This is a genomic window from Maribacter luteocoastalis, assembly GCF_048890225.1.
Taxonomy (GTDB): Bacteria; Bacteroidota; Bacteroidia; order Flavobacteriales; family Flavobacteriaceae; genus Maribacter; species Maribacter luteocoastalis.
The window spans coordinates 634,387-692,057 of sequence record NZ_JBMFZG010000003.1 but is presented as its reverse complement, the minus strand read 5'-3'; the positions used below and the strand labels follow the sequence as shown (position 1 = coordinate 692,057).

Annotated in this window: 56 protein-coding genes, 1 tRNA gene and 1 pseudogene (1 of these 58 running past the window's edge); 26 read left to right on the top strand and 32 right to left on the bottom strand. The window is 35.8% G+C overall.

Going from position 1 to position 57,671, the window contains the following annotated elements:
- Positions 1 to 528 precede the first annotated feature (528 nt).
- Positions 529 to 1,002 (top strand): hypothetical protein, encoded by a 474-nt coding sequence (locus tag ACOCEA_RS10395; RefSeq protein WP_420756167.1) that lies wholly within the window; start codon positions 529 to 531, stop codon positions 1,000 to 1,002.
- 1 nt (position 1,003) lies between these two features.
- Here ACOCEA_RS10395 and ACOCEA_RS10390 read toward each other — a convergent pair whose 3' ends face one another.
- From ACOCEA_RS10390 to ACOCEA_RS10305, 18 genes are all read right to left on the bottom strand, one after another.
- Complete coding sequence (locus ACOCEA_RS10390) at positions 1,004 to 3,685, bottom strand: TraQ conjugal transfer family protein (protein ID WP_420756166.1); 2,682 nt, start codon at positions 3,683 to 3,685, stop codon at positions 1,004 to 1,006.
- A 27-nt stretch (positions 3,686 to 3,712) separates the two neighbouring features.
- Complete coding sequence (locus tag ACOCEA_RS10385) at positions 3,713 to 4,270, bottom strand: conjugal transfer protein TraO (protein WP_420756165.1); 558 nt, start codon at positions 4,268 to 4,270, stop codon at positions 3,713 to 3,715.
- Positions 4,267 to 5,223: a DUF4138 domain-containing protein gene (locus tag ACOCEA_RS10380; protein ID WP_420756164.1), complete on the bottom strand. Its 957-nt coding sequence runs from the start codon at positions 5,221 to 5,223 to the stop codon at positions 4,267 to 4,269. Before ACOCEA_RS10380 ends, ACOCEA_RS10385 begins: the two co-directional genes overlap by 4 nt.
- Entirely contained in the window at positions 5,220 to 6,233 is a 1,014-nt protein-coding gene (traM, locus tag ACOCEA_RS10375; protein ID WP_420756163.1) for a conjugative transposon protein TraM, read from the bottom strand. Before traM ends, ACOCEA_RS10380 begins: the two co-directional genes overlap by 4 nt.
- A gap of 3 nt (positions 6,234 to 6,236) precedes the next feature.
- Positions 6,237 to 6,860 (bottom strand): hypothetical protein, encoded by a 624-nt coding sequence (locus ACOCEA_RS10370; protein ID WP_420756162.1) that lies wholly within the window; start codon positions 6,858 to 6,860, stop codon positions 6,237 to 6,239.
- 4 nt (positions 6,861 to 6,864) lie between these two features.
- Positions 6,865 to 7,770, bottom strand: a complete 906-nt coding sequence (locus ACOCEA_RS10365; protein ID WP_420756161.1) for a type IV secretion system protein — start codon at positions 7,768 to 7,770, stop codon at positions 6,865 to 6,867.
- Positions 7,771 to 7,777: 7 nt separating this feature from the next.
- Positions 7,778 to 8,386, bottom strand: a complete 609-nt coding sequence (locus ACOCEA_RS10360; protein WP_420756160.1) for a hypothetical protein — start codon at positions 8,384 to 8,386, stop codon at positions 7,778 to 7,780.
- Positions 8,383 to 10,935 (bottom strand): TraG family conjugative transposon ATPase, encoded by a 2,553-nt coding sequence (locus ACOCEA_RS10355; protein WP_420756159.1) that lies wholly within the window; start codon positions 10,933 to 10,935, stop codon positions 8,383 to 8,385. Before ACOCEA_RS10355 ends, ACOCEA_RS10360 begins: the two co-directional genes overlap by 4 nt.
- Positions 10,923 to 11,243, bottom strand: coding sequence for a DUF4133 domain-containing protein (locus ACOCEA_RS10350; RefSeq protein ID WP_420756158.1), 321 nt, complete (start codon positions 11,241 to 11,243; stop codon positions 10,923 to 10,925). The genes ACOCEA_RS10355 and ACOCEA_RS10350 overlap by 13 nt, the downstream gene beginning before the upstream one ends.
- Positions 11,244 to 11,245: 2 nt before the next feature.
- The gene (locus ACOCEA_RS10345; RefSeq protein ID WP_420756157.1) at positions 11,246 to 11,554 is read right to left on the bottom strand and encodes a hypothetical protein; all 309 of its coding nucleotides are present in this window, start codon (positions 11,552 to 11,554) and stop codon (positions 11,246 to 11,248) included.
- Positions 11,535 to 11,711, bottom strand: a complete 177-nt coding sequence (locus ACOCEA_RS10340) for a hypothetical protein (protein ID WP_420756156.1) — start codon at positions 11,709 to 11,711, stop codon at positions 11,535 to 11,537. The genes ACOCEA_RS10345 and ACOCEA_RS10340 overlap by 20 nt, the downstream gene beginning before the upstream one ends.
- A 173-nt stretch (positions 11,712 to 11,884) precedes the next feature.
- Positions 11,885 to 12,331, bottom strand: a complete 447-nt coding sequence (locus ACOCEA_RS10335; RefSeq protein WP_420756155.1) for a hypothetical protein — start codon at positions 12,329 to 12,331, stop codon at positions 11,885 to 11,887.
- Between the two features lie 2 nt (positions 12,332 to 12,333).
- On the bottom strand, positions 12,334 to 13,017 hold the full coding sequence (locus tag ACOCEA_RS10330; protein ID WP_420756154.1) for a ParA family protein: 684 nt from the start codon (positions 13,015 to 13,017) through the stop codon (positions 12,334 to 12,336).
- Positions 13,018 to 13,314: 297 nt separating this feature from the next.
- A complete protein-coding gene (locus ACOCEA_RS10325; RefSeq protein ID WP_420756153.1) occupies positions 13,315 to 13,716 on the bottom strand; it encodes a hypothetical protein in 402 nt (133 codons plus the stop codon).
- Complete coding sequence (locus tag ACOCEA_RS10320) at positions 13,713 to 16,175, bottom strand: type IV secretory system conjugative DNA transfer family protein (RefSeq protein ID WP_420756152.1); 2,463 nt, start codon at positions 16,173 to 16,175, stop codon at positions 13,713 to 13,715. Before ACOCEA_RS10320 ends, ACOCEA_RS10325 begins: the two co-directional genes overlap by 4 nt.
- The gene (locus ACOCEA_RS10315) at positions 16,159 to 17,676 is read right to left on the bottom strand and encodes a hypothetical protein (RefSeq protein WP_420756151.1); all 1,518 of its coding nucleotides are present in this window, start codon (positions 17,674 to 17,676) and stop codon (positions 16,159 to 16,161) included. Before ACOCEA_RS10315 ends, ACOCEA_RS10320 begins: the two co-directional genes overlap by 17 nt.
- A gap of 104 nt (positions 17,677 to 17,780) precedes the next feature.
- Entirely contained in the window at positions 17,781 to 18,593 is an 813-nt protein-coding gene (locus ACOCEA_RS10310) for a hypothetical protein (RefSeq protein ID WP_420756150.1), read from the bottom strand.
- Between the two features lie 115 nt (positions 18,594 to 18,708).
- Positions 18,709 to 19,917: a hypothetical protein gene (locus ACOCEA_RS10305; RefSeq protein ID WP_420756149.1), complete on the bottom strand. Its 1,209-nt coding sequence runs from the start codon at positions 19,915 to 19,917 to the stop codon at positions 18,709 to 18,711.
- Between the two features lie 89 nt (positions 19,918 to 20,006).
- Here ACOCEA_RS10305 and ACOCEA_RS10300 point away from each other — a divergent pair, with 89 nt between their 5' ends.
- From ACOCEA_RS10300 to ACOCEA_RS10215, 17 genes and pseudogenes are all read left to right on the top strand, one after another.
- A complete protein-coding gene (locus tag ACOCEA_RS10300; protein WP_420756148.1) occupies positions 20,007 to 20,810 on the top strand; it encodes a M23 family metallopeptidase in 804 nt (267 codons plus the stop codon).
- Positions 20,811 to 20,821: 11 nt separating this feature from the next.
- Positions 20,822 to 21,205, top strand: a complete 384-nt coding sequence (locus tag ACOCEA_RS10295; protein ID WP_420756147.1) for a hypothetical protein — start codon at positions 20,822 to 20,824, stop codon at positions 21,203 to 21,205.
- A gap of 3 nt (positions 21,206 to 21,208) precedes the next feature.
- Complete coding sequence (locus tag ACOCEA_RS10290) at positions 21,209 to 26,230, top strand: helicase-related protein (RefSeq protein ID WP_420756146.1); 5,022 nt, start codon at positions 21,209 to 21,211, stop codon at positions 26,228 to 26,230.
- Positions 26,231 to 26,479: 249 nt separating this feature from the next.
- Positions 26,480 to 26,707: a hypothetical protein gene (locus ACOCEA_RS10285; RefSeq protein ID WP_420756145.1), complete on the top strand. Its 228-nt coding sequence runs from the start codon at positions 26,480 to 26,482 to the stop codon at positions 26,705 to 26,707.
- A gap of 174 nt (positions 26,708 to 26,881) precedes the next feature.
- Positions 26,882 to 27,532: a transcriptional repressor LexA gene (lexA, locus tag ACOCEA_RS10280; protein WP_420756144.1), complete on the top strand. Its 651-nt coding sequence runs from the start codon at positions 26,882 to 26,884 to the stop codon at positions 27,530 to 27,532.
- A gap of 7 nt (positions 27,533 to 27,539) precedes the next feature.
- Complete coding sequence (locus tag ACOCEA_RS10275) at positions 27,540 to 28,169, top strand: Cap15 family cyclic dinucleotide receptor domain-containing protein (protein ID WP_420756143.1); 630 nt, start codon at positions 27,540 to 27,542, stop codon at positions 28,167 to 28,169.
- A gap of 9 nt (positions 28,170 to 28,178) precedes the next feature.
- Positions 28,179 to 29,258, top strand: coding sequence for a cyclic GMP-AMP synthase DncV-like nucleotidyltransferase (locus tag ACOCEA_RS10270; protein WP_420756142.1), 1,080 nt, complete (start codon positions 28,179 to 28,181; stop codon positions 29,256 to 29,258).
- Complete coding sequence (locus tag ACOCEA_RS10265) at positions 29,255 to 30,997, top strand: E2/UBC family protein (RefSeq protein ID WP_420756141.1); 1,743 nt, start codon at positions 29,255 to 29,257, stop codon at positions 30,995 to 30,997. Before ACOCEA_RS10270 ends, ACOCEA_RS10265 begins: the two co-directional genes overlap by 4 nt.
- Entirely contained in the window at positions 30,994 to 31,458 is a 465-nt protein-coding gene (locus ACOCEA_RS10260) for a Mov34/MPN/PAD-1 family protein (RefSeq protein ID WP_420756140.1), read from the top strand. The genes ACOCEA_RS10265 and ACOCEA_RS10260 overlap by 4 nt, the downstream gene beginning before the upstream one ends.
- 434 nt (positions 31,459 to 31,892) lie before the next feature.
- A pseudogene (locus ACOCEA_RS17995) lies at positions 31,893 to 32,437 on the top strand (plasmid pRiA4b ORF-3 family protein).
- A 113-nt stretch (positions 32,438 to 32,550) separates the two neighbouring features.
- Positions 32,551 to 33,096, top strand: a complete 546-nt coding sequence (locus tag ACOCEA_RS10245) for a hypothetical protein (RefSeq protein ID WP_420756137.1) — start codon at positions 32,551 to 32,553, stop codon at positions 33,094 to 33,096.
- Between the two features lie 323 nt (positions 33,097 to 33,419).
- The gene (locus tag ACOCEA_RS10240; RefSeq protein ID WP_420756136.1) at positions 33,420 to 35,168 is read left to right on the top strand and encodes a tetratricopeptide repeat protein; all 1,749 of its coding nucleotides are present in this window, start codon (positions 33,420 to 33,422) and stop codon (positions 35,166 to 35,168) included.
- A gap of 116 nt (positions 35,169 to 35,284) precedes the next feature.
- Positions 35,285 to 35,995 (top strand): hypothetical protein, encoded by a 711-nt coding sequence (locus ACOCEA_RS10235; RefSeq protein ID WP_420756135.1) that lies wholly within the window; start codon positions 35,285 to 35,287, stop codon positions 35,993 to 35,995.
- 26 nt (positions 35,996 to 36,021) lie between these two features.
- Positions 36,022 to 36,480: a hypothetical protein gene (locus tag ACOCEA_RS10230; protein WP_420756134.1), complete on the top strand. Its 459-nt coding sequence runs from the start codon at positions 36,022 to 36,024 to the stop codon at positions 36,478 to 36,480.
- 168 nt (positions 36,481 to 36,648) lie between these two features.
- Positions 36,649 to 36,996, top strand: coding sequence for a plasmid mobilization protein (locus ACOCEA_RS10225; protein ID WP_420756133.1), 348 nt, complete (start codon positions 36,649 to 36,651; stop codon positions 36,994 to 36,996).
- Positions 36,986 to 38,008, top strand: a complete 1,023-nt coding sequence (locus ACOCEA_RS10220) for a relaxase/mobilization nuclease domain-containing protein (RefSeq protein ID WP_420756132.1) — start codon at positions 36,986 to 36,988, stop codon at positions 38,006 to 38,008. The genes ACOCEA_RS10225 and ACOCEA_RS10220 overlap by 11 nt, the downstream gene beginning before the upstream one ends.
- A gap of 8 nt (positions 38,009 to 38,016) precedes the next feature.
- Entirely contained in the window at positions 38,017 to 38,214 is a 198-nt protein-coding gene (locus tag ACOCEA_RS10215; RefSeq protein WP_420756131.1) for a hypothetical protein, read from the top strand.
- 7 nt (positions 38,215 to 38,221) lie between these two features.
- Here ACOCEA_RS10215 and ACOCEA_RS10210 read toward each other — a convergent pair whose 3' ends face one another.
- Positions 38,222 to 39,487: a tyrosine-type recombinase/integrase gene (locus ACOCEA_RS10210; RefSeq protein ID WP_420756130.1), complete on the bottom strand. Its 1,266-nt coding sequence runs from the start codon at positions 39,485 to 39,487 to the stop codon at positions 38,222 to 38,224.
- 43 nt (positions 39,488 to 39,530) lie between these two features.
- Positions 39,531 to 39,604 (bottom strand) — tRNA-Met (locus ACOCEA_RS10205).
- A gap of 191 nt (positions 39,605 to 39,795) precedes the next feature.
- Here ACOCEA_RS10205 and ACOCEA_RS10200 point away from each other — a divergent pair.
- Entirely contained in the window at positions 39,796 to 40,179 is a 384-nt protein-coding gene (locus tag ACOCEA_RS10200; RefSeq protein ID WP_420756129.1) for an START-like domain-containing protein, read from the top strand.
- A 51-nt stretch (positions 40,180 to 40,230) separates the two neighbouring features.
- Positions 40,231 to 41,076 (top strand): aminotransferase class IV, encoded by an 846-nt coding sequence (locus tag ACOCEA_RS10195; RefSeq protein ID WP_420756128.1) that lies wholly within the window; start codon positions 40,231 to 40,233, stop codon positions 41,074 to 41,076.
- A 6-nt stretch (positions 41,077 to 41,082) separates the two neighbouring features.
- On the opposite strand, the gene ACOCEA_RS10190 is transcribed toward ACOCEA_RS10195, so the two are convergent.
- The 5 genes from ACOCEA_RS10190 to ACOCEA_RS10170 form a co-directional block, all read right to left on the bottom strand.
- Positions 41,083 to 41,643 (bottom strand): YqgE/AlgH family protein, encoded by a 561-nt coding sequence (locus ACOCEA_RS10190; protein WP_420756127.1) that lies wholly within the window; start codon positions 41,641 to 41,643, stop codon positions 41,083 to 41,085.
- A gap of 111 nt (positions 41,644 to 41,754) precedes the next feature.
- Entirely contained in the window at positions 41,755 to 42,027 is a 273-nt protein-coding gene (locus ACOCEA_RS10185) for an HU family DNA-binding protein (protein WP_420756126.1), read from the bottom strand.
- A 176-nt stretch (positions 42,028 to 42,203) separates the two neighbouring features.
- Positions 42,204 to 43,151, bottom strand: coding sequence for a methionyl-tRNA formyltransferase (gene fmt / locus ACOCEA_RS10180; RefSeq protein WP_420756125.1), 948 nt, complete (start codon positions 43,149 to 43,151; stop codon positions 42,204 to 42,206).
- Between the two features lie 3 nt (positions 43,152 to 43,154).
- Complete coding sequence (locus ACOCEA_RS10175) at positions 43,155 to 45,050, bottom strand: RecQ family ATP-dependent DNA helicase (RefSeq protein ID WP_420756124.1); 1,896 nt, start codon at positions 45,048 to 45,050, stop codon at positions 43,155 to 43,157.
- Positions 45,040 to 45,633: an AAA family ATPase gene (locus tag ACOCEA_RS10170; RefSeq protein WP_420756123.1), complete on the bottom strand. Its 594-nt coding sequence runs from the start codon at positions 45,631 to 45,633 to the stop codon at positions 45,040 to 45,042. Before ACOCEA_RS10170 ends, ACOCEA_RS10175 begins: the two co-directional genes overlap by 11 nt.
- A 66-nt stretch (positions 45,634 to 45,699) precedes the next feature.
- Between ACOCEA_RS10170 and ACOCEA_RS10165 the strand changes: the two genes are divergently transcribed.
- The 3 genes from ACOCEA_RS10165 to murA all read left to right on the top strand — a co-directional run bounded on the left by ACOCEA_RS10165 (position 45,700) and on the right by murA (position 48,044).
- The gene (locus ACOCEA_RS10165; protein WP_420756228.1) at positions 45,700 to 45,987 is read left to right on the top strand and encodes a DUF493 family protein; all 288 of its coding nucleotides are present in this window, start codon (positions 45,700 to 45,702) and stop codon (positions 45,985 to 45,987) included.
- Between the two features lie 83 nt (positions 45,988 to 46,070).
- Entirely contained in the window at positions 46,071 to 46,721 is a 651-nt protein-coding gene (locus tag ACOCEA_RS10160; protein WP_420756122.1) for a DUF4290 domain-containing protein, read from the top strand.
- A 15-nt stretch (positions 46,722 to 46,736) separates the two neighbouring features.
- Positions 46,737 to 48,044, top strand: coding sequence for a UDP-N-acetylglucosamine 1-carboxyvinyltransferase (gene murA, locus ACOCEA_RS10155; RefSeq protein ID WP_420756121.1), 1,308 nt, complete (start codon positions 46,737 to 46,739; stop codon positions 48,042 to 48,044).
- A gap of 6 nt (positions 48,045 to 48,050) precedes the next feature.
- On the opposite strand, the gene ACOCEA_RS10150 is transcribed toward murA, so the two are convergent.
- The 3 genes from ACOCEA_RS10150 to ACOCEA_RS10140 are packed head-to-tail and all read right to left on the bottom strand — an operon-like array spanning position 48,051 to position 50,982.
- A complete protein-coding gene (locus ACOCEA_RS10150) occupies positions 48,051 to 49,040 on the bottom strand; it encodes a pirin family protein (RefSeq protein WP_420756120.1) in 990 nt (329 codons plus the stop codon).
- Positions 49,041 to 49,067: 27 nt separating this feature from the next.
- A complete protein-coding gene (locus tag ACOCEA_RS10145) occupies positions 49,068 to 49,511 on the bottom strand; it encodes a VOC family protein (RefSeq protein WP_420756119.1) in 444 nt (147 codons plus the stop codon).
- Between the two features lie 37 nt (positions 49,512 to 49,548).
- A complete protein-coding gene (locus ACOCEA_RS10140; RefSeq protein ID WP_420756118.1) occupies positions 49,549 to 50,982 on the bottom strand; it encodes an amidohydrolase in 1,434 nt (477 codons plus the stop codon).
- A 254-nt stretch (positions 50,983 to 51,236) separates the two neighbouring features.
- On the opposite strand from ACOCEA_RS10140, the gene ACOCEA_RS10135 reads away from it, so the two are divergent.
- A complete protein-coding gene (locus tag ACOCEA_RS10135; protein WP_420756117.1) occupies positions 51,237 to 52,292 on the top strand; it encodes a DUF6340 family protein in 1,056 nt (351 codons plus the stop codon).
- Here the strand turns inward: ACOCEA_RS10135 and ACOCEA_RS10130 are convergent, their stop codons facing one another.
- The 3 genes from ACOCEA_RS10130 to ACOCEA_RS10120 are packed head-to-tail and all read right to left on the bottom strand — an operon-like array spanning position 52,293 to position 54,797.
- On the bottom strand, positions 52,293 to 53,609 hold the full coding sequence (locus ACOCEA_RS10130; RefSeq protein WP_420756116.1) for a cryptochrome/photolyase family protein: 1,317 nt from the start codon (positions 53,607 to 53,609) through the stop codon (positions 52,293 to 52,295).
- Positions 53,610 to 54,299, bottom strand: coding sequence for an SDR family NAD(P)-dependent oxidoreductase (locus ACOCEA_RS10125; protein ID WP_420756115.1), 690 nt, complete (start codon positions 54,297 to 54,299; stop codon positions 53,610 to 53,612).
- Positions 54,300 to 54,797 carry an SRPBCC family protein gene (locus ACOCEA_RS10120; RefSeq protein WP_420756114.1) on the bottom strand — a complete coding sequence of 166 codons (498 nt, stop codon included), beginning with the start codon at positions 54,795 to 54,797 and terminating at the stop codon, positions 54,300 to 54,302. It lies immediately after the preceding gene.
- A gap of 177 nt (positions 54,798 to 54,974) precedes the next feature.
- On the opposite strand from ACOCEA_RS10120, the gene ACOCEA_RS10115 reads away from it, so the two are divergent.
- The gene (locus ACOCEA_RS10115; protein WP_420756113.1) at positions 54,975 to 56,144 is read left to right on the top strand and encodes a hypothetical protein; all 1,170 of its coding nucleotides are present in this window, start codon (positions 54,975 to 54,977) and stop codon (positions 56,142 to 56,144) included.
- Positions 56,145 to 56,235: 91 nt separating this feature from the next.
- The gene (locus ACOCEA_RS10110; protein ID WP_420756112.1) at positions 56,236 to 57,081 is read left to right on the top strand and encodes a DUF2911 domain-containing protein; all 846 of its coding nucleotides are present in this window, start codon (positions 56,236 to 56,238) and stop codon (positions 57,079 to 57,081) included.
- A gap of 73 nt (positions 57,082 to 57,154) precedes the next feature.
- Here the strand turns inward: ACOCEA_RS10110 and galK are convergent, their stop codons facing one another.
- Positions 57,155 to 57,671, bottom strand: the end of a protein-coding gene (gene galK / locus ACOCEA_RS10105) for a galactokinase (RefSeq protein WP_420756111.1). The gene runs 641 nt beyond the window's last position; 517 of the gene's 1,158 nt are visible here — the last part of the coding sequence; its start codon lies off the right edge, out of view — the gene reads right to left on this strand; its stop codon occupies positions 57,155 to 57,157.

Here is a 57,671-nt window from a genome sequence, read left to right as displayed (position 1 = left end):
TGCGCGACAAGAGCTTTCCATGGCAAGCACTTGCCTTTGGCCATTCTGAATTATATCAAATGATAAAATTAGACTACTGTAAAAATTAATAAATCATTATCTTAAGAGTCTGGATTACTTTAAATGGCAAAATTACAATATCCAAGATGGTTCAGAATTTTAAAATACAATATGAATTGTATGTGGTATCATGTTTTGTTTCCACTTGGTCAAGAAGAGGACAGCCTTATTACAGATTTGAAAAAGATGACAAAAAACCATAAGTCAAAATATAAGGAATAATCCCCCTGCGGAAGTTGGCCAGTTGCATCCTCCTAAAGTCGGTTGCAATGACCAACCTCCTCGGGTGCGTGACAAGAGCTTTCCATTGGCATCACTCTAATCTTGCATTTTAAAGCCCCTTGCAACATCCAGACATGCTTTAAAATCACAAGTTTCGCTTGCCATGGAAAGCACTTGCCTTCGGCCATTCCAACCATCGTTAAAGGCCATAATTTTATTATCTTTAAAGTAATAATTGAATAGGTAATGAAAAATATTATTCTTTTGATTTTCTCTTTTTTTCTTCTGGCATCTTGTCAAGATGATGATTTCTCATTAGAGAATAGGGAAGAAACAATAAAAGGGCAATGGAGTTTTAGGGTAATTACCTTGACTCCGGCAATTGACCTTAATAATGACGGTATTCCAAATACCAATGGATTTGAAGAAGTTGAAACCTGTGTATTGGACGACTTATTCTTTTTTGGCGATACTGGTGGAGAATCCAATGTATTTAGAATTGATGAAAACGCCAGTCGATGTAATGACACCCCACAGGGAAGTACCACCAAGTTTCGTGACAATTATATGTTCAACGACGATAAAACGATTTTAAACTTTGTCGAAAGTGACATCACATATTTTATTCAAGAAATATCCGAAACCACCTTGGAAATAGAATTTGATGAAGTGATTGAAGGGCAGACCATTCGTGTGAACTACATTTTTTCACGGGATTAGTTTATACTTTAATAACAGCGCCAGAACTCTTGTCTGACCAAATTCCATCACTATCCTGAACTTCGATTTCAAAATCTTGGTCTAAATAACGTAGGCGGCTTTCCCTAGCTTCTTCCTCTAAGCGCCAGTAAATGTCCCCTTGGGTATTGGTTTCCATTTCATTAAAATTCCTGATAATTGTTACCCACCGATTGTCCTGACGATTATATATCCGGAGTCTGATCGTAGTTATGGTTGCACCATCAAAGGCTTGAGACTCGCCAAAACCAGCCCTTTTGATATACATTCTCACACGGTAATCGCAGCCATTTAAGCCACCACAATTGACATTCTCTTTTTCTGCTCTACCAAATGCCAAAGGTTTCCTATTCACATTCACCACGATGTTCTCGACGTTTGTGTTACCTAGATTGTCCCGTACCGAAACCGTAATGATATGGGTGCCATTGGCATAATCCGTAGGGGTGTAATTGAAGGTATTATTGCCTGTGGAAGCAGGAAGGTAAATACCAGGACTAATTACACCGAAATTGAATGTGCCGTTCTGATCGGTGACCAGTTGAATCTCATAATTCACATTCAAATTGGCCCTATCAGGATTAATGACCACATTAAAACTTTCGGTCAATGTTTCTTTAATTGAGAGGTTGGCCGGTACACTAATTTGAAATCCAATAGTGTTAAAATTAATATTTATGGTTTTATCTTCAGTTATATTGTTTGATGATACTACTCTAAATGTCACTTGATGATTCCCTACGGAATTACCAGTATAAGAACCATTAAATGTTCCTGGTATATTTGTCAAAGCAATATTTTCACCGGGGTTGTAATCTAATCCACCAATAGTCAACACTCCATCGCCGTTGCTGGAATAGGTCATATTGTAGGTCAACGCTTCTACACCTTGTTGATTTAAAGTAAAGCTTAATGGTATGGTTTGAAATACAAAATCATTGGTATTGGCCGCAACTATATCCAAATTGAAATCAGTCGCTTCTACCTCAATGAATAACCGTATTTCCTCTTCTTGACCCGTAATGTTTTTAGTAAAGAAAGTCATATCGACCCTGCCAGCCTTTGTGGCTACAAAACTCCAAGTGTAATTGCCAGGACCTTCTGATGTTTCATAGTAAGTATTCGGCGCCAACTGGGTACCATTTGAACCACGAATTAAACCTTCCCCTTGGTTTATGATATAGCGGGATTCATAGGTTGTAGCACCTATACCAGTTTGGTTTATTATGAAATTTAGATTTGTAGTTTCTGTTATGAACAATTCATTGTTCGAAGCACTACCTGAAAAATTAAAGTCGATACTAACAAAATCAATTTCAGTACTGATTTCTTTTTCTATGTTAGAGCTCGATTTTACTTTGAAGTTCAATGTATGCCTTCCCTCGCTTATACCGGTATAGGTAAGTGCATTGGATTCTTCTGTAAGTGTGAACTGTTGACCAGCTGTGTAATCCTGCCCAGTTATTCTCATGGAGCCTGTGCCTGTAGAGGAATAGAAACCTGAGTAGGTGTCTCCTGTAGCTCCTAATTCGTTAATTAAAAGAGTAATATTTATTGAACTGCCCACGAAAGCTTCAATAGTGGCTGGTGTGACTGTCAGGTCATAATCTCGTGCGGACACTGCAATAGTGAGTTCACGTTGTCTTTCAACACCTGTTTCATTTCTGACGAAGAATATCAATTCTATAGTACCTGATGTACTGGATTCAAAATCCCATGAAAAATTACCAGTAGGTACTGGGGTAAATGTATTTGGAGCGACTGTTTCACCTCCTGAAGAAATCGTGCCACTACCTGATACGATTTCATATCTCATTTGATAGGAAGTTCCCGAAGGATTGGATTCTGTGATGTTGAAATTTAAATTTGTGTTTTCGTTTATGTCAATTTCATTTTTTTGTGGAGAAGCAGTGAAGGAAAACTCAATTTCTTCCACAATAATGCTTAAGGTGTCTTTCTGTGTTTGACCGTTTTGGTCCCTAGCTTCAAAAATCAATTTGTTGATACCAGTTTCTTTGAATTCCCCCTTTAAATTAAAAGAACCGGGTAGCATTTCTACAAATTTCCCAGTTTCAATTGGGATTTCTGATTCTTCTTCCTCATTGACCAAATTTAAATTTCCAGACCCTTGGATAAAATATATGTTTCGCTCATACGAGGCTTTTTCATCAAATCCAGTATTGGTTAGAAGCAATGAAATAGGTACTTCTTCATTAATGTTGATGGTGTTGGTAGTAGTAGAAGCCTTCCAGATGAAAGGATTATGCTCTACCAAATAATTTAAGGTTACCGTTTTCTCCAATCCATCGCCATCGGAAAACGTTACCTCGACTTCCTTTGAACCAATTGTAGTTGCCATGAAGTCAAGTGAAAATGTCAATTCGTTTAGGGGTATCCACTCCCTTTGTGCAAGGATTGATCGATCCATTACAAAGTTTCCTGAACCATCTTTCGACTCATACTTAAATTGATACGATTGCGTATGTACCAAACGTTCTGGAACCAGAGAAAATGAAGTGTTCTCGGGAAGGTTAATTGTCGCTTTATCCCTATAATTCATTGAAATAATATAGTCGAAGCTGCTAATAATCTCAACATCTTTGTCACAAGTAGTGAAAATGAATAGACATAAAAGACCAATTAGTGGGGTAATTTGTTTTTTCATATGTTCTCAATTTTTGAAGGACTAGCCCTAAAACAATATATATCGTATACCAACCCCGCCGAAAAAGGCAAATTGACCTAAATCGCTTGAAGGATGGTAGTATTGATTAACTTTTCCAATTATTGAAAATGACTCTGTAAAATAAAAATCCAATTCAGCACCAACAAAACCGCCATAAATGAACTCAGAACTGTTGCTCACCAAGGCTCCCGTAGCAAGTTCCTGTTGCCCATTATTCACGATTTCATATCCGACTACTGGTCCAGCTCCCAAGGAAGTAGTAAACTTTCTATTGAGCGCTTCAATGATATTATTGAAATAGCCAATATTTAAGGTGAAATTGTTGTAGGGAACAGTGTATCCCTGTTGATTATCCTCCGCAAAGGATAGGAAGACGGCTCCCTGAATGTATTTGAACCTATTTAAATAGTAGTTATATCCTGCATTTATACCATAACCATCTTCAACTATCCCACCGGTCAATTCCAAGCTACTGGCGTAATTTTGTGCTTTTAATTGCTGCCCTCCAAGAAAAAAGGAAAGTATACCAATTAATAGGTAAGTATGTCTTTTGATTATCCTCATTTTCCAAATTTTTTAGGGCGATTTATCAATCCGTGTTCAATGTCAAGACTAATATTTCTATTTCCATTTAACTCATCCAATTCCAATACGAGGTGCTTGTTCCTATCCAAGGTGAACTTTTCAAAAATTAAGACAAAGGAGGCCGAGGTATTGCCCTTGACCCTTGTGGGCTGTCCATACCTATATAAAGGCTGAAATTCGCTTTTTTGGTTACTATTACTTTGTTTGTAATTGGTGCCAATAAAGGATTTGAGGAAATTGATATCCAAATCTATAGGCTCTTTGTTCTCTAGGGTAAATAGAAAATAAAGCTCCTCACGATCATAATAAACTCCTTTTAACCAAATAAAAACATCCCCGACTTTTGAAAAATATCGTGCTATATTACCCTTATCTGAAATGTGATTCTCACATTTTTGTTCTAAATAGGCGATTCTGTCTTCATCATATAAGGAAGTTGATAGTGGGGTAATTTTAAAATTTTCTCCTCCGTCATTAGCCAATGTTTCAATATCGTTTGGTAGTGCGATTTCCTCTATTTTGATGATTTCTGCATCAGTCCCATCTGAATGATTTATCGGCAAATGGCTTTCGGAGAAATTGTCGGCCATATTCTTACTGATTTTCCATCTTTTAGTTTCAGGAATAGCTACCAGATCTAAAATAAAATCGTAAGCCATTCCGTCTTTTGTATATAATGTATAATTGGTATAGTCCTGTTTGACTGGTGCAACATCGTTATAGGCAAGCATTACGATATGGGCGGCCTTTTCGGAAGTACTCTTCGGGAAAGATTCAATAAAGTTCAAATCCTTGCCATTAATGGAAAAGGAAAAGGGTTCCGGTAAAACCAAAATGGTTTTATAATCCTTTGAAACCTGTATGGTATCGGTTTGTCCGAACATAACATCGAAAAAACCGATGATAAAAAATATAAGGTAAATATGCCTCATTCGATTGTCATTAAAAGTTCATGATCGTTGATCAATAGAATTTTATCTCTTTCCCTTAGTTTTTTCCTTTTTAAAAAAGAGCCTAGGCCTGTCACCAGACTGCTTACATTCCCACCCAATTCAGTGGTTAATTCGGTCACCGCCCTATTTTGGGATTCAGCCATGTACTCCCCCCAAAGGCCTCCAGCTCTTTCACTATAAATACCTTCCATGCCATCCCTAAAATCTTTTAATGTTGCCTTTATTGGTATATGGTTTATGTTGTCCGTATCCAATAGCACACGATTTCCCTGTACAGATGCGAGTGCATAAAAAAATGTATTCTTTGGAATAATTTTGCCATCATACTTAAAATCTTCCGATACAATAAGTTGAACCCTATCATCGGGCAAAACAAATTGATCTCGGTATACTTTTACCTTGGCTTGAACTAAATTTGATTTTGGAGTACTCTTTTCAGATAATAGTGAAGGTGGATTAGGATTATTGGTTTCGAGCATTTTTTCCTTACCCTCACGCAGTAATTCCCTGTAATTAATGCGAGCTTCCAAAGTTTCATTCATTTTACCACCTTGTCCTTTGTTGCTCTCCATACCCTTTTTTTCTTGAGTTGGGCTTGTTTCAGATATAACAGTTTGATTTTGTTCTAAGTCAAAAGAAATATCTTCCAATTCCTTTAAAACTTTTTTTAATGAATCCTCTTTTTGGGCTTTTTCAAGCAATTCAGGAGAGCTTTCAGGAATAGAATGTTGGTTACCTTCTTCCGTAGAGGATTGTTTCCATAGTGCCTCGTCTTCCAACTGGGTTGATTTTTTTGTATTTGGTGAAGGAAGGGTAGAATTAAATCCTTTTGATTCTTTTGAGTCCAAGGACATGGATTTATAATCCTTTATATTTTCAATAACAAAGAAACTGCTGAGTACTAAAACTATAGGCAATGCAATGGACAGGGTTTTATGTTTAACCACCCAATCCTTAAAATCATCTATTTTAGATTTCACGTCTCTCATTACTTACTTTGTTACATCTGAATTATCGATTACCTCAAAGTCCATAATTTTCATTCCGTTTAAATTATTAGCCGTTATCCCTGTTTCTTTTACAAATCCCCTAGAAAACAAATTTCTATAGGTAGTATTTTTTCCTTTCTCTATTGACTGTTTCCCATAGTAGGTAAAGGGAAATGGATACTTTGAGTAATCTACTACAACTGAATCAAGTTCAATAAGATAGCGATAGTCATTCATAACAACATCGTGGAAATATTTTTTTTCGACCAATCGAACATATAACCGTTTACCGGAGTTGTCGATCATATAAAGTGCCCTTTTTTCTATGTTATTTCTAATATGATTTAAGTCTGGCTCAAGGGAGAAAAAAAGCTCGTGAAACTGGCGAATATGTCCTTCGGTAAGCAACCGAAGCTGCTCTCGGGAGTCTGTGATAGGTTCAATGGGTGTCCGTAGGCCTCCTTGGATGACATAGGCATTAAAGCGAGCCTGTTTATGTGCATTATGTATTAGAACCATTGAAACGATTGCCGTTATCAGTACCACTCCTAAGGCTAAATAAACCAAACTTCGATTTCTCTTTTGATTCCGTTCGATATCATTAAAAATGTAATACTCATGTTTCATATTCTTATTGTGTTAAGGTTCGTATGCCCTTTGATGCACCTCCAGTTTTGGCATCGATTACAGTATTAATTGCCTTTTTTCCATAGTGTTTAGGTTTCGAGACCATATTGCCGCCAGAAATATTCAACCCTTGAACGACAAAATTGGCTAGGGTAGGGGCTTTGATATAAAAAAACGAGGTCATTAATATTAAAAGGGAAGCGGTTAGGACTATACCAATATCTTTAGCATTGTTTTGAAGCAAATGGGTGGTCAATAAATCGACTAATTCCACCATAAATGCGTCTACAACGTATAACATTGGAACCCATAGACAAACACTCATAAATTTTTGGAGCCATGCTTTAAAAAGTCCAGAAAGGGCCGGGATAAAGGAAAGGCCAATATTTATAGGTCCAAAAATGATCAGAATGAACAAATAAATAATAGAGAGTGACTTGATACCCACAAAAATTATAGACGACACCACATGGGCAATTGAAGTTATACCGCCCGAAAGTCCCGCCATTGCAAGAGATTGTAGGGCATTTAAATCAATACTCAATAAATTCCATTCCGCTGTGGATTGTGCAAAGGACTCTATTTGAGCTTTTGCCACCTTCATATTAATAGTGTCCCAATTTTTTTCAGTGCCAATAAAGGATTTTCCCAAGTTGTCATAAAACTCGAAAATGGCAAAAGCAAACACTTCGTAATTGAATAGTATAAACAGCAAGGGAAACCATTTTAGGGCTTTCCAAACATCACCCCTGTCTTGACTTGCAAAATGCTGTATTGCAAATATGCCAAGACCTATTTTTGCAAAATGGAAACCAACCGATAAGGTCGGGCCCAATGAATCAAAAGCCTCCTGAAGGTATTCATCAAAAAGTGTATTGACCAAGAAACGGAAACCGGAACTTTCTTGCATGATGGAATTAATTTACAGTAATTACCGTTTGAACGGCCTTACGATGTTCGTTTCTTTGTGCTAATTTCTTGTTGAGTTCGATTACACCGTTCAGAACACCTTCCATTTTTTGTACAATAGTTTGAAGTTGGGTCAGGCGTGCTGAAGGATCTATCAATTCAGGTGTTGAAGCCATAGTTTTTGCATGCACGAGCAGGGTTGATAAGCTTTCAATCATTTCACCTAAATAGTTCTGAGCTTCTTTATGCTCTTTTTCGGTTAAAAAACTATAGTCGTCCAAGTTTTTTTTCGCCCCACGATATGCTTCTAGAATTTTTTCTTTAATATTTATAAGTTGTGACATTTCAGGAGCACCCAGTACGAAACTTGCCGCTGTTCGTTTTGCAGCAATTTCTTGGGATATGTCTTTGGATGTACTAGTAGTTGCTGTCACGTTTTTTTGCATCAATTGGATTAAGGTTGCTATATTTCCATTTAATGAAGTTATCTGCCCTTGTAAGGCAAGAATGTTGGTGTTTAGAAGTGCAAGCTGACCATTTGCTGCAACATCGGTAACAGGGATTTGAGCAAAGTTTAATAATGGACTGAGAATGAGTATTATCACGATTTTTTTCATAAGGATTGGTTTTTGTTAGTTAGTTCTTTATAGTGAAGTGCTGTTTTTTTCCAATCGTTCTTATTTTTTTCCAATAGGGAATTGATAAGGGCTTTTTCATTGGGATTAGTTTCAAAGAGACATTTGGTAGAAATTGAGGTTTCTAGGCCATATACCCCTACCTTCTCTTTCCAGCAAATAGCAATTTCCCGATATTTTCTTTTTTCAGATATGTCTTTGTTTAAAGACAATACCATTTGTTTTTGCTTAGCGGTCAAGCCTAGAATTTCCTGAATGTCATCAAAGTCGTTGGAATACTCGGCCATGTCAAGCAACACCTTAATATGACTGTTTACTACAAGGGTTTTTCCTATATGTTTTGAAGTGATAAAATCGTCCACTTTTTGGGAAATAAAGATGGGTTGTCCCCCGTATTTCCTAGCCATTCGAGACTGCGCATTTAAGTATTGCGCCATGATTTCATTATCAAAAAGATTCCAAGCTTCGTCAACATTCAATATTTTGTTGATGCTTAATTTTTTGGGATCTTTAAGTTTTTTATTAAAGACATCCATCAACAAAAAGGAGATAATGGGAAATAATTGTTGATTTTCTATTAGGTTACCTAGTTTGAAGTAAATCCAACGTTCTTCGGTCAGCTTTGATATTCTTTCATCTTTGCTGTTTAAAAGATATTCACGGGGTCCTCCTTCAGCATAGTTCCCTAAAATCATTAAAGCCGTATTGGAATCAAAAGTTTGGGGGTTAATCTTATGCTTCCTCAGTAATACAGGTAGCGCTTCTACACAATAGCTATAAAAACTATTGAATCCATAATCTGATTGATTTTTATCTTTAGACTCTTGGTAATACCCACTGATTAAACGCTCAAAAATAGTTTGTTGGATAATGCTGTTTGAGGTAGTGTTCTTATCGCTGTTTTGATGACCCAAAATAAGCTTGAGCAACACAATCAATTGGGTCAATTTATGCTCTCCCAGTTGTAGGTTGTTTTGATTCATATGATAGTCCTGTTCGTCCAGGACAAAGGGATTGAACGAAAAAGGCCTATCGTCATCATGTTCTATGGTAACCCCGTCCAAATAGCCTGTTAGTTTATCATAGGAATTACCATTTTCCAATATGATAACTTCCGCACCTTCACGATACTCTGCATATAAGTAGGCATTCGCAAAATAGGTTTTGCCACCACCGGAGCCAGAAGCTATTAACATACCCCGATTAAAAATCCAATGATTTTTTTCTGGTTCCCTATATAGGCTTACCAACAAGGGTTTATGTGTGGCGCGGTCAATCATTCGAAGTCCATGCAAACCATGGACTGGATTTTTATATCCTCCTTCTGAGTAAAGTAGGGAAGCGGCCATTTTGGAAGACATTGGGCTATATAATTCTGAACTTATCCCGATAGCATTACCCAAAATTCCTGCAAAGAATAAGTTTTTTCTGTCCACAGAATTGGTTTTGACATGAACCCCTATTTTTTTGAAAGCTGATTTGATGGTATTGCACATCATTCCAAAGTCATCATGGTGCTCAGCATACCCCAAAACATTTAAATGGTAATAGACCAATTCTTGATGTTCTTCAATCAAATTTTGCTCAAATTGCTGTATTTGGTTTCTGTAGATACTGTTCTTGTCCCCTTTACGATTGTTTGCGTATTTGTTTAATCTTTTTGTTCGTTTCTTAAGATTGTTGATGCCGGCTTCTTTTGGAGGCAGGTATATATATTGGTTAATAATGTGTTCGTAAGGTATTTTGAACCCTAAAGAAAAAAGATTGCCAATAGGAAAGGGATGCTCATCAGAATGATACTTACCATAATAACTATGGTCAAAAATTGCCTCAGTTTCAAATTGGTCTAGATTTTCCAAAGTAAAAAACTGACCTTGTTTTTTTCCATTAAATAAGGTTGCATTTTCAAAATCAATATCAACACCGGCACCCTCTTCAAAAGTTGCTTCCAAATAATTCGAATAGTAACCATCTTTTTCAAATAAGTGCTCAAAATTTACTATTGTTGAGCTTAAGAGTTCACTTTCATTAATGAGTTGATTGATGGCCATTGCCTTTAATCTAAAAGCCTCCAAGACGGTCTTATCCGAATATTCTTTAGATATTATCCTATCGAACAATCCGTTTTTAACTTTTTTTAAATAACCATTGGCACCCAACGGATTGCTTTTGAAATAATTCTTAGGTACTAGATGTAGCCCGAGAAAAGAACGATGGTTCAAAAAGGGTCTATTAGTGAAATGTAACTCATCCTCGGATTCAAAAAAATCCCTGTCAATTCTCGTTTGGTCTAGTTTATACCGGTCGGTAAAGAACAAATCTTGTTTATGCACCAAAGTGTTTTCTCCCAAAGTGCTTATAATATTGGAGAATAGGCGATTGAATTTGGCATAGTCGTTCTTATCCAAAGAGAATATTTCTGGGAGCTTTAATTCTAAAGGAATACAAAGACACCCTTTTTCCTTGGATATCAGGATGGGTGATTCATATCCATAAATCGGGAAAGCATGCTTTAGGCTCAATGTATCCATTCCAAAAGTATTTTTTTGTTAACGGAACCTTTGATAAAAGTGGGTCTAGCTTTGTCAGCCCTAGACTTTAGATACCCACTTTCTCCATAGGAAAATGAATAGTAAAGCATTAGAAGAAAATAGCCACATGCAGCTATTAGGGATACTATAAATCCAATCAAGGTTGTAGTAAAAGCACCCAAGATCATTCCAAGCACAAGGGATAGGAATATGCCCTTAAAGGCTTGGTCTACATATTTAGCTTTTAAGCCAAAGTAGGTGACGTCCTTCTGCAGGGCCTTTGGTATAGGATAATATTTATCTTCCATGACTATCTAGAAAGGTTCTCGCCTATTTCCAATAGTCCATAGAAAATTACCAAGCCAACAATGATATTACCGACTTTTTTAGTCAGGTCTTGACTTTGTTCCCGAACAATCAAAAAGGTAACCGCAGCAATCGCTATTAAAACGGCCGCAGCAATTTTGATTATTCGAAAAATACTATTTCCTATTTGTGATGCGCCTTGCTCGGCAGCATTTACTTGATTCACCAACTCACTAATTTGCGCATGGCTTTCTAATGGGAGTGTTAATAGGATACCGCCAAAAAGTAGATACTTAATCTGGTGGTGGCTCACCTTCCTCTTTCTCAGGAAGGTCAACATTTCTGATAACCTTGAGTTTTTCATTTTTTTTAGGAATTAAGGATTCGGTATCTTTTTCAGACTTTCCAAAAATGTCTAACAGTTCTGTCCTGTGTACATTTTCATCAACTTGGTTGAGTAAATGGTCCATGTCTAAATCTTCAAAAGATGAATTATTTACAAATATATTAGAATTTTGCACATTTGAAAGAGAATTGGAATTTTTTTTCGTTTTGTTTTTTTTCAAAATAATAAACACGAGGATATACCAAAGAATGCATAGTGCACCAATGGTCAACCAAACGATATGTTCCCAATTCAAGTTCAAATGGTATGTAACAACCTTAATAAATCTTCCAACTCATTTGTATGGTAATGTTCAAGTACTTTTCGCATAATATCATTTCTTGACAGTTTTTTATGTAGCTTATAATTAACGGCCCTGGTTAATTCCTCATAGTCATCAAAACACTGTTGGCTCAACCTAAAGATAAATTGTTCTTTTCTGTCTGAAAAGTTTTCTTGCCCCAAAAGGTCTTCCAATCCTATAATCTTAGGATGTTCTTTGGTCACTTCTGTATGTTGATAGTTAGGTTTGGAAGAATCCGATAGTTCAACAGAATTACCATTTCTTTCACTATTCCCTGAATTTATAACGGGAACGGTTTCTTTATTGCGTTGCGCCTTTAAGCTCTTTAAAGTTTCTCCTGGATTAATATCATCGTTCATTGCCGACTTCAGTAAGCTGCTTACATTTATTTTTTTAGCCATGGTTAATCATTTAAAATTGTGATTACTTCGTTTATAAATTCATTCAGTTCCATTTCACCGTTTTCACGGGATTCAGGTATAGGTAGTAGGGTATTGCGATACTTCTCTCTATAAATAGTCCTGTCCATCACCACTGATTGCATAAGCGGCATGCCTGATTTTTCAAAACCTCGCCTTATTGCTGCAAACTTGTTTACTTTGATTTTTTCGTAGCGATTAAAGAACAAGTTGATTCCACGTAATACTCGACCATTGTTTTCTAAAAAATTATTTTTTAATGTTTTATAAAAGATTACGGTGCTATTGATTTCTAGTTCATCCAAAAAGAAAGGGATAAATATATGTTCTACATAAAGAAGCCCTTTTACCATTTCCTCGTTAAGATTACCGGGGAAGTCTAAAATGATGAAGTCAACGGTACCATAGTAGTTTTTAATAAGGGTATCTAACTCTTGCACAGTTGATTTTTCAATCGGATAATATTTAGCTGTTAGCTGTTCCGCTTCGGATAGTTCCTTTAAATCTCTTTGCCTTTTCTTGTAAACCGAGTATTGTGGATTATCCAAATCTATAAGAACCACTTTTTTAGCGTGCTTAAAGAATAAATTAGTAGCCAGTATAATATTAATGGTCGTTTTGCCACTACCTCCCTTTTCACTTGCACAGGATATAATTGTTGTTTTCATAGTATTAATTTTAGGCATCATGTGACCATAGGGCCATATGAACATATCGTCATATGATGCTATATAGGTTTGATTATATGTTTATAGCTGTAATGCTAACGTTATTGGACTATTGCTAGCACTAATGCTTTATTCAACTATAGGTACAGCTATTACAATATGTAACCAATGCTATACCTATTGATTTAGTACTTCAAATGAATAATGCCCTATAGCTATCTATATAGCATTTAATTAGTTGAAAAAATGCTGAAGAAATAGTAAGTGAATGTTGTTTTAATGTAAAGTTCTGATGTATTACAAGGAAGATTTGAATTCGTTCATAGCCCCTAGCATTTGAGATTCCATTTCAAGGAATTTCTTTTGAAGATCATCCTTATAGGCCATGTTTTCAATCAAACTACGTTTTGGCACAAATTCGTTATCAGGAAGTAAAATCCAGATTGGATTATAGCCTAAAGTATAGTAATAGAGGATAATTTTTATGGAATTGACAGTGGACATTCCTCGTTCAACGTTAACTAAAGTATTGCGGTCTATTTGGAGTTTTTCACTCAATTTGGTCAACGAAAATTCGCTGAAGCGTTTGTCTGAAATATCGTCTATTTCAATCAGTTCAAGTCGTATCTCTCGTAAACGTTCTCCAATATAACCTAAGTCCTTTGAGTCAAGTTTTATAATTCCTTCAATATCCATCATTCATAACTTTCTATAGGAAAAGAAGAAAAAGGCTCTTCCATTTCCGAATCATATTCTTCCTGCAATGTAATCAAAGTTTCTAAATCATCCACGGACAAGTTGTTTTGGAAGTCCTCCATGAAAGATTTGGCAGCTTTATCAGAGTTACTCATTGCACTAGCCATTTCACTATTTATTTTTTCTTCATCAAATATTACATTTTTCAAAACTTCACCGGTTAGCGATGAATATTCATTTTTCACTAAGTTGTCAACCTCACTCATTATATTTTCAAAGTTTTGGTTGGACACCTTCTCTATTTCGCTTTCAATAAGATGCTCTCTAATGATATCAGAGAATAATTTTCTTATTGCCTTTTTTGGGTCTCCACTGGATATTGCTTTCATTAGTCTATACTGATGTATAATGAGTTTGAAGCGCTTAGCCAGTCCTTTCATCTTAATGGTTTGAGCGGTGTTATAATTATGCTCATCTACACATCTAAAGAATAAGGTCTTGGTCAATGGTACTTGTCCACCCGCTTTTTTGAACAGCGATTCAAAAAATAAAACATCAAATGTATTGTCCATTTCCTGAACAAGCGTATCATATTGCAGTTGAAAGTCTTCGGGTATGAAATCCCTGATTATCGGAAGTTCATAGGCCATAGCCAACTTTTTCCCACTAATATCCGGTTCTAATTGTCCAAAACACTTCTTTTCCTTGATTTGATGCTCGAACGTATCCGCAACAATGCCTGCAAAATATCCAGTGGACATCGTCGCAATTTTACTTCGAGGTAATAAATCCATCATTTGTGTACTTATGTTGGTGCCAACATCATTGGAACTTGTGTTTTTGCTTATCTGCTCCTGGTGTATTTTACCGAATAGCTCATTCAACCTTCTTGCCGTTTCTCCCTTGGCAGCTCCACAGATGACATTTGCACAGTTATCGTAAATTACCTCCGCCATATCTTTACCGTAATCCAAAACTAACTGGGTGAAGCTTTGGATACCCAAAATAGTTGCTATTTTGTTTTCCCGACCCGTATCGATAATTGTTCGCAAAAGCATGATGAATAGTGTCGGCAGCTCATCTAATATTAAAGCCATGGGCCGTTTTTGGGGTTTGTTGACTTTTTTCATGAGTCCGTTCATATATAGACCCAATGCAGCGGAGTACACTTGTTTCCGTTCAGGATTGTTTTGTAATGATAGTATCTTTGGCTGGTCGGGATCGTTAATCTCCAAAGTAAAGTCATTGCCCGACATAACGTAAAATATCTCTTTAGTAGCCAATTTTGATAAACTGATTTGGACAGTACTTGTTTGACCGGATAGTTGTTCCATGGCTTTCTTTTCCAAGGCATCCTTAAAGGGCACCAAAATTTGACGCACTTCTTTGTCCTGCATCATAATTTTCATAAGCAGTTCCACTTTAACCGTAGAAAGTATCGAAAGATGTCCAGGAGTACATATATCCATTTCCAATTCATCTGCTTTCTTCTTCAAATACCAAATGCATGCCCCAGTAAAACTAATGGCGCTCCTAGAGAAATAGTCCTGTTTTTGAATCCATTCTGGATTCAAGTTTTTTAATAGGGTTTCAGCGATGTCAATAGCATCCGATTGGTTGTTTATAAGGTTCTGATGCATGGGATTACAACGGTGGGTCATTCGAAGATCATCAAAACAGATAAAGAACATTTCAGGATATTTGCCTAAAGAACTGGAGTCTTTTATTTTGGATTGCATTAAATAGCCGTAGGCTTTTTTAGTCAGGGAGTTGAATTTGAAATCATAAATGACCATCGCAAATCCTTTCCGTATCAATTGCCCCATTATTTCCTCGATAACGGAAAAGGACTTGCCACTGCCAGGGGTTCCAATTACCAATAGGGCACGAAATAAATTGACATAGTTTATCCAGCCTTTTCGCTTTTTGTTTCTATGGATATAAGTGTAAGGGATGTTTACGGAATGAGGGGTGTTGATATAATCTTCGTTCTGTAAAAACGTCTCATTGCGCTCATTAAAAGGATCGTTTTTTGATAAATTATCAAAAACCATAAGCTGAAACAAACGCATGCCATACGTCATAGTTCCTATATAGCCCAAGGCAAAAAGTAAGAATCCAAGCTTTTGGGTTAGTATGGTTACATTGATATGCCAACCAGATAATAGCAGTAATCCAATGGAGAGTAAGAAACCTATAAAAGTTGGTGTTTTGGATATTTTATCATCTCTTTTTGGTCTGTAAATCATTATGCCTCCCATTAAAAGCCCTATTATAATGCATCTTGACATAATCCCTGTTGCAGGTATATTGGAAGTTCTTAGGAAATTATAAATCGATTCAAGAATTTCCAGAGGTCCAAATAAATGTTCTATCAATGGGTAATATTCCACAGTTACAACAAGTAAAAAGTAGGCTGCTGAAAGATACATTCCCGAATAACCTTTATTTCTTTCTTCCATAACTTGCATTTTTGATGTTTTCTTGATGAACTACCTGTGATTTTTTTTCTTGGTAGAAAGAGATTATTTGGTCTCTTGATATCCATCGATAGGCTGTCTCACCGATATCACATAGTACCTTTTCTTCGCCGACCATCATTACTTTTCCAATGGGGGGATATTTGCTTAGGGACTTAAAGTTATGAACAGCCCAAAGGGTTTTGTTTATTCCCCTGGAAATAGAACTTACATCCTTAACTTGTTCATGGTTTTTAAACCATATCAAGTCCTCGTTCCAGTCTTTATGTAATAGCGGTTTTTGGATTTGAATCTTTGGGCATTCTAATGTATTTGTCAAAATCGAAAAGAACCCCTCCCAATACCAACTGGATCCATATTTACCAGGACCAAGGTGAAGAATGCTATCCAACTGTAATTCTATAATTAGTGTTTCTTTAAGGGAAATGATTTTCGCGGGTTGCAGATCAATTTGTTGATGTAAGATATTTAACTCCGTTTTAAGTTCTTCTCCTAGTAGCGCTATTTCATGGCCTTGTATTTGAAGTTTCACCACAAAATTTTGTCTATGTAGAACGAAATCATATTGTTTCTTTTCCCTACTCATGAGACTTTTAAGGAAATACATATCAAAATAGAATCCGGCTATATCATGGTCGAAACTTAGTTTTATGGGTAGTTTGCCCTCAGGGTCAATTTTGTTTTTCCATAAAAAAAATTGTTCCAGTTTCCTTTCGTCCAATTGCCCATTAAATGCCATGTAAAATAGATTTGGAAGACCTTTGGACTCATGATAGGCCATGGCATCGAAGCCACTTTCAAAACAGGCTAAGGCTTTTATGTTTGCTGTTGGATTGGATGTAAAGAGAAAATGGTATTGTGAATTCATTACTCTTCTAAACTTTTGAAGTTTATTTTTTTTAGGGCTCCAATATGGCTTGTTGAACAAGATGTAATTCTTAATGTTGCCTTCCGTGTCTGTTAAGGGCAAAGCAATGTTGGTGATTTGATTCCCTTTTGTAGTATTGTAAATTCCATTAAGTACTTTATTGTTAAAAGCCTCTGATTCTAAAGTTTTTAAACTTAAGCCCCTCTCTTTTACAATATAGTTCCACCTTTTAAGGGGTTCAATTAAAAAGGTAGCCTCCAAATTTGTTGATTTTTTGGTGCGTAACACCTTGTTAGTCTTCGCTTCGGAATAGTGACTAGCATTGATGGCTTCCAAGCCTACAGTGATAGCAGCGTAAAAATTATTAGAACGTTGAAGTAAATAACTAAAGAACCAACCTTTATCTTGGGTATCATTTCTATTGAAGTAGGAAACCGGATTACGCTTTGAGTTAAGAACAATACGTTCTTGGTCTTTTCCATATTCTTTTGATCCAACACTGGATTTAAGTAGAGCATAGCCCTTTACATGTAAATATCCAGAAAAGTCGACTTCTTCGTTGATTTTGGAAATGAGCATCCTATAATGCATCCTATTGTCTGCATAGTTTTTCATAAGTATAATGTGAGTTGATGATAGAACAATTGGCGATGTACCCATCAAGTAATTAAGATGGGGATAGAAAAAAGGCCGGAAGAAATTACCGGCCTATTACATTTCTAAATTTTCATTCGCTGGCTAGAACTCTTTTTTTTTTCGTCAGTAACTATCTCAAGATTTCTTGCCTTTTCCAGTTGCAGATTCTTCGTTATGAAAATCTCATTTCTAGGGGTGTAGGAAACCAAATATGGCTTGGTGCCTTTGGACTTTGTCTTGATTTTGATTTCAATTTCTTCCCCTTGGTTTAACGCCTTTGCTTGCGTGGCAGACAGTTTAGAACCATACAAATACGTGTTGGGTGTTAAAGCTGATTTTGTTCTGATATCCAGAAGTTTTGGTTCATAATAGGCTAGCTTTTCAAACAATTCACCATCCTTGGTAATCCCTTGAAGGAGAACCACTTCTTTTTTAGAGACCATACGTTCAAATTCATTGGGGCTAAACTTGTGGTTATAAGCCATGGCTTGGTCCAGAGTAACTTGATTTTTTCGTTTAAACTGTACAAACAAACGAGAACCCATATTGGGGTCATATACCATTTGAACCATTTTAGAAGTTTCTTTAAGCTCTCCGTCGGATAAGTAAGTGGAGACATGAAAATGTTCCTTTCCTTGAACTAAGTTATCCTTTACATTTTCAGGTAATTTTTCAAAACTGATATATTGCCCTTCTAGTTGCTCTTTCACATCACCGTAGGCATAACGTTGCGCAGGATTTTGTACTAGTTCCAACCATTTACTTTCTTTGTCTATGCTAAAGCGCTGTCCATCTTGTGTCAGAACATTCACCTTGCCTTCTTCTTCGTTGATAATATTTGCTTTTTGCCATCTTTGGTTCACTTTCACGAACACTTTTTCTAACTGATTTTCCATTTTTCAAATTTTAAATTAAGGATCATTTATAATTAGTAACTTTGAAATCCGGACATGACCTTTCCATTTTCATATCCGGAATTAAGGATCGAAAGGGGTGGGAGCACCCCTTTTTTTATACCGCTATTTTATATGCGCTAATCTCTCGTTGACTTGCATTGGTGCTCTGATTATATTCATATTGCCAATTTTGGGTTTGTGGTTTAATAATATCGATCATCTTTCCAAGGTAGTTCCTATAATAACTCCATAAGAAGTACCGTAAGGCGTTAATTTCAATGGGTAACTTGCATGCCACCATTTCTTTATGTTTTGAAAGAACCATGCTCTTTTGATTTACCAATGTATGGTCTACCACCTTGTTGAATTTTAAATAGTCCTTAGTAAGTGCCTGATTGTATTTTTGGATTTCTTTGTGCAATTGGGAAATTGCTTTTTCCGATTCTGGGTCAAATCTGATCATTAAATGATCTTTTTCAAGCTTAATAAAAAACTTTCCGTCATTGATACAGGATATTAACATCAAGTCATCAATGTAACCCTCAATTTTGCTGTTTCCGGTGAAACTTAACATCATTTTAGTCACTTTGGTTTGCTTATAGATTTGAACCAATATTTTACTGGTCTCATAATTGATGTTCTTGATGGCAAGATATACGGCGTTACTTAACTTGAATTTTTGTTGAAAGGAGATGGCTTCAATAGGATTATTGAAAACAATTAATTGCTGTATTTTTTTAGGAACTTGACTGAACCAAATAGACATACTTGTGTCACTTTCGGCAACAGGAAATGTTTTTGAGTCTTTTTGCTGTACGTGCCCTGTTAAATTGTTCGATAGATTGTAAAAGGGAAAATATAGGAGACCTTCCTTATCTTCAAATAATCGTTCTTCGAAACATACCTTCAAACTCTCATCTTCCAATAAAGATGAAGACTGCAAGGTTTTGGCAAACTCTTCAAAATGGTTAAAAGAATCGTTGACTATTTCTCCTTTGTTCAGCGTTAAATTGGCCAGTTGAAATTCTTTTTTACTGTTTAAATAGGAATAACATTCATCTACTTTGTTCCAAATGCCTTTAGAACTATCCTTTTCGGTTTTTGAACATCCCGTCAAAACCAAATCAAATACACGTAGTTTTTTTTCTGGCCTACTGCACATGTAATACAATTGACCGCCACCAGTATGGAATACCACCGCATGGTCCTTGCCCATGTGGTAAATCTTATGATTAGCTTCATTCTTGGTCATAGGATACCCGAAATAGTCCATTACGGAATTGATATTTAATTTATCATCCCATATTCTCCAAATATTATTCATAATTCAAATGTGTAAAAAATTAGTATAATTGTAAAATATTAATCAAATATAATTATTTTTGATTTCAAAACAAGTAATCCTCTAAAAAAATGGAAACCGGCAATAACATAAAAAATACTTTGCAGCGAATGTTCTGTTCATTAAGGGGACTATTCTCTCTTAATGGAGCGGTTAACAAAAAGGTAATGGGTATGCTAAATTCGGAAAACAGAACGTATTGGGCTTTGATGGCCTTGTTCTTCTTCCTTGTCATATGTAATGGTTTGTTCTCACGGTCAGAGAAGTTTTGCCGGAGTACTGATGAAAAATATACAGATAATACTCAAATGGGTTCGCTCTTACCTTCGGTTACCAAAAATACTTCTAGTGAATATTTATTACAGACCAAAAACTTCGAGCAAATTCAATTGTCACCGGAATTTTGGAAGCTCCCACTGGCACTAATAGACAGTATACCTTCCGCAAGCCCATTAAAAAGAAATGCTTTTTTCCTATCAAGTGCCTATGGTCTGCGACAGCACCCTATCAGGGAATCCAAAACACTTCATAACGGAGTTGATTTGGCCACAGTACAAGGAACCCCCATTTTCTCCAGCGCTGCCGGTACGGTTATCCAAGTAGGTTATGAGCCGAAGGGATATGGTTATTTTGTTCATATAAAACATTCCTTTGGATTTGAAACTTTGTACGGCCATTTAAGTGAAGTTGTCCTAAAAGCATCTACAGAGATTAGGTCCCAACAACTAATCGGTTATTCAGGAAACACAGGTTTTTCAACAGGTCCCCATTTGCATTATGAAGTCATAAAAAACGGGAAAGCCATAGACCCAATTCCATCCTTTGGTATGAAATATAAAATGTTCGAACAACGATTACGCACCTTAACAAATTAAAAATATAGAAAATGAAAAATGAAACACTCCTATTGACCGAGTCAACCCTCAGTTTTAGAAAGGAACATCCGGAAATGATACAACTATGGGAAAGGCAAATAGTGGAAGATACCTGTAACCCCGATTTACATTTTTGTTTATATGCCGTTGATAATTATTTACATCTACGTGCTAAGTTAATAGCCTGCGAGTACTTATATGATTTTGTCCTTAATGCACACATTGTTCATGCCGATTGGCAAAGTATCTATGTTCAAAACGGACACACAGATACAGAAGCTGTGGAGCTTGCCAATCAAGAAATACTTCAAATGTATGCTTCCATCAATCAAAATCCATTATCCAAAAAGGATAAAGTAGTAATTGAAATTTTAGATAAGGAATCCAATCAATAGGTTATGCGCACTCAGGAACTTTCAATGATTCTGGAAGCCATTAAATCTGGAAATCCAAAGAATCTATACATCAACAATGGTGGATTAGCACAATTAGGTGAACATTTATTCTATCCCAAAAAGGGTAGGGAAGAACAACAAAAAGAACTAATCCATATCCTTAAAAATTCTTTTCCAGAGACCTATGGTACATTTCTAGAATCCTTAAAAAAATACCATTTAACTAGTTATTACACGCCTAAATCTATTGTTGAATATAAAATTTCATTACTTAAAAGTGCAAGCTTCGAACCTACAACGATTCTAGAACCGTCTGCGGGTAACGGTGCCTATGTTCAAATCCTCAAAAGCGCATTTCCCAAAGCCTCGATTGTAGCTCTTGAACCTGATTTATTGTCCTACGAGATTCTTAAAAATAACAATTTACAAAGTACGAATGTAACGGTGCTCAACACCACATTTGAGTCCTATTATTTGGAGCATAAAGACAAGACCTTTTTTGATTTGGTCATTTCGAATATTCCCTTTGGAGATATACCGATTGAAAATGCTTTTGAACATGATTATATTACAAATCCCGTTCTTAAGAACGTTGGTAATTACTTCAATATATATGCACCGGAAATGTGCTCGATGGGTGGTGTAACAGCTCTTTTAATTTCGTCTGTATTCAACGAAAGATCAATTTATAGCGGTCTTAGGGAATCAATTCTAATGAAAAATGATTTGATTCTAGCTAATCGCTTCAATAATGCGTTGTTTAAGGAAGAAAAAACAAAAGTGGTATCTGATTTATTACTATATCAGAGAATTTGGAATAAGTCTGGGCTTACACCTAGTGAAAAACTTTTTGCGGATACCATTTCTATAGACTTAGGACTAGGACCCCAAACGACCAATGCCTTTTTTAATCAATTCCCTCATCAGGTCAATGGGGAAGTGGCACAGGGGTATTTCCATGGTCGTCCAAACTTAACGATAAAACCTAATGCAGAGCAACTTTCCAAATTTTTGGACAGACAACTGTATTCATTTGAATGTGATTTGCATAATGCTCTTGCAAACACCCCAGTATCTGATGTTTTAAAGGCAAAAGCAGATAGTACAAATCAAGCTCTTCCTATAGCAACTGAAACATCTCAGTCCCTTGTAACTCCAGTATCCGACAAGCAAGAAATAATTAAACTCGACGATAAATACGTTGAGAATCATACACGTTTATTTTTTGGTTCTTTCAATTTTGATACTATTGGAAATCTATGGTTCTATCAGGACACTTATACAAAAACAAAAGTTCCGCAAAAAGTTCAAGAATTAGTTTCGGATTATGTTCGATTGAGAAACAACCTGGTCTTACTTCAATTGAATTCAGAAAAAGGACTGCTGGATGGCATGACGTTGAAAAGGACTTTTCAAGAAGTAGACTATCAATTGGATCTATTTCATTTTAAATGGACCAGTCTCGATGCACATAGAGTTTTTTTAAAGGAAGATTTTTACTTTTCCAGAATACGATCTACTACTGAGTCCCATATTCAAGGTAAGGGTTATGGTAAAAATCCAGATTTTACTTTTGCTAACTTCCTAAAAGTAATCCCAGAAAAAACTTCAAACCTTACGATTTTTTTAAAAAAGGAACCGAAAGTTAATAGCATTGAAGTCATTGAGCACCGTACACCCTTAGAACTGGTGAAAACGCAATTTGACCAAACGGGAAAAATAGATATTGAAAAAGTTGCTATAGCATTTAAAAAATCTGAGAAGGAACTTTTACTAGAAGGACTTTCTAAAAAGAATTTTTCCGTGCAACCTAATTATAATGGTGGTGAGATACGATATGAGGTAGTACCTTATTTCATTTTTGCTAGTGGTCATATTGACGATAAAATTAATCAGATACAAAAAAGTATACCCCCTTATGATTTGGATGGTACTATTCTTATTGCCGCTTTGAATAAAGTCAAACCTCCGCATCTTCCTTTAGAAGCTATCGAATTTAATTTTGAAAGTCATTTTATACCCATTCATGCTAAAGAAGCTTTTTTACGGCAGTTAATAAATGAGACAGTAAAGATTAATATAGGTCAATTTAGTTCAACCCTGACCCTGTTATTTGCACAAGAATATAACCAAGAGGCGCACGAACGTTTTAGTGTTGTTTTAGACAAAGAGGTTAGGGCAGGATATAAACGCATTCTACAAAGCTTTTCAGAAAACAAATACCCGGTAATATTTTCCTCTTATAAGGATGCACAAGGTAAAACCATTAAAAAATTGGATAAAGATGCCACCCTAATGGCCCAAAATATCTATGAAGAATTACAGCTGCATTTCAAATCTTTTATCGAAAGTGATGAGCATTTAAAACTTGAAATCGAGCAAAATTATTATCAGGCCTTTCTTGCTGATGTGAATCTGCAAGTACCCAAAGATTGGCTACGTTTTCCAACCACCCTGGTTTACGAACCTTACCAACATCAAATCGATTCCGTCCTTTTTGGGTTAAGTAGGGGCAGTGCCTTAAACGACCATCAAGTAGGTAAAGGAAAGACTTTGTCAATGGCTTTATTAGCTTACAAATTGAAGCAACAAGGCAAGAGTAGAAAAACAATTTTGTTAACGTTAAAAAGCGTTGCCCCACAACTGGAACGGGAGATTAAATCAAATTTTCCCCAACTCAATATCCTACGATTAGACTCTAAAAATATGGCCAAATCAAAACGAGCTAAAACCTTAAGTTCCCTAGCGGCAAATAAGGGTATTGATTTGGTCATCGCTGAACATGGCCATTTAAAACAAATACCCAAACAACGTGAATTTGTATTGGAAATACTGGAAAGTAAAATACGAATGATCGACCAAGACCTACAAACTGCCAAAGAATTTGGAAACCTTAAGGAGTCAAAAAAATTGATAAAAGGACTCATTAAACGTAAGGCCAATCTTGAAGAAAAATTAAATTATACCTTAAAGACCTTGGACGAGAAAAAGGAGGGAGAAACGACCCTTTCCGATTTGCAGTTGGACGCCATACTCATAGACGAAGCCCACTATTTTAAAAATATTGGTTTTACCACAAGGCATCAAAATGTATCCGGACTTAATAATAATGCCGATAATCTGCAAAACTTGGATTTGGAAATCAGCATTGCATCCATACATCAAAGAGTCGGAGCCGACAAAAATATATTCTTTTATAGTGGTACGCCACTAAAAAATTCCGTTACGGAACTCTATGCATATCAGAGGTATCTTATCCCTCAAGAACTAAAAAGAAAGCAAATTTATAATTTTGATGCTTGGGCTTCCATCTTCCTGAAACAAAGCGTTAGTATTGAGCCAAATATCTTTGGAGACCCAAGAATGCATGCCCGTTTTCGCTATTTTATCAATTTACCGGAGTTGAGTAAAATGTACAATTCCTTCACACATATTTGTAGGGACAAACATTTTAAAACGCATAACCTGCAATTGGATAGGGATTTTGTGATATTGGAAAGTTCAACTGCATACGAAGAATTAAAAACCGCTTCCCTTGATTTTACCAAAAATAGAAATCAAAAAGCGCTGTTTACCATTCCCATGTATAATGAAAGTCAGATGAAGTCGGCACATATAACTGCTTTGAATTTGAATAGAAGTTTATTGATTGATCCTCTATCCAAGGATAACATTTCCATCTCATTTTCTGAAAGCGACCAATTTAAATTAAGAAGGATTGCCATTGATATAGCAGCACTTTATCATAGAACAAGCTCCCATAAAGGCGTTTGTCTGGTGTTCAGTGATTTGAACGTTTGGAAAGCAAATCAATACAACACCTATAGCGCGCTTGCACAGGTATTGATTGATGAACATCAAATTCCCAAAACTGAAATTGCCTTCGCCCAAGAACGTAAAGCAAAAAACGCTACCGAACAGTTTCAAAAGGATATACGCCAAGGCCATATTCGGATAGCTATGGGTAGCACCCAAGTTCTAGGTACGGGTACTAATATTCAAAAAAGGGTGGTAGGAATTTTTCATATGGATATTCCGTACTCGCCTGATGCTTTTGACCAAAGGGCAGGAAGAGGGTTGCGAAAAGGAAATGAAATAGCGGAGAAGTACAACAATACGGTGGTTGAACGTTTTTATGGTATTAAGGATACTACTGATATTTTCTCCTATTCACTGAATACCCATAAGGAAAAATTCAGGGAACAAATTCGTGAAGCGGATCCCAACCAAAGAGTATATGATGATTTGATTCCCGATGATAAAAATCTGTCCTATGCGCAGATGCAAGCAGCCTTGATAGGAGACATGGAACAATTTCAGATGGTCAAGTTATCCGATGACCTAAAGTTCTTACAAGCACAAAAAAGATTGTTCGAGCTGAATAAAGCAAACTCGTTTAAGACCATCGATCGCATAAAGTCGGAGAATAAAGAAATTAAAGCACAGCTGGTTGAACTAGAACACACACTAAACAACATGGGCCCAGATTTGGTAGCAGAATTGGTATCGGAATCGCCTTTTTTTGAGCCATTGTCCATAATTAAAAAATTAGTGCAGGGCAGTTCTTTGGAATTTGAAATCGATGGTTCCGATAATGCAAAACAAAAGCTCGAGCACCTTAATAAAACTTTAGTGTCTAAATCAAGGATAAATGTCAACCACAATGCAAGGGTACTAGTGACATCCTTACCTGCTATTCGGGCCAACTTAGTTTTTGTGGCGGATTATGTGCCAAGCCAAAAACATTATTTGTTTTCGTATGGTCTAGAATTGAAACATTGTATAATTCTTGGGAAGCGTCAACAAAAATTTGACACAGAAAAAATACATCTTCAATTGCTTAGCCTTCTCAAAAAAGTGGATAGTGAAATACGGATGAAGAAATTTGATTTTAACCATAACCTTAAGTCCTTGGAAACGCATCAAAAGAAGGTTACTATTGGTTTCCCTAAAGAGAAGCAAATAAAAATTTCGGCATTAAATGATGAAATCAAAACCATACAACGTAGAAGGGCGATAGGTTAGTCTTTAAGGCTAGTTTTCCGCTTGCACCTTGTTCAAACCCCAAAGGGAATTAGATACAAATGTTTTCCTTTCCCTGTCCATAAAATATTCCTTACAAAGCTCCTAGCAACATTCCTCCTACTATTATTAAAACTTGCGCCTGGGCGCGCTTATGGCTAGGGAAAAGAAGACAAATGTGGATTTAATAAGATGCAAGGCAGATTTTGTAATGAGCAAGGTTTATTTTGAAGGGTATTTAAACCTAAAATCATGTTGACCTTTGATCTCTTATTGCAAAAATTTTCGTTATTCGGTTTTATCTGTTTTCTATTTGTATTACTTATGGGGCTTTATCGGCTAAAACGAATGTCCAGATTGCCTTTGATTGTGTTTCTTATTGTACTCTTGGCCGTACCGGGCATAGCTGGACTTCTTTGGTTATTTGCTGCCTTTGAGGTGGCAGTTTGGGGGTGGTGGGTTACTAGGCAGCTTAGTTGATTATTTATGACTAATTAGACTAAAAGGACCGTATCGATAGTGGTGCTGAATTGAAGTACCGGGGAATTTAAGGTACATGTGATGGTAAGGAGTGTTAAGTGGTTTTTCCTAATCTTATATCGAAATGTGAATAACTGTTTAATAACTAACGCCTTACAGCTAAATATTCAGTGTATGCAAAGTGTATATTTGTGTATGCTTAATGATTTATCAAATAAAGAATTAGAGGCGCTTAAGATTATTAGAAACTTCCTTGTTCATCAGGGAAATATTCCTAGTGTACGGGAGTTAATGACCGGAATGAGTTATAAATCTCCTCGTTCAGCAGCTGTTCTACTTAAAAGCCTTGAAGAAAAGCAAATCCTAAGGAAGAAAGTTGATGGGAGTTATCAGTTAGTTGATTTTGAAATATCTCAAGATTTAGGCTCAAGAGCACAGACTGTTAAAATACCATTATTGGGAAATGTAGCTTGCGGAATTCCAATTTTTGCAGATGAGAATATCGAAGCAGAAGTTTCTATTTCTATAGAAATGATAAAAAGTGGATATAAATACTTTTTATTAAGAGCAAAAGGAGATTCGATGGATGAAGCAGGTATTAATGATGGAGATTTGCTATTAATAAGACAGCAACAAGATGCTCACAATGGTGATAGAGTATTGGCGCTTATTGATGAGGAAGCAACAGTTAAAGAATACATTAGGAGTGGGGGAATGGTTATTCTAAAACCAAAATCTACCAATAAAATACATCAACCGATAATACTCACAAAGGATTTTAAAATACAAGGTATTGTAGAGCGAGTCATATCCATTAAACCATAAATTAAACATGTTAAACTTTAAATATTATAAAACAACTTGGTTAATATTAGTAATTATTTTATTAGCCATAGGTATTGATTTTGCCTTGCACGAATGGGTAGTTCCATTTTTAAAATCAAAAGGAATTGAATTTTTAAGAGCTCCTGGGAATGTTACTATAATAGCTATGATTTTAGCTTTTTATGATACTGTTTTATGGAAATTGCCTGTTTTCAACCTTTTAGTAAATGTTCCTAATGTTTCTGGAAGGTATAAAGGGAAAATCAGATATGAATTTCAAGGGAAAAAAGGTGAAAAAGAATGTTTCATTGAGGTTAAGCAATCAGCCTCTAAAATAAAAATTCATTCCTATTTTAATAATGAATTAAATGAGAAAACTGATTCAAAATCTTTAGTTGAAGATATTAGAGAGGAAGAAGATGGCTTTTTTGATATATATCTTTTTTATCTCAATAACGGAAACAAAATAAATTCAACTCTTGATTGTCATGAAGGAGCAAACAAACTAAGATTTATTCCTGCTAATAAAGAACGAAAAGCAAAACTGGTTGGGCATTACTTCACAAATAGACAAATACAAACTAGAGGAGAAATCGAAACAGAATTGGAATCTAAAAACTTAAAAGGAGAATTTTAAAATATAAATATGGCAAACTGTAATAATTTATTTTCAGAATATAACAGGTCTATAAGGTTAACAAACGAAAGGAGAGTTACTTTAAGAGAAAAGAGGAATGACTTAAGGAAAAGAATTAATGGTGGTTATGATGTTGTAAAAAACTTGGATAAACTTGAACATTTATTAGAGTTTCAAAGTCAGGGTTCATATGTAATGGATACTATAATTAATCCAAGTAATGAGGAGGATCAATATGATATTGATGATGGTGTTTATTTTTTAGGAAAGTTATCTAGAGATAATAGACCACAGCCAGCCACATTTCACAATTGGATTATTAGGTCTATTGAAGCCGGAAAATCTGATTATGAAGTAGAAGAAATTATTGATAAGAACACATGTGTAAGAGTAGTTTACAAAGGAAAAAATGGTGATTTAAATTATCATGTTGATCTTCCTATTTATTATACAATAGACATTAATGAACCAGATTTAGCAGATAAAAAAGAATGGTGGCACGTAAGTAACCCTATTGAATTTATTATTTGGTTTGAAAACAAAATTGAATCTGGTTTTAAGAAAGAATTTATTTTAGAAAGCCGATTATATGCTGATGAATATGATTCTTGGTTAAATGATATCAGAAAGAAGGATCATCAGTTAAGACGAATAGTTAGATATTTAAAAGCTTGGGGCGATTTTATAAAAGGAGATATGCCTCCTGGGATTGTAATGACTATACTGGCTGGAGAAAACTATTCTGAGGATTTAAGAGATGACATTTCATTAAAAAACACCTTAATCAACATTCGGGATTATTTAAATAGTAATGGTTTTAAGTGTATTAGACCAACGACTCCTGAAGGTGAAGATTTATTTGAAAAATATAAAGCAGAACAAAAAGAGTATTTTAAAAACGCTTTAAATTCATTTATAGAAAGTGCAAATCAGGCAATCGAATTAGAAAATCAAAAAAGTGCTTGTCGTAAGTGGCAGAAACATCTTGGGGACAGATTCCCATGTTTTTTGGCCAAAGATGAAATAGAAGGTTCTAAAACCTATGTAACTGCTCCTTTAATTAAAAGTGATAATTCTAGAAGTGCATGATTGAATATAAGGAGGCATTAGAAAGAGTTTCCTCATATATAAAAAAAAGGGAGAAAGTAAGAGAATTAAGTGATTACTATAAAAAAAAGATAGGCTTACCTGAAAATTTAGATATCTGGGAAATTTCTACTGAAATATTAGATAAAAGGAATAAAATAAAGCACATTAGATTCCACATTGTTTTTTTTCCTGACTTTCCACTTTCGTTTCCGAAACTATTGCTTTCAAAAGAGGATTTTGAAGATATGAAGTATATCCCTCACTTACAGGTAGATAGATTGATATGCATTTTTCAAAATTATTCGGAACCCAATATTCAGTTACCAGAAAAAGTTGTTGAAGAAGCTATAAGAAGAGCGAAGAATATTCTTGAAGATGGTATCAAAGGTGAAAATGATAAAGATTATGAAGATGAATTTGAAGCCTATTGGGATTCTAATTATTCAAAAAATGACATAGTTAATACTTCATTTTTACTTTTAAATGAAAAACCTCTAAAGCAAAATTTTGATTTAATTTCATTAGAAAAACCTATTAATAAGTTTCGTTATGTTATACATCAAAATGAAGACATTGCCTTAAATTTCAAAGCATATTTAAAAGACCAAAACATTAAATATCAGGAAACTACAGGTTTTTTAACACCAGAATTGAATATTTTTTCGAAACCACCATTTAATAAAACAAATAAAGAAATTTTTGACGCTATTGAGAAATTGGATAATGAAGATTCTCAAGAATACATTTCCTTTATTAATGATAAAAGTGATTCAAAATTATTTCTTTTTTCAAAAGAAATTAACTCTGAAATAAGATATTTTGGTTGGTTTCATTCAGAAGCCAAATTAAATAGAAATGGATTTCGTCAAAAGTCTTTGAACAATTATAAAGCACTTTCTACTTTTCAATCTACTCAGCAAATAAATAGGGTAACACCACAAGTTTATACAAATCAAAGACTTCTTAAAAGAAGTGCTGGAGAAGAAAATAATCAAAATAATAATAAATTTGTGTTAGCTGGCGTAGGTTCAATTGGTTCGAACCTTATTCACTACCTAAATTCAGTTCAAGGTGCTGAATTCAAATTGATTGACACAGATTCATTAGAATTAGAAAATATTGGACGTCATTATTTAGGATTTAAGTATTTAAATTGGAAAAAGACAAAAGCTATTAAAGACTTTTTAACTCAATTCTCTCCAATACAAAAAGTCGAAACTAGGGAAAAATCTATTGTTCAAGTAGTTAAAGATGATTCACAATTTATTAACGAAAGTGATTTTCTGTTCGTTGCTATTGGAGAGTCAAACATAGAATCTTGGATTGTTAATGCAATAGATGATGGGTTAATAATTAAGCCTACATTTTTTCTTTGGGTAGAACCATATTTATTAGGTGGACATTGCATTTACATTAACCCTAAAAACAATAATTATACATTAAATTTTACTGAAAACGGATTGTTTAAATTCAATATTGTGGGAGATTACAATAATAAAATTTTATCATTAAAAGAAGCTGGATGTCAAAGTAATTATACTCCATATTCTTCAAATAATATTCAATTATTTTTAGGGAATATGTATTCCAAAATTTCCGCAATTATGGTCTCAGAGAGTACAGAATCAACATCTTTTACTTGGGTTGGTGATAAAACTATTGCTGAAAAATTGAACATTGAATTGTCACAATATTCATTAAATTATGAATCTAATTCTTTAATTAAGAACAATTTATGAAAGTAATAAGGATTGGCAACTACGAAATTCACTTTACTAAAGATGTTCTTTTATTAATATCAAAATTTAAGCAAATAAACCATAAGCACCACGAGGCAGGAGGCATACTTCTGGGTCAAGTAAAAGAAAATAACATTTATATAACTAGAGTATCATTTCCATCAATTCATGACAAATCTTCGAGATATTTTTTTTGGAGAAATAAAAATAATGCTCAAGCTATAATTGATTATGAATTCTACAATAGTAATAAACGAACTATTTATTTAGGAGAATGGCACACACACCCTGAAGAATTACCAACCCCATCAAATACAGATAGAAAGATGATAAAAGATCAATTTTCTAAAAACAAATTAAACGAAGCTTTTTTATTGCAATATATCCAAGGAACTAAAGGATTTTATCTAGCTATATTAGAACCTAATAGTCTGAAAGAAATTCAAGTTGAGGAAGGTTAGTTTTATATTATGAGTAATATAGAATCTCGATGTTTAAATTGGCCTAAGAGAATTTTGGTAAAACAATAGGCGAGGGGAGCGGTCATATTTTAGGAGGTTAGTTACTTTTTATAGACAATTTGAAATGATGCTTTAACCTTAAAAGTAGTCTTAAGAGTTATAATGGATCCTAAAATATAGCAATTGAGCGCCAACACGCCAGCAGGCTCCTCTACTAAACATATACTTTGGTGTATTTTTTTTACGCTCTGCCCTGTTCCAAAATTATCTGCAAGCCTCGATTTTTTTTGGGTTATTTCACCAGCTTCAAACTAAGAACGTATGCAATATAGGAGTGGCAGGACAAAATTATCTCACTAATATCTTGCAAACTATTTTAGTATCTGACCAATTTGTTATAAAATTGGTTCTAGGTTTAATACAAAAATCAAGAATTGAGCAAGACATTTAAGTTCAGGATTGCATTGAAAGGAAGTGAACCCCATATTTCGCGTGAATTTCTGGTACATTCCGATATCACGTTTTACAGACTTCACCATATCATCCAAATAGTGATGGGATGGGAGAACTACCACCTATATGAATTCACCACGGACAGCTATCGCATCGGCCAACAATTTGAGGGCGATGGTTTCAATTGGCACATGAGGTTATCGATGCGCAAAGAATTAAAATTGGTGACGTTCTAAAAAGTAAAGGGCAGAAAATGGACTATCTATATGATTTTGGGGATTACTGGCAGCATTCCCTAACCTTGGAAATGGTCATTGAAGACCTCAAACTTCCATTTCCCGTCTGTTGTTCAGGTGAACTGAGCTGTCCCCCAGAGGATGTTGGTGGCCTACCAGGTTTTTATGACTTTTTGAGGATTATGGGTAAGCCCAAGGACCCAGAGCATAAGGAGCTTAAAAAGTGGGTAAAAAGTAAGCTCGTGGCCATTGATGGCAAATATGACCCTGAAAAGTTCAGTATGGAATAGGTAAATTGGGTATTACTAAATTTAGATGTTTATATTAAAGAATGGGAGGATGAGTATAACGAACAGTAGAAGTTCAAATAAAGGATTTTAAATATTAATAATTAAACCAGCCAATGACCAAAAGAGACTTCTTCAGAATTATCATTAGACTATTCGCACTCTATCTGTTATTACTCACTATATTCAATTTCATTCCAACCAATGTAAGCTATTTGACTTATGAATTGGCAATTTGGCCAGTTCTGATTATATTGGGCTCTGCTGTTTTCATGATATCGCTGTTCGTATTTTTAATTCAAAAGTCTGATAATATAATCGATGTATTAAGACTGGATAAAGGTTTTGACGATGAAAGAATAGAGTTCGGTAATTTAGGTAGTCTTGAAATAGTAAAGATTGCATTGATTTTTATTGGTGGATTTATGATTATAGATCACTTACCGGAGTTCTTTCAATACTGCTATCTGGGTTTTAAAAAAGAGATTTCCGCGACTGGATTAAGCCCATTTGAGGCACCTGGTCTGGCAGAGTTTTGGGACTATTTCAGATGGTTTATTTCTGGAGTCAACTTATTGGTTGGCCATCTTATTCTTTCCAATTTAGGAAGACTGTCGAGGTTTCTGTTAAATCTGAAGACAAACAAAACTAAAATTCAATAAAACGATAAATAACACTGAGGATAAGGGACATTCTCGCAAACACTGCCGCTAAGGCTTAACTACTCGACATATCAGGACGCAATATGTAATCTGGTCAATTAATTTTATTCCCAATACCGAGTAAACGGAGATAGATAGCCACTTCGTGGCCTTATTGATAACCGATTATACGGTTACAATATCTAAAACCCGCCATATAAACGAATCATCGTTGTTGGTTTTCACTATATTTCCATAAAATTCGCCGGACTGCACATAGTGCGGCGTTGACCTTCATTTCGAAAACACCGAGAAAATTGACAAACGAAAGAAAAATATAAAATATGGGACTATTTGATGACCTATTCAAAAAAAAAGGAATGCCCGAAAAATTAAATTTGGGGGGAAAAGAGATAGAAATAGATGCTGATGCAATGGTCTATTCTCAAATTGCACTTGATGCATATGATGTGCAAAATTATCCAGTAGCAATTGAGAATTTTAACAAAGCGATTAATGCACAGCCATTAAATCAGAACTTCTATACAATGAGAGGAACTGTTTATGAAGATATGGGTAATGATGAAGCTGCAGAAAGAGATTTTAAGAAAAATCTTGAATTATCACCCAACAGCTATGTAGGAGCTTATCGACTTGGAATGGTTTATTTCAGGAATAAGGATTTTGAAAATGCAATCAAATGGCTTGAAACCTCATACAACAATATACCTGATGAAAATATGGACGGTTTAGGACTAGGTAAAAACAATATAATGTTTGTGTCAAAAAAGGTTGTAGTTGGAAATCTAGGAAATTTCTTAACCCAAGTCAGACGTTTTGAAGAAGGAATTAGATATTTAGATGAGGCAATTGAAATTGACCCAAACTACCCAAATCCATATATGGCAAAAGGAATGGCATATGCTCAAATGGGACAACCTAGTAAAGGTATTCCATTTTTACAAAAAGCTGCTCAATTAGGTATTCCTCAAGCTGAAATGGCGATTAATATGCTAGAACAACTTGCACAAGAGCAAGACCAAGAAATGGACAATAATCAAAATGAAGAATTAGAACTAGATTTTGTCTTTCATTCTTCAGACCACTTAAGATATGAAAATGGAATTCACACTTCCGGACCTCACGGAGGTGCACCTAGGACAATTAAAGTTGAAGCTAATTTAAGAGGAAATGAAGGATATACCGTTACAATGTTTAATACCGATGGTGGACAAGCAAACGTCCAAATGGCACCTAAGCAAATGAGATTGGTTGGGCTAGACAATGAGAAAATTCAATTGGAAGGATATGGTAATGACAATTTCGGAGCTTCTTTTGCCGACTATGGCTTAACTATATATCTTAATGAAGGTAATATTGAAAAGTGCATTTTACATATGTACGACAGAAACGTTGATATTGAATATCTAAAAGGAGATAGTCAAGAAACTTCAAACGAACCGGAAATAGTATCATTAGCCAAAAGCGCAAATGCACAATATCAGCAAGAGAGTGTAACAGATGCTCGTCAATTGCTTTTACAGATTTATCGCTCTGTAAAATCAAATCCAGGTCAATTAAAAGAAATAAACGACTATTCTGCTCTTGGTACAGCATTTTTAATAATGCTTGACCAAAACCTATCGGACGACATTGATACTCAACAAATGATGGCAAGTGTGAGTTATTTGTGCATTAGTAAAGCTATTGAGAAAGATAGTACTAATCTAGATTTATATAAGGACAGATTATTGATGTTACGAATTGGTCACGACCCCTTTAGTTATACTATTATGAATGGTTTAAATATTAATGCAAATCCATTTAGTGCAATGGGGTCAATGGCTACTTATTCTGCAAGAGATGCAATTTACAAAATGGAAATAGCAGACCTGGAATTAAACCCACAACTGTATAATCAAATACCTTTCTTTAAAGAAAGGAAAGATGAATTTGATGAAATGATGGGAAGAGATTTTTTTATGCCTGAAAAATCACTTGAAAATGTAATTAAATCAGGAGTTGAAAATCACAAAAAACTCCTTCAATATCTTGAAAATAGGGTTATCAATAAGGAAGATGTTGATTTTTAAAAATAATAAACCTCGAACAATGTATCCTATGAAAAGCCATATTACTGTAGTAATCTTCAACATTTATAACCTTTAATATTTCGGAAATAGTAACTTAACTGAAATTTCAAAAAACGATGAATAAAAACACAATAAAGATTATTGATTTTTCTTTGTTTAGAGATAGCAAAATTGCAACACCTATAATTGATAGTATCAGTAACCTGTTCGTTTATCTTATTCATCAGAACAATTTTGAAGTAGCTCAAAAAGATACCTTTCTAAAGGTAATAGTAGAAAAAAACTTGCCCATGGTGGACATGGCCAAGCAGTTCGCTTTTAATTTGATAAACAATTTTTCGGATGAAACAAGATATGAATTTTCCGCCATTCAAATTAAAGAAATTGGGTTTGAAAACATGCTGGATAATGAAGAGCTTGTTGATTTTGTGGAAATGGAATTAGTCGACCCTACAACGAACTTCCGAAAATGGGAATTCGGAAAATTTGCCGTTCAACATTTCAGTAATGGCATTAATACTATGGAATTTGAAAAAATAAAAGGTAACGACGATTTTGCAACTAAAGAGTTTGTTGAATCCTTTGCTTCTAGCCTAGATTCCCAAGCCACTAAATTGGACGACCATGAAAAGCTGTTTTTGATTGTGGCATTAAGGCATAAGTTGTCTGAAAACAACCTCAATATGGCTACTTACGATTTAATGGGAAGTTCCGTGCAGCGCAACCTTTTAGGAATGTCCCTACGGATGGATATCCTGAAAAATTCGTTCAGAGAATCCCTTTCCCTAACCATAAAGAACCAAAACAGAAAAGGCCCCAAGCGATAATGAATGCCAAAAAGTTGCTTACATACTTGGACCAACTCGAAAGGGAGCCTAACCTGAAGGTCAATGGGAACACCTACACCTTGGAACAAGTCAAATTGGCCAAAAAGATAGCTGCCGATATAGAAATTGAACTTGGTGTAAAACCTTCAAAGCCAAAACTATCAAGAAGGCGAGCATTTATAGTTATTTTGGAAGAGTTGTATTATGATGTTCCGGAATACCCTGAAGAGCTATCTTTAGATGTTATTCACAGAAGGGCAGTACAACGCTTTGAGTTTGCCCAACGCACCTTAAATGGACTTGCGACGCCTCTCGAAATCCACCCAAAGGATGCTTGTCGGTTCTTCGAAGACAACGGTAGTAAAAAAATGAACTACAGAAGGGCACTATCGTATCTCGTAAATTTTCGGTCCCTGTTTTTTCAGATTGCCCCAGCAGCAGAATCCCTTAAAGAGAAATACCAGGAAGTATTACTTTGTTCCTAAAAGTGATGTACACTATTTTATGTACAGCACTCAAAATCTAATTCTTCACTTGCCCTTAGGTTTGCCATAAGTTAATCGGAGGTCACGTAGCAAGCTATGTTTTTGCTAGCAAAAACTGCTCACTTTGTTCGCAAGCTTGTCGGGGATCCTCCCCAAACCCCTAGAAGTATGGCACGTCCAAAAAAGAATTTGGAATCGTTAAGGGCAATGCAGATCAACATAAGATATAGTGTAAACGAATATCTCGTGGTTTCCGATAATGCGAATTGTCTTGGAATTTCAATAGCGGATTACGTAAGGAGAAGAACTACGGGAGTGGTACTACCAAGAAAAAAAGTATCAACGGAGGATAGAAGGCTATTTGTAGAACTGAGTCGAGTAGGAAACAATATCAACCAACTCACCAAAAAAGTCCACTCCGGCAACCACTATCCGGGACAATTACTAAACGAACTGTTGGAACTCAGAAAGTTGTTGAACTCCCTGACCTTAAAAATCATCGACCATGATAGCTAAGATCATCAAAGGAAAGGATTTCTATGGGGTGCTGGCCTATAACGACCAAAAGGTAGGGCAGGGGAGCGCACACATCATCGATGCCAATATTGGCCTAGGTTCAACAATACAAAATACAAATACTTTTAATACGGTCAGGGTATTACGGCCAAACCTGGGAAAAGCGGTGTTGCATGCTTCCCTGAACTTACCCTATCAGGACAAGCTTTCGGATAAAGAATTCGCTAGACTGGGCCATGATTACCTTAAAGGAATGGGCTTTGATGACAACCAATACATCATCTACAGGCACCATGACCAAAAACACCAGCACATCCATATCATTGCCAATCGAGTAGGTTACTCTGGAAAAGTGGTAAGCGATGCCAAAGACCTGTTCCGTAGCAAAAATATATTGCGAAAACTGGAAGTCGATTACGGACTCACCCAATTGGACGGAACCATTGTCAAAAAAGAATCACCCATTAGCCAACAGGAAATTGAAAAGGCATTACGTACCGGAAATGCTCCGATACGCTTCATCCTGCTAGAAAAAGTAAAACATGCTGTCCATAAATCAGTAGATACTGAAAGTTTTATTGAGATACTACATGCCCAAAACGTCCGTCCAAGGTTCAATATAAGCAAGACGACGGGCAGGGTCAGCGGAATTTCATTTGAATATGATGGGATCATTTACAAGGGCAGTACCCTGGGCAGGGGCTATTCATGGAACGCCATTATCAAACACATCGCTTATGAACAAGACAGAGACCGTGCAATTGTTCTCCAAACTAATTCAGCAGAACAAAGAGATTTTAGAGGAATTATCGCTGATAAAGAAAGGACAGGAGAAAATCCGGAACAACCAAAAGGTACTATCGGAGGGGCAGGGGAAGTTATTGGCCAACCAAAGGACTATTTGGGACTTTCTGAAAAAGATATCCTAGTACCGGAACCCTTCAATAGTTATAGAGACGAACTGGATGGTCCGCTTTGGAGAAGGCGAAGAAAAAAAGGAAGGAACAGGTAACGAATTAAATGGGTCTAGGTGCGGATAACATATTGAACCTTTTGGTCGATAGCCTCACAGTTGAAGAACTGGAGGCCGCACTCCAGCGCAAAAAAGGTATTTCGAATACGCTTCCAAAACCCATGACCGAAAAGGAACGCCTCTTCGATGAATATAGAAAACGAATGATAGCCTTGGGCATCCTCCATCCACCGAGAACCAATTGATCTTATTTTAATTCAAATAACCACTATAATCCTCGGGCAGCTCGGCATCGATATCCCTTAAATAAGCCGTCAATGCGTCCAAAGTGGAGTGTCCGGTGATCAACATAAGTTTGTCATAGGTCTCGGTATTGGAATAATCTTTTCTCAATTCACGGTATAGCTTGGTTATAAAGGTATGTCGAAAGGAATAGACCGTATGGTCCTTGCCCAATTGAAATGTTTTCCCGTTCTCCTTTAAAAATAAATTATATTGAATTTTTGCCTTTTTGAAGCGCTTTGAAAAGTAGTTACGTCTATTGGTCTCCGTCGTGTCCCATGGACCAACACCCTCAGGGGATACCAGAAAATGGTCGGCATTCGAAAGCTCAAGTTTTTTTAGCTCATCGAGGATCTGGTCGGGTATAATTTTCGTCTTTACCAATTTGTTCTTGGCCCTGACCTGAAGTTCTTTCTGAGCGATGTTTATGTCTCCAACCTTTAATCGGCAAACCTCGATAGGTCTCAGGAAATTATAGGACACCATTTTTATGAAGAAAAGGAGTTGGCGGTCATTGACCTTTAAAAATTCATAAAGCCCGTCGACGATATCTAGCGAATAGGTTTTGTTCCGTTTGGGATTGGTCTTTAATTTTTTGATGTTATGAATAAAATTCCGTGGGATGATTTCATTGTCCTCCAGGACCGAAAAGAGAGCACCCAATACTACCTTTGTATTGTTACGGTTACGGGCACTGGATGTTTTTTGTATCTCGTTAAGATGCCCGTTAACCACTTTTTTGTCGATGTCAAGAATATTTCGTTGAAGAAGGCCATGCTCCTTTAAATAGCCTTTGAATCTTCCCAACCGGCTCCTATAATCCCGTATCGAGGTCTCGCTCAAAAGACTTTTCTTAAGGTCGAAGGCAAAATCAAGTGCAGACTCCGCTGTGTAGGTCATAATTTTTCCGTCGACTTTTTCTATATATGGAGAATATCCATCCTTTAACATTTGATTTAGGGCATCACGAATCAATTGCAAATGGAATAGACGCTCCTTTTTGGCCTTATATCGCTGGTTGACTTTTAAGGTTATGGATGTTTGGCGTTTTAAAACGGGATTTCCCTTGGCATCTTTTTTTGTGGGATGTTCGAAGGAATAATAGACATACCAACGTTTGGAAAGGTCAAAATCCTCCCCACCATGATATATTTTTGGCTCTGTAAATTTTTTTTTCAAACCGTGACTGTATGCGGTAGCGTATGCGGTTTGTAAGGTATTAAAAAAATAACCCATTGACAAGAGGTTTAAGAACCTGTTATTCAATGGGTTGTAAAAGTAGCGAGAGGGGGGCACGATCCCCCGACCTCCGGGTTATGAATCCGACGCTCTAACCAGCTGAGCTACCTCGCCATGATTGGTTGTTCTTAAAAAGTTTATTAGTTAAAAGTTGAACCTTATTACTAAAAGCCATTTTAAAACGGCTGCAAATATAAAGTTTAATTTTTGGTTCATCAACAATAGCTGCTTAAAAAATAATACCCGTCTTTTATTTTTTTATCATATAGAAATATATATATTGGACACCACAAAGAATTTTGAAAATGAGTGATAAAGTAAAATTTGAAATAGAATACGTAATTCAATCCTCCCCGCAGTTGTTATATCAATATTTAGCAACGCCTTCTGGTTTGTCTGAATGGTTTGCCGACAATGTGAACTCAAGGGGTGAAAAATTTATTTTTATCTGGGATGGGGCAGAGGAGACTGCCATTTTACTTAAACGTAAGTCAGATGAGTTTGTTAGATTCGCCTGGGAAGAGAATGATGATGATTCCTATTTTGAAATGAAAATAATAGTGGATGAGATAACTAAGGATGTTTCATTGTTCATCACAGATTTTGCAGAGGAAGATGAAGTAGAGGAAGCCAAAATGCTATGGGGAAACCAAGTTTCCGATTTAAAGCAAGTGTTGGGCTCCAAATAAAATCTACATATTTACAGTATCTTTGAGCCTTATTTTATTAAGGCTTTTTTTATGGTAAATTTTAATGGGGAATTGTATGGCGATGAGGAAAATTTTCTAAATCATAACAATAGGGGATTACGATATGGTGATGCCTTATTTGAAGCCATACGGGTAGTTAATGGGCATGTATTCTTTTTAGAAGAGCACTATTTAAGATTAATGTCCTCTATGAGGATTTTGCGAATGGAAATTCCAATGAACCTGACCATGGAATTTTTAGAAGGCGAAATTCTAAAGACCATAGCTGCAAACCCAGAGTCTAAAGGGCAACGTATAAGGGTAAGCGTTTTTAGAAACAATGGTGGTCTTTATAAACCTACCTCAAATGACATATCCTATATAATTGAATCAAAAGAACTTACAGATTTATTTTACACGATTCCCGAGCAGGATTACGAGATAGAGTTATTCAAGGATTTCTATGTGAACAATGACATGTTATCCACACTTAAAACCAATAATAAGATCTTAAATGTTGTGGGTAGCGTCTTTGCCTCAGAAAACGGGTATGATAACTGTTTGCTTTTAAATAATCAAAAACAGGTTGTAGAGGCATTAAACGGCAATGTATTCTTGGTAAAGGGCAACACAATTAAAACACCTCCATTATCAGATGGTTGTTTAAATGGTATAGTTAGGAAAAAAATAATAGAAATTATTTCTAAACTGGAAGATTATATGATCATAGAAGAAAGTATTTCTCCTTTTGAGCTTCAGAAAGCTGATGAAATGTTCCTAACCAATACTATTTCTGGAATTATTCCTGTTTCTAAGTACAGGAAAAAGAAATTTTCAAATAAGGTGAGTTTGAGCTTGGTTGGCAAGTTAAACCTGGCTTCAAGGGTAACAGTTTAAAAGAGTTTAGTTAAGACTTGGATTTTCCGGGGCATTGGACCATAACAGGTAATCGCCACCTAGTTCTACCATTTTCTCTTTCCAAAATGCGTTAGAGGATTTCTTTATAATTTGGCTTTCATACTCGTTAGTAACTACGATCCAAGATTTGGAGGACAACTCCTGATCCAATTGTAAGGATGACCAACCAGAATAACCAAGAAAAAATCGGATATCATCTTCAGAGATAACTTTTTGATTTATTAGATCTACAGTCTTATCAAAATCTCCGCCCCAATAAATTCCATCAGAAATTTCAATGCTATTATCTATCAAATGGGGCACCTTGTGTATAAAATAAAGGTTATCCTGCTCTACCGGGCCACCGTTATATACCTGAAATGGGATAGATATTTCATTTACTAGATCACTTATTTGGTATTCCAAAGGCTTATTGAGAATAAAACCCACCGAACCTTCTTCATTATGCTCTGCTAAAAGAACAATGGAACGATTAAACGAAACATCTCCCGTTAACGAAGGTTCCGCAATCAATAGTTTGCCTTTAGTTGGTTTTAAATGGACCATTTTATTCTATCTCTAGTTATCTAAAATAAGATATTTCCTATAATTCTCAAAAATAGGATATAAAAAAAGCGCTTTTTTAAAAGCGCTTCTTAAAATAAGATATACTTATAATTAGTTTACAGCTCCGCTTAAATCAGCACCAGCTTTAAACTTAACAACATTCTTTGCTGCAATTTGGATAGTTTTACCAGTTGATGGGTTTCTACCTTCTCTTGCATTTCTTTTAGATACGGACCAAGATCCAAAACCTACTAAAGAAACTCTGTTTCCTTTTTTAAGGGAACCTTCAACATTTCCTAAGAAAGACTCCAATGCTTTTTTAGCCGCGGCTTTTGTGATGCCTGCGTCTGCTGCCATTGCATCGATCAATTCTGTTTTGTTCATAACGTGATTAAATTAATTGTTGTTAAAATAATTTTAAACCTCTAACAAATTTATATGGATTTACGACCAACACAAGTAAAATGGGGCTAAATACCTTGTTTTGTTGATAACTCAGGAGGTTTGTTAATAAAGTAGGGTATTTTTTACGTTTCTCGCAGCCCAATAAGGGCGGGGCTTTAGCTTACCGAGGCATTTATTCCCAAATCCAGTCCATTTAAAACCTCCTTAACGGTCATTCTTCTTTTACCTTGGATCTGTATTTCCTTAAGATTTATATATCCCCCTTTCACGGCAATTCTCATTTCTTTCTTAGTACTTAAGACCAAGCCGGTTGTATACGTATGGATAGCTCGTTCAATTGCTACTTTATAAATTTTTAGTATCACATTTTCTTCTCCTATATGCAGGGTAGTCCATGCGGTTGGGTATGGACTTAAACCTCTGATCAAGTTGTAGATATCCATAATGGGCAAATCCCAATTTATTTCACAGGTGTCTCTATGGATTTTATGGGCAAGTTTTAATGCCCCATGGCTTTCTTGTTTGGTAGTATCAAAATTACCATTTTCAATACGTTTAACAGTTTTGAGCACAACTTCCGCTCCTAATACCATAAGCCGATCATGTAATGACCCGGCATCTTCATCTGGTTTGATTTCAGTTTCTTCTTGTAAAATTATTTCACCGGTATCTATTTTTTCATCGATAAAAAAAGTGGTTACCCCTGTTTTCGTCTCTCCATTAATAATGGCCCAATTAATTGGGGCGGCCCCTCTATATTCTGGCAGTAATGAGGCATGGAGATTAAAGGTCCCATATTTTGGCATTTGCCACACTTCTTTTGGCAGCATTCTAAAAGCAACAACAATTTGCAAGTTGGCTTCAAGACCTTTTAGTTCTTCCAAAAAAGAGGGGTCCTTCAGATTTGTTGGTTGCAAAACCTTAAGATTATTTTCAAGAGCATATTTTTTTACGGCAGATTCATTTAGTTTTCTCCCACGACCTGCGGGCCTATCCGGAGCAGTAATTACGCCAACAATGGTATATGTATTCTTTAATAGCGCATCTAGGATACCCACAGCAAAATCAGGGGTACCCATAAACACAATTCTTAGTTTTTCCATTTTCTAAATTATTTCATATTGATTTCTGGAATTAAGCTTGATTTTTCCATCTTCCAAAAATTCTTTTAAGATTAATACTACTTCTTCTTGTTGTAAAACGATAAGTGATTCAATTTCACGCGATGATAAAGGGCCTTCTATAAGCAACGATAGTATTTTGTTTTTGATGTTTTTTGGTGTGATGTTATTTTGATTGTTTTTTAAACATACATCGCAAATGCCACAATTCGTTGAGTTTTCTTCGCCAAAATAGTTGAGCAGCTGTACACTCCTGCAAATAGTATCAGTCTTAATATATGATACCATCTGTGCAACTTTTGCTTGCTTTAAGGTGTTTTGTTCCTTTATATTTTTGGCAAAGCTATGTATGGTCCTGTCATCTTCACGTGGTACGAGAAAAGTAAGTTCCATATCGCTGTGAAATCCCTTATAACTTATAATATCATCCTTGGCTAATTTTTCTAAGGCTGTAATTATAAATTCTTCCTTGGTACTGAGTTTTTTGGCAAGTAAGACCGTATTTATTTTAGTTTCAAATTCAAAAATCCCACCATAGGTTCTAAGTACAATTTTTATAAGGTTACTTAATGATCTATTATTTTCTATATATGTAAAGAGTTGGTCCTTGGAAACAATAAATTGGACAGTAATTTTTCTTGCAGCATATTCTGATAGTGCAAGAACTGAATTTCTATCCAATATTCTTAAAGCATTATAGGTAAGTAATGGATTAAGATGGTATGTTGCACAAAATGAGTTAAAATTAAGTTGGTAATTCTTTTCTCCCAATTCACCGTAAGCAATTTGGAAGTAACTATTTAGCTTGCCATAAACTAACTTCACAAATGAAACTTCCGGTAAAATGCTTAAAAATTGTCTTTTAACCTGTTCTTGGTCCGTTTTATTGGTAAGTAGAATTGCCTCTGAATAATTACCATCCCGGCCAACTCTGCCAGCTTCTTGAAAATAATTCTCAATGCAATCAGGAATTTGATAATGCACCACCATTGAAACATCTGGCTTGTCTATACCCATGCCAAATGCATTGGTAGCTACCATTATGTTTATTTTGTTATGCAACCAATCTTCTAATTTTTTCTTTTTTTCTGTTTCAGACAGGCCACCATGATAATGAGTCGCTGAAATGCCATGTGCCAATAAATATTTTGAAACTTGTTCTGTTACCCTTCTAGTTCTTGTATAGACTATACCACTTGTTTTTAAGGAGGCACAGTATTGTCTTAAACGATAATTCTTGTCCTCTTCAAACACTACCTTAAATGCAATATTATTTCTTAGAAAAGAATCCTTTTGTACATGCGGATGAATAAGCTCCAATACCTCTATAATATCTTTAGATACTTGGGAGGTGGCTGTAGCGGTAAGCGCCATTATTGGTGGTTCCGGTTGTAACTCCCTTAGGATGGTACATTTTAAATAGGCGGGTCTAAAGTCATGTCCCCATTGAGAAATACAATGAGCCTCATCAACAACAATTAAGTTTACGTTCATTTGTCGTATACGCTCCTGAACTATTTCCTGTTCTAATCGTTCTGGGGATATATACAAAAACTTGTAGTTTCCGTATATGCAATTATCAAGTAAATCACCCATATCTTCATAAGTTAATCTACCGGTTAAACCAATGGCTTTTATACCTAAACTTTTTAATGTGGAAACTTGATCTTGAATTAAAGCGATCAAGGGTGATATAACAATACAAATACCCGGTTTGGACATTGCTGGTACCTGAAAACATATAGATTTTCCGCCACCGGTAGGAAGGAGCCCCAGAACATCCCTACCATCCAAAGCAGTATTGATAATATTTTCTTGTGATTTTTTGAAACTGGTAAACCCCCAGTATTTTTTCAGGATTGCTATAGGGCTATGATCCACCTTTTAAATTGAAATGGTTAAGAATAAAGTCCATTCTATCTGTCACGGGACCAATAGGCACATCTATGACATCATAACCAAATGACGTGTAGGTATCGAATAAATGATCATGAAGCTCCACCGATTGTTGATAGGTTTCCAAGCGTTCATCATCTTGAATGTAAATAGCTTCCCAAGGAGGTAACAATATTATGGCATCGTATTTATAATCTTCACAAGGTTTCTTGAATTGGACGTCATAAGGCTGCTTAAAATAGTCCATATAGGCGAGTACATCTGGCATACCGCGATCATAGAATATAGTTTCTATACTTTGTTTAGATCCATCTAAAAATTGATTTAACCTTGCTGTGAGCAATTGTTTATTAAAAGATTTGGAATCATCCACAAAATCAATTGGGTTGTTTAAAAAATGTTCCTTGTCCGAAGTTTTTTTTGCCTCCATGGTCATTGTTCTTATGATTTCATGGTAACAATAAAACCCGGTATTTTCAAGGGATTTGATAATTGAGGTCTTACCAGTTCCTGGAGCCCCTGTGATAACTATTTTTTTACCGTTCAAGTCGTTAAGATATAGTTGCAAAAATACGAAATAGAAGGCTATTAAAAAACTTGGGATTTCCCCTTATCTTTGCATAAAAACAAGATGATGGAAGATAAAAAATCGGAGGATTTTTATATTAGGCTAAAGGAGCAATTACAGATAACTACTGTTTGGCCTTCCAATTACCTATATAAATTCATTGTACTTACCGAAATTGAAAAGATACAACAGATACATTCTATATTTGATAATGCGGGTGCGGTTATAGAGTCTAAAAAATCTAAAAACGGTAAGTATACGAGTGTTTCCATAACGGTTAACCTTAAAAATCCCGATGAAGTCATTAAAAAATATAAGGAAGTGGGGGAGATACCTGGTGTAATCTCATTGTAAAATAGTATTTCACCTATAATTTTCTTAATTTGCGGACGTTAAAAGAATACTTCTTCAAACATTTTTAAGATAAATTTTCCAATTTGAATTTAGTAGAACATTTAGAGTATAATACGGAACGACCTCAATTGATCATTCCGGAATATGGTCGCCATTTCCAAAAAATGGTTGATTACGCAGTATCTATAGAAGATGCAGAGGAGCGTAATAAAGTTGCACAGTCTATCATTAGTGTAATGGGTAATTTACAGCCTCATTTACGTGATGTGCCAGATTTCCAGCATAAGTTATGGGACCAGTTGTTTATTATGTCCGATTTTAAATTGGATGTAGAATCACCATTTCCAATTACATCAAAGGAAATATTACAAAAAAGGCCTGAGCCTTTAGAGTATCCACAGAATTTCCCTAAATATAGATTTTACGGAAATAATATTAAGCGAATGATTGATGTGGCCGTTGAATGGGAGAAAGGGGATAAGCGCTCAGGGTTGGAATATGCTATTGCCAACCACATGAAAAAATGCTATTTGAACTGGAACAAGGATGTGGTGGATGATAAAGCCATATTCAACCATCTTTTTGAGTTAAGTAATGGTGAAATCGATCTTGCCGCTAGAGGTGAAAGTTTAACGGAGAGTGGACAATTTCTAAAAAACAGGGTCGCCAAAACACCACGTACAACTACTGGCAAAAAAGGTCAAAGAAACAATCGCGGAAAGAAACGCTACTAATTTCCAAATATACAGATGGGAACATTCAGGATAGAAGGAGGGCACTCACTATCAGGTGAAATTACACCACAAGGTGCAAAAAATGAAGCTTTACAAATTTTATGTGCAGTCTTATTAACTTCAGAGAAGGTTGCGATAAACAATATACCAGATATTGTAGATGTAAATAAGCTAATATCGCTTTTAGAGGATTTAGGGGTTAAAATCCAGAAAAAAGGGAAAGGTTCATATACATTCAAGGCAGATGATATAAATCTGGATTACCTTCAATCAGACCAGTTTAAACAGGATGGTAGAGGCTTAAGGGGTTCAATAATGTTAGTTGGCCCTTTATTGGCGAGATTTGGTAAAGGCTATATTCCAAAACCTGGAGGTGATAAGATAGGAAGAAGACGATTAGATACCCATTTCGAAGGATTTATAAAGTTAGGAGCCAAATTTAGGTACAATAGGGAAGAGTATTTTTATGGTGTAGAAGCTAAGAAGCTAAAAGGCACCTATATGTTATTGGATGAGGCATCAGTAACGGGAACCGCTAATATTGTAATGGCCGCGGTTCTTGCCGAAGGTACAACTACTATTTATAATGCTGCATGTGAACCGTATTTGCAACAGTTATGTAAGATGCTTAATAGGATGGGCGCTAAAATTACCGGTATTGGTTCTAATTTGTTGGTTATTGAAGGCGTTGATCAACTAGGGGGTACAGAGCATACCATGTTACCGGATATGATTGAGATCGGTAGTTGGATAGGTCTTGCCGCTATGACCAAAAGTGAACTTACCATAAAAAATGTTAGCTGGGACGACCTAGGCCAGATACCTACCGTATTTAGAAAATTAGGAATAAAAATAGAACGCAAGGGTGATGATATTTATATTCCTAAACATACCAATGGTTATGAAATCCAAAACTATATTGATGGGAGTATCCTAACCATAGCAGATGCACCATGGCCAGGACTTACACCAGATTTATTGAGTATTCTACTTGTGGTTGCAACACAGGCAAAAGGGGAAGTGATCATTCATCAAAAAATGTTTGAAAGCCGTCTCTTTTTTGTTGACAAACTTTTGGATATGGGTGCTAAGATTATTCTTTGTGACCCTCATAGAGCTGCTATAATGGGCCATGATTTTAAATCTACGTTAAAGGCTACTACCATGACTTCGCCAGATATTAGGGCGGGGGTGTCCTTATTAATAGCGGCACTTTCCGCTAAAGGAACATCTACCATCCACAACATTGAACAAATAGATCGTGGTTACGAAAATATTGATGAACGTTTAAGGGCTATTGGGGCAAAAATAGATAGGGTTTAACTTGGTTTATTTTTCAATTAAGGTGCCATCTGGATATTTGGCAAAACGACCCTTTTCCTTATCATGTACATTATCTGGATAAGGCCAAGGCCATCCTCCAAATTGCGTTAGTCTAAATTCATCCATTGATTTTTGTAATTCCTCATTCGTATTCATTACAAAAGGCCCGTATTTGGCAACAGGTTCGTTAATAGGTTTTCCTTGCAGTACTAATATATGTGCCTCTTTTCCAATAGCCTTAATTCGAATTTCTGTTGAGGCATCAACTTCTATTCCATGGTTTGGGGTAACGGTTTCATCATCAATAGTTATATAATCTCCGTCGTAGAAATAAAGAGTTCTATTTAGTTCTTTATCGGCAATGGGTAAGGTAACAGAACCGTTTTTTTCAATATGTATATTCCAAATAGCCACTTGGTTATTGTTGTCTGAAGCCCAGGAATTTGGCGCTGGTTCAAGTGCAATGGTATTATTAAAGTTTCCAGCAATAATTTTTACCACGGCAGTGTCTAATGTTAAGATTGGGATATCCTCATGCCAAAGCATTTTAAAATGGGGCTCTGCAAACTTATTTACTTTTGGAAGGTTCAGCCATATTTGAAAAAGCTCCAAAGTATTCGCTTTGTCAGTATTTAAAAGAGGAAACATTTCTGAATGTTGTACACCACTGCCTGCGGTCATCCATTGTACATCCCCTTGACCAAAACGACCTGCGGCACCCAAAGAATCTGAATGGTCGCAAAAGCCTTTGTTTACAATGGTAATAGTTTCAAACCCACGATGTGGATGTGCCGGAAAACCTGGAATAGTCTGTCCATGGTACATTCGCCATCCATCCTTCAACGTAAAATCATTGCCTAAGTTCCTTCCTTCAAGTGATGCTTTGGGACCCATTTCTTCATTGCCTATTGGATAGTGGTCAAGATGGTACACACAGAATAAATAAGGATCTTGGGTTTGCCATGGAAATCCTAATGGGAATATATTTTTAACCATGTTTGTTATAAATCTTAGAAACGTTTTTTAATGGGCGGCGTTATTGATCTCTACCCAGTTATTTTCAGGATCTTGTACATAAATTTGTCTTACCCCATCTGCTCTAAGGGTAACAGAATTTGCTTTTCCAGGCCAATCGGAATAAGGAAAATCCTTTTCTTCTAAATACTGGATCAACCCATCTAAATTCTCTGTGGCCAAACATAAATGTACACTTTTACTGTGCTTCATAGCTACACTATCTTTGCCAATAAGGTGTAATTGGGAATTACCGTCTATTTTAAACCATCTAAAATTATCTGGGTCAGATGGATGGGGTATTTCGGTAAGTTGCAGTATATTTTTGTAAAAATCGCCTGTAGTCTTTAAATCCTTTACGATAAAGGAGTAATGGTCATACTTAAAGTCAAATGATTGTGCAGAGACTAAGGTGCTAAAGCATAATGCTAAAATGATAATGTTCTTATTCATTTTTAAATTTAATTGATAATTTTTTATTGGTTTTTGTTTATTTACCCGTAATTGGTGGTGGGCCGTCTATCATTGGTTCATAGACTTCATCCCCCTTTCTTTCTTTAAATTCTTCTTTAACCTTGGTCACCAACTTCGGATTTTCGAAAAGATCTAACATGGTCATGCCCATGGCCTTGGAAGCATATACCATTCCCTTATGGCCAATAGACATACCACCACAAGCAACAACTGCCCACGAGTGCCAAGGTGTATCTTTTGGAGCAACCGTTACACGAAGATTAATATTGGGTACGTTCCAGCTTACATCACCCACATCTGTAGAACCTCCTCCTGGATTTTTTTCTGTTTCTTTTAACGGATATACGTTACTATCCATTCCCACTTCTGGTTTACCTGTTGCTTTTTGAATAGCCTTTCCAAAAGCGTCCTCTTCTGGCGTGTAGCTAATAGGCCCTAGTAATTCTAAATTCCTCTGCATTATTTCCCCTCCAGAACGGTTCACTAAGGTTTCATAGATACCAGAAACTAATGAAATTTTGTAGTCTACATTTGCCATTATAGCGGCTCCCTCTGCCATTTCTTTTACGCGTTCATAAGTGGGCAACATTTTAGAACGTTTAGGATCACGTACACGTACCCATAATTTGGCATAATCAGGAACTACGTTAACCACTTGACCACCATCCTGAATATGATAGTGAATTCGTGAGGTCGGTAAAATATGTTCCCTGTAATAATTTATACCAGTTGTATATAATTCCAAGGCATCGGAAGCACTTCGCCCATTCCAAGGGTCTGCTGAGGCATGTGCAGTCTGGCCGTAAAATTCCACTATAAAATCTATAAGTGAAAGTCCGCTTTGAACATCAGCCTCTATTCCTGCATTAGGATGCCAGCTAATATTAACATCCACATCCTCCCATAGTCCTGCTTTTACCATCCAAACCTTTGCAAAATACTTTTCTTCTGCTGGGGTCCCTAAAAACTTTAGGGTGCCTTTTATTTTGCCAGCTTCCATAAGCTCCTTAATAGCTATGGCGGCACCAAGACTGGCGGTGCCAAACATATTATGTCCACAACCATGGCCAGCGGCCCCAGCATCAAGAGGTTCTTTTACCGGTGATGCTTTTTGGGATATACCTGGTAAAGCGTCAAATTCCCCCAAAATACTTATTACCGGTTTTCCAGACCCATAGGTTGCGGTAAAGGCTGTTGGTATATCTGCTACACCCCTGGTAACATGCAATCCATTTTTTTCGGCGTAATCTGCTAGGATTCTTGAAGATTCACTTTCGTCAAAGGCTGTTTCTGCCAAAGCCCAAATAGAATCGCTTATCTTTATTAATTGTTCTTTGTGGGTTTCAACAGATGAAATAATTTCTTTTTTGTTCTTACTTATTTTTTGACTGTAAACGCCTGAAATACCAAATGATATTAATAATAGGGGGATGAATTTATTCACATTCATAGGTATAATTAGTTTTGGTAATTATGTAATTGAAATGTCGTTAACACTTTTGTTGGCAAAAGTGTGATACAGTAAAGATACCTCTTTAAATAATTTCATAAACGTTCGTTTAGAAGTGATTTTGATAAAAATATGGAATTTAAACTGTCAAAATCTAAACTTAAATCAACTTGGTGGAATTAGTAGCTATGCAATCAATATAATTATTGGCATGATTTTTCGTTATGTATACATTAAGTCCCAAAAAAATAGATATGAGAACTACTTATTTTCTTTTCATAATTGTGGTATTGCTCACCACTATATCTTGTGGTTCAACCAACAGGCTTACTTTAGGGGTTACACAGCCAGCAAGAATAGCTGTTCCATCAGAGGTTACTAAAATTGGAATAATCAACAGGAGTATTCCTTCAGAGGAAAATAATAAACTTGATAAATTGGATAAGATTTTATCCCTTGAAGGGCTTAATTTGGATAAAGAAGGCGCAGAATTTTCCATCAATGGTCTTTTGGATGAATTGATTAGGGACGACCGATATGAAGTGGTGAAGCTTATTGATGATGTGGAAGAACAGCGTAAAGGCTTAGGTGTTTTTCCTGCTGCGTTACCATCGGAATCAGTAGATCGTATATGTGAAGAGAATGATGTGGATATTCTTTTTTCCCTTGAGTTTTATGATACTGATACGGCAGCTAATTATGAACTTGGAACAGTTATGCTCCCTAACAACTTAGGGATTAGGGTTGGAATACCAGGTCATAAGGTTACCTTGAATACCGTTATTAAAAATGGATGGAGAGTATATGACCCTTTGACAAGAAGCGTATTGGATGAGCATATTTTCAATGATTATTTAACTTCAGTAGGTGAAGGAATTAATCCGGTCAAAGCTTTTGAGGCTATTGCTGGAAGAAAAGAAGGGGTAATGCAAATAAGTAATAATGTGGGTGTCGCATATGCGCTGCAGACCAGGCCAATGCGAATTAGGGTAGCTAGGGATTATTTTGTGAAGGGCAGCAATAATTTTAAAATAGCCATGAGAAGGGCCAGAACGGGCAACTGGGATGGTGCCGCCGATCTATGGGCATCTGAGCTAGATAATCCAAAATTAAAAATTGCAGGAAGGGCCTATTACAACATGGCGATAATAAATGAAATACATGGAGATTTGGATAAGGCATTAGAAATGGCTTCTGTATCTTATTCTGATTATGAGAACAAACTGGCCTTAACTTATGTGAATATCCTTAGGAGACGCATTGCAGAGCAGCAAGAGCTAGAAGCATCCCTTAATCAATTATCTAAATAATTAATTGTTTAGGGCTTCTTTATACGTTTCCAAGCAGCGTTCCCGGGCCATTTTATGGTCTACCATTTTTTCTGGATAAGTTAGCTCCTGTAAATCGGGAACCCATTTGTTGATGTATTCTTTTTGCTTATCAAACTTATCTACTTGGGTCATAGGATTGAAAATACGGAAATAGGGTGCTGCATCAACTCCACTCCCTGCAGCCCATTGCCAATTGCCTACATTGGCACTCATATCATAATCCAATAATTTTTCAGCAAAATAAGCCTCTCCCCAACGCCAGTCTATTAAAAGGTGTTTACACAAAAAACTGGCTACCAACATGCGAACGCGATTGTGCATATACCCCGTGGCATTTAGTTCTCTCATACCCGCATCAACAAGGGCATAACCAGTAATGCCTTTTTTCCATTTTTCAAATTCCCCTTCATTATTGCGCCATACGATACGGTCATATTTTGGTCTAAAGGCTTTATCCTTAGTATGCGGAAAATGCCACAATATCTGCATAAAAAACTCTCTCCATATCAACTCGCTCCAAAAGACCTCATTTTCTTCTGCAATGGCCTTTTTTATCATTTTTCTTATGGAGACCGTGCCAAACCTTAAATGCGGACCTAATCTAGAGGTTCCATTTTCTTTGGCAGGATAGTTTCTTGTTGCTTCATAATTTTGGATTAGGGTAGGGGAAACTTCATAATCTGGAACCGTAATTTTTGAACGTTTAAACCCCAAGTCTGAAAGTGTTAGATTAGGTAATTGGGTGTGTTCTACTACATTTTTTAAATATTGGCTGGTATTCTGGAAATATAAATCTGACCCAGGATTAAATTTTTCCTTCCATTTATTTTTATAGGGGGTATACACCACATATGGATTACCATCTTCCTTAACAATTTCGGATTTTTCGAATATTACTTGGTCCTTAAAAGTTTGAAAAACTACACCTTCATTTTTTAATAGGCGATTAACTTCCTCATCCCGTTGCTTTGCATAGGGTTCATAATCCCTATTGGTAAAAACATTTCTTACATCATAATCAACAAGTAGCTTTTTGAATATATCTAAAGGTTTTCCCTTAAGAATGGCGATAGAACTACCATACTCTTTTTGTAGCTCAGTTCTCATTTGTTGTAAGGCATTAAAAATAAACGTTACCCTAGCATCGTCTATAGGCAGTTTATCTAATATTTCCGTATCAAAAATAAATAAGGGCAGAACGGGATAATCGGTTTTTAAGGCTTCTAAGAAACCAACATTATCATCCAACCTTAAATCCCTCCGAAACCAAAATATGGTCACTTTGTCTTTTTTCATTTAATTAATGTTTAGGGTAGAAAGGCCACCATCAACACCTATAATCTGACCTGTTATCCATGTGCTTTTATCACCCAGTAAAAAGGTCGTGATTTCTGCAATATCATCTGTGTTTCCCACTCTCTTTAAAGGATGTCGGTCACCCATGGCTTCCCTTTTTTTATCGTTATTTAACAACCGGCCTGCTAACGGGGTGTCTACCAAAGAAGGAGCAATAACATTAACACGTAGTTTTGGCGCATACTCTGCAGCCATTGATTTAGCAAAGCCCTCTATGGCACCCTTTGCGGCGGCAACACTAGTATGAAAAGGCATTCCGGTACCAACCGCTACCGTGCTAAAAAGTACCATGCTTCCAGAATCTCCCATTTTTGAAATTATCTTCTTTACAACCTTGACCATACTGAAGAAATTTAAGTTCATATCCGCCTCAAAAGTATCAAGTCCCATCATCTTAAAGGGTTTTAGGTTAATACTTCCAGGACAATATACAAAACCATCTATTTGTTCCGGTAGATGGCTTTCGTCCAATACATCCTTAGTAGCATCGAAAGGAATATGGACCACATTTTCATGTTGTAGGTTTTCGTTGGTCCTTGAGGCGACATATACCTTGTTATTTTCTTGTATTTTGGTAACTATTGAGGCCCCAATGCCATGTGAGCCTCCTATTAGTAATATATTTTTCATTTAAAATGATTTAAATTCTATACTTTTTGGTCTACCTATTATTTCACCAAAAATTTCAATAAGTTTACCTTCTCGGTAATCAAATATTTGTTTTAGTTGTCTTTTTACAATTAGTGGATGGGCGAGTTGTCCCAAAATTCCGAATGGAATTTTATAATCAATGATATCTTCCATCTCCACGCCACCAGGTATCTCTTTTATAAAGTGTTTATGATGCCATAAGGCATAAGGTCCGAACCTTTGTTCATCTACAAAATACTCGCCTTCTTTAACATGGGTGATCTCAGTTACCCATTTGGTACTAAGGCCAGGAAAAGGTTTTACTGTATATTGAATTATTTGTCCGGGAAACATGTCTTTATCTGCGCCAGATAGAATATGAAAACCCATATGTTCTGGGGTTATTACCTTTAAATTAGCAGGGTCAGATAAAAAATCCCAAGCTTCTATTTTAGATATTGGCATGGATTGTTTTGCACGTAATTGATATAATTTCATAGCTCTGTTTTAACAAAGGTAATTTCAATATTGTTTAATAAAAAATAAATTTAGTTAAACAAAATAAAATAATTTGTTTAACTAAAAATGCATTTCATCGTTTAACTATTTCAGAAAACTTATAAAATCACAATTCCATAATTTGTTTTGTAATTTAACCTCTCTTTTTTATTTGCTATGCGATTATTTTATGTTGTATTATTCGTTTGGAGTACTTTGGCCTTAGGACAGGATGTAGTTAAGGATATTGGGGAGTTGCCAAATGATATATGGGAGACCTCGGGATTAATATATTACAACGGTCGACTTATTACTCACAACGATTCTGGGGGGACACCACAACTCTTTGAGTTAGATACGCTATCAAGACAAATAGCACGAACCGTCACCGTTTCTAATATTGAGAATATTGATTGGGAAGCCTTAAGTCAGGATGAATCCTATATTTATATTGGTGATTTTGGGAATAATGTAGGTACTAGAACCAACCTTAAAGTATATCGGATTTCAAAATCTGATTATAACACTTCTGATACTGTTATGGCGGAGACCATAGGTTTTACGTACGAAGACCAAACCCAATTTGAGGATAATGGTAATAGTGATTGGGATGCTGAAGCTTTTTTTGTATTTGGGGATGAGTTAATTGTCTTAACAAAGCAATGGCAAAGTTCTGGATCAGTGGCCTATGCTTTTCCAAAGACTCCCGGTAATCATGTTGCGGAGCAACGGGATGTAGTAATTAACATGGGTTTGATAACCGATGCACATTACAATACAGAAACTAAAACCTTGTTTATTATAGGGTATAATAGTTTTTTAGCACCTTTTGTAGTTTCATACACCGATATTACCAAAACGGACATATTCAATGACACTGGAACAAGAACCGATTTGGATATTGGTATAGCTCAAGTAGAAGGATTAACAAGCGATACTCTCGGCAATTATTATTTTACCTCCGAATATTTTACAAGGGCTTCGCCTAGTATAACCTCTAGTTCTAGATTGTTCAAATTTGAATACCAGTCGGAACAAAACCCTGAGCCCGATCCTTTACCAGAAGAACCTAAACCGGAGGAACCAGAACCTATTGGGCAGATAGATGAAGAAGTTCTTATTCTGTATAAAGATGCGTCATCAAATGAACTGAAATTTGAGATAAACTCGGATAAAAAACTCTATGGGCTTCGCATATACGATGTTTATGGAAAACTTGTTTGGCATTCATTAGACTCCGATTTGATGAAAGAAGGTGTTTTGACAAACCACTTACCAAATGCAGTGCATTATTTTGTCGTTTATTTTTCAGATGCTATAGTTTCCAAAGGGTTTTTGTCTTATTAACAACGCTAATTTCATCTTTATTTAAGATATAATTAACTAAACTCGCTTTGGTTTATATTTAGTTTTGTTGGAATACTAAAAAACATAAATCATGAACAAAGTAGTACTCTTTTTATTGGCAATCGCGGCTTCTCTTTCCCTTGAAGCCCAGATTAATACGCCAGCCCCAAGTCCAGCTTCTAAACTTACACAAATGGTTGGTTTAACAGAAGTAACTCTAGATTATTCTAGGCCTTCAATGAGAGGTAGACAAGTATTTGGCAATCTTGTTCCTTATAATAAGTTGTGGAGAACAGGTGCAAATGCGTATACCAAAATTTCATTTGATACGGACTTTACTGTTAATGGGACCGAAGTTAAGTCAGGAACCTATTCCATCTTCTCAAAGCCTGGTGAATCAAATTGGGAAATTTTCTTTTACACAGATATTATTGGTGGTGGTACACCAAGTGATTGGGACGAAAGTAAAATTGTCGCAAAAGCTACAGTGCCTGTCTATAAAATGGAAGAACCAATAGAGACCTTTACCATAACCATAGATAATGTTGCAAGTAACGGTGCAATTTTAGGTATTTTATGGGAAAATGTTTATGTAGGGGTTCCTTTTGAAGTACCTACCGATGCTGCTGTCATGGGTTCAATTGATAAGGCTTTGGCTGGTCCAAGTGCAGGTGATTTTTATGCGGCGGCGGTATATTACGCTTCTGAAGAAAAGGATATTAACAAAGCAAAAGAGTGGATGGAAAAAGCAATGGAAATGACTGAAAAACCTGCTTTTTGGCAGTTAAGACAACAGTCGTTAATATTGGCAAAAGCTGGGGATACAAAAGGAGCTATTGAAGCTGCTAAAAAATCTTTGGCTGGTGCTAAAGAAGCCGGTAATGACGATTATGTAAAAATGAACACAGATTCCCTTAAAGAGTGGGGAGGAATGTAAGTAAGCAATGGCGATTATAAAAATAAAACCCGTAAACTAAGTATTAGTTTACGGGTTTTATTTTTGTTATAAACTAAGAAATTATATGTACACCATCGCCAATATGCAACTCATACACTTCAGCATCAATACCTGTTTCTTCTTTGTAAGTAGATATTAAACTAGTAATACTATCCTCAACTAAATTTGTTTTAACTAGGTTGATGGTGCAACCACCAAATCCACCACCCATCATTCTTGAACCTATAACACCTTTAAGTTTTTGACCAATTGACACCAAAAGATCCAATTCTTTGGTGGTAATCTCATATTCTTTAGACATGGCATTGTGACCTTCCAATAACAGTGCACCAACCTTATTAGCGTTACCACTTTCTAAGGCATTCTTCATTTTTTCTACTCTACTGTTCTCTTCCAAAATATAGTTGGCCCTTTTAAAATCCGTTGATGGGATTTCATTTTTAATGGAATTAAGGTCTGCTAGTTTCACATCCCTTAATGAGTTAATTTCTGTGTTGGACTGCCTTAAATGATTTACCACCAATTCGCATGATTCCCTTCGTTTGTTGTATTCAGAATCTACTGCTAAA

Excerpts from the sequence above, each read along its gene's own strand:
- ACOCEA_RS10395 (WP_420756167.1), top strand. The coding sequence starts at position 529 with ATGAAAAATATTATTCTTTTGATTTTCTCTTTTTTTCTTCTGGCATCT.
- ACOCEA_RS10390 (WP_420756166.1), bottom strand. The coding sequence starts at position 3,685 with ATGAAAAAACAAATTACCCCACTAATTGGTCTTTTATGTCTATTCATT.
- ACOCEA_RS10385 (WP_420756165.1), bottom strand. The coding sequence starts at position 4,270 with ATGAGGATAATCAAAAGACATACTTACCTATTAATTGGTATACTTTCC.
- ACOCEA_RS10380 (WP_420756164.1), bottom strand. The coding sequence starts at position 5,223 with ATGAGGCATATTTACCTTATATTTTTTATCATCGGTTTTTTCGATGTT.
- traM (WP_420756163.1), bottom strand. The coding sequence starts at position 6,233 with ATGAGAGACGTGAAATCTAAAATAGATGATTTTAAGGATTGGGTGGTT.
- ACOCEA_RS10370 (WP_420756162.1), bottom strand. The coding sequence starts at position 6,860 with ATGAAACATGAGTATTACATTTTTAATGATATCGAACGGAATCAAAAG.
- ACOCEA_RS10365 (WP_420756161.1), bottom strand. The coding sequence starts at position 7,770 with ATGCAAGAAAGTTCCGGTTTCCGTTTCTTGGTCAATACACTTTTTGAT.
- ACOCEA_RS10360 (WP_420756160.1), bottom strand. The coding sequence starts at position 8,386 with ATGAAAAAAATCGTGATAATACTCATTCTCAGTCCATTATTAAACTTT.
- ACOCEA_RS10355 (WP_420756159.1), bottom strand. The coding sequence starts at position 10,935 with ATGGATACATTGAGCCTAAAGCATGCTTTCCCGATTTATGGATATGAA.
- ACOCEA_RS10350 (WP_420756158.1), bottom strand. The coding sequence starts at position 11,243 with ATGGAAGATAAATATTATCCTATACCAAAGGCCCTGCAGAAGGACGTC.
- ACOCEA_RS10340 (WP_420756156.1), bottom strand. The coding sequence starts at position 11,711 with ATGGACCATTTACTCAACCAAGTTGATGAAAATGTACACAGGACAGAA.
- ACOCEA_RS10335 (WP_420756155.1), bottom strand. The coding sequence starts at position 12,331 with ATGGCTAAAAAAATAAATGTAAGCAGCTTACTGAAGTCGGCAATGAAC.
- ACOCEA_RS10330 (WP_420756154.1), bottom strand. The coding sequence starts at position 13,017 with ATGAAAACAACAATTATATCCTGTGCAAGTGAAAAGGGAGGTAGTGGC.
- ACOCEA_RS10325 (WP_420756153.1), bottom strand. The coding sequence starts at position 13,716 with ATGATGGATATTGAAGGAATTATAAAACTTGACTCAAAGGACTTAGGT.
- ACOCEA_RS10320 (WP_420756152.1), bottom strand. The coding sequence starts at position 16,175 with ATGGAAGAAAGAAATAAAGGTTATTCGGGAATGTATCTTTCAGCAGCC.
- ACOCEA_RS10315 (WP_420756151.1), bottom strand. The coding sequence starts at position 17,676 with ATGAAAAACTATGCAGACAATAGGATGCATTATAGGATGCTCATTTCC.
- ACOCEA_RS10310 (WP_420756150.1), bottom strand. The coding sequence starts at position 18,593 with ATGGAAAATCAGTTAGAAAAAGTGTTCGTGAAAGTGAACCAAAGATGG.
- ACOCEA_RS10305 (WP_420756149.1), bottom strand. The coding sequence starts at position 19,917 with ATGAATAATATTTGGAGAATATGGGATGATAAATTAAATATCAATTCC.
- ACOCEA_RS10300 (WP_420756148.1), top strand. The coding sequence starts at position 20,007 with ATGGAAACCGGCAATAACATAAAAAATACTTTGCAGCGAATGTTCTGT.
- ACOCEA_RS10295 (WP_420756147.1), top strand. The coding sequence starts at position 20,822 with ATGAAAAATGAAACACTCCTATTGACCGAGTCAACCCTCAGTTTTAGA.
- ACOCEA_RS10290 (WP_420756146.1), top strand. The coding sequence starts at position 21,209 with ATGCGCACTCAGGAACTTTCAATGATTCTGGAAGCCATTAAATCTGGA.
- ACOCEA_RS10285 (WP_420756145.1), top strand. The coding sequence starts at position 26,480 with ATGTTGACCTTTGATCTCTTATTGCAAAAATTTTCGTTATTCGGTTTT.
- lexA (WP_420756144.1), top strand. The coding sequence starts at position 26,882 with ATGCAAAGTGTATATTTGTGTATGCTTAATGATTTATCAAATAAAGAA.
- ACOCEA_RS10275 (WP_420756143.1), top strand. The coding sequence starts at position 27,540 with ATGTTAAACTTTAAATATTATAAAACAACTTGGTTAATATTAGTAATT.
- ACOCEA_RS10270 (WP_420756142.1), top strand. The coding sequence starts at position 28,179 with ATGGCAAACTGTAATAATTTATTTTCAGAATATAACAGGTCTATAAGG.
- ACOCEA_RS10265 (WP_420756141.1), top strand. The coding sequence starts at position 29,255 with ATGATTGAATATAAGGAGGCATTAGAAAGAGTTTCCTCATATATAAAA.
- ACOCEA_RS10260 (WP_420756140.1), top strand. The coding sequence starts at position 30,994 with ATGAAAGTAATAAGGATTGGCAACTACGAAATTCACTTTACTAAAGAT.
- ACOCEA_RS10245 (WP_420756137.1), top strand. The coding sequence starts at position 32,551 with ATGACCAAAAGAGACTTCTTCAGAATTATCATTAGACTATTCGCACTC.
- ACOCEA_RS10240 (WP_420756136.1), top strand. The coding sequence starts at position 33,420 with ATGGGACTATTTGATGACCTATTCAAAAAAAAAGGAATGCCCGAAAAA.
- ACOCEA_RS10235 (WP_420756135.1), top strand. The coding sequence starts at position 35,285 with ATGAATAAAAACACAATAAAGATTATTGATTTTTCTTTGTTTAGAGAT.
- ACOCEA_RS10225 (WP_420756133.1), top strand. The coding sequence starts at position 36,649 with ATGGCACGTCCAAAAAAGAATTTGGAATCGTTAAGGGCAATGCAGATC.
- ACOCEA_RS10220 (WP_420756132.1), top strand. The coding sequence starts at position 36,986 with ATGATAGCTAAGATCATCAAAGGAAAGGATTTCTATGGGGTGCTGGCC.
- ACOCEA_RS10215 (WP_420756131.1), top strand. The coding sequence starts at position 38,017 with ATGGGTCTAGGTGCGGATAACATATTGAACCTTTTGGTCGATAGCCTC.
- ACOCEA_RS10210 (WP_420756130.1), bottom strand. The coding sequence starts at position 39,487 with ATGGGTTATTTTTTTAATACCTTACAAACCGCATACGCTACCGCATAC.
- ACOCEA_RS10200 (WP_420756129.1), top strand. The coding sequence starts at position 39,796 with ATGAGTGATAAAGTAAAATTTGAAATAGAATACGTAATTCAATCCTCC.
- ACOCEA_RS10195 (WP_420756128.1), top strand. The coding sequence starts at position 40,231 with ATGGTAAATTTTAATGGGGAATTGTATGGCGATGAGGAAAATTTTCTA.
- ACOCEA_RS10190 (WP_420756127.1), bottom strand. The coding sequence starts at position 41,643 with ATGGTCCATTTAAAACCAACTAAAGGCAAACTATTGATTGCGGAACCT.
- ACOCEA_RS10185 (WP_420756126.1), bottom strand. The coding sequence starts at position 42,027 with ATGAACAAAACAGAATTGATCGATGCAATGGCAGCAGACGCAGGCATC.
- fmt (WP_420756125.1), bottom strand. The coding sequence starts at position 43,151 with ATGGAAAAACTAAGAATTGTGTTTATGGGTACCCCTGATTTTGCTGTG.
- ACOCEA_RS10165 (WP_420756228.1), top strand. The coding sequence starts at position 45,700 with ATGGAAGATAAAAAATCGGAGGATTTTTATATTAGGCTAAAGGAGCAA.
- murA (WP_420756121.1), top strand. The coding sequence starts at position 46,737 with ATGGGAACATTCAGGATAGAAGGAGGGCACTCACTATCAGGTGAAATT.
- ACOCEA_RS10150 (WP_420756120.1), bottom strand. The coding sequence starts at position 49,040 with ATGGTTAAAAATATATTCCCATTAGGATTTCCATGGCAAACCCAAGAT.
- ACOCEA_RS10145 (WP_420756119.1), bottom strand. The coding sequence starts at position 49,511 with ATGAATAAGAACATTATCATTTTAGCATTATGCTTTAGCACCTTAGTC.
- ACOCEA_RS10140 (WP_420756118.1), bottom strand. The coding sequence starts at position 50,982 with ATGAATGTGAATAAATTCATCCCCCTATTATTAATATCATTTGGTATT.
- ACOCEA_RS10135 (WP_420756117.1), top strand. The coding sequence starts at position 51,237 with ATGAGAACTACTTATTTTCTTTTCATAATTGTGGTATTGCTCACCACT.
- ACOCEA_RS10130 (WP_420756116.1), bottom strand. The coding sequence starts at position 53,609 with ATGAAAAAAGACAAAGTGACCATATTTTGGTTTCGGAGGGATTTAAGG.
- ACOCEA_RS10125 (WP_420756115.1), bottom strand. The coding sequence starts at position 54,299 with ATGAAAAATATATTACTAATAGGAGGCTCACATGGCATTGGGGCCTCA.
- ACOCEA_RS10120 (WP_420756114.1), bottom strand. The coding sequence starts at position 54,797 with ATGAAATTATATCAATTACGTGCAAAACAATCCATGCCAATATCTAAA.
- ACOCEA_RS10115 (WP_420756113.1), top strand. The coding sequence starts at position 54,975 with ATGCGATTATTTTATGTTGTATTATTCGTTTGGAGTACTTTGGCCTTA.
- ACOCEA_RS10110 (WP_420756112.1), top strand. The coding sequence starts at position 56,236 with ATGAACAAAGTAGTACTCTTTTTATTGGCAATCGCGGCTTCTCTTTCC.